The organism is Rhodococcus sp. MALMAid1271, from assembly GCF_049195265.1.
Lineage (GTDB): Bacteria > Actinomycetota > Actinomycetes > Mycobacteriales > Mycobacteriaceae > Rhodococcoides.
In genome coordinates this window covers 57165-114519 of record NZ_JBMIRQ010000109.1, presented here as the reverse complement: position 1 = coordinate 114519, position 57355 = coordinate 57165, and the positions used below count along the sequence as shown (strand labels likewise).

General features: G+C 64.3%; 57 protein-coding genes and 4 tRNA genes (2 of these 61 only partly in view). 26 read left to right on the top strand and 35 right to left on the bottom strand.

Going from position 1 to position 57355, the window contains the following annotated elements; all coding sequences use genetic code 11:
* From ACOQFP_RS20495 to ACOQFP_RS20485, 3 genes are all read right to left on the bottom strand, one after another.
* Window positions 1-12, bottom strand: the beginning of a protein-coding gene (locus ACOQFP_RS20495; protein ID WP_206488457.1) for a transglutaminase family protein. It extends 888 nt beyond the left edge of the window; only the first 12 of its 900 coding nucleotides appear in the window; the start codon lies at window positions 10-12; its stop codon lies off the left edge, out of view.
* Window positions 12-2672: a circularly permuted type 2 ATP-grasp protein gene (locus tag ACOQFP_RS20490; RefSeq protein ID WP_421585363.1), complete on the bottom strand. Its 2661-nt coding sequence runs from the start codon at window positions 2670-2672 to the stop codon at window positions 12-14. The genes ACOQFP_RS20495 and ACOQFP_RS20490 overlap by 1 nt, the downstream gene beginning before the upstream one ends.
* 150 nt (window positions 2673-2822) lie before the next feature.
* A complete protein-coding gene (locus tag ACOQFP_RS20485) occupies window positions 2823-6212 on the bottom strand; it encodes a DUF2126 domain-containing protein (protein ID WP_421585362.1) in 3390 nt (1129 codons plus the stop codon).
* Between the two features lie 230 nt (window positions 6213-6442).
* Here ACOQFP_RS20485 and ACOQFP_RS20480 point away from each other — a divergent pair, with 230 nt between their 5' ends.
* The gene (locus tag ACOQFP_RS20480) at window positions 6443-7468 is read left to right on the top strand and encodes a hypothetical protein (protein ID WP_421585361.1); all 1026 of its coding nucleotides are present in this window, start codon (window positions 6443-6445) and stop codon (window positions 7466-7468) included.
* An 84-nt stretch (window positions 7469-7552) separates the two neighbouring features.
* On the opposite strand, the gene aspS is transcribed toward ACOQFP_RS20480, so the two are convergent.
* Complete coding sequence (gene aspS, locus ACOQFP_RS20475; RefSeq protein WP_206488451.1) at window positions 7553-9337, bottom strand: aspartate--tRNA ligase; 1785 nt, start codon at window positions 9335-9337, stop codon at window positions 7553-7555.
* 167 nt (window positions 9338-9504) lie between these two features.
* Between aspS and ACOQFP_RS20470 the strand changes: the two genes are divergently transcribed.
* Window positions 9505-10428, top strand: coding sequence for a neutral zinc metallopeptidase (locus tag ACOQFP_RS20470; RefSeq protein WP_206488450.1), 924 nt, complete (start codon window positions 9505-9507; stop codon window positions 10426-10428).
* A gap of 11 nt (window positions 10429-10439) precedes the next feature.
* Here ACOQFP_RS20470 and ACOQFP_RS20465 read toward each other — a convergent pair whose 3' ends face one another.
* The gene (locus ACOQFP_RS20465) at window positions 10440-11468 is read right to left on the bottom strand and encodes an Rv2578c family radical SAM protein (protein WP_206488448.1); all 1029 of its coding nucleotides are present in this window, start codon (window positions 11466-11468) and stop codon (window positions 10440-10442) included.
* Between the two features lie 124 nt (window positions 11469-11592).
* Here ACOQFP_RS20465 and ACOQFP_RS20460 point away from each other — a divergent pair, with 124 nt between their 5' ends.
* Window positions 11593-12063, top strand: coding sequence for a DUF3237 domain-containing protein (locus ACOQFP_RS20460; RefSeq protein ID WP_341244498.1), 471 nt, complete (start codon window positions 11593-11595; stop codon window positions 12061-12063).
* Between the two features lie 7 nt (window positions 12064-12070).
* Here the strand turns inward: ACOQFP_RS20460 and ACOQFP_RS20455 are convergent, their stop codons facing one another.
* From ACOQFP_RS20455 to ACOQFP_RS20445, 3 genes are read right to left on the bottom strand one after another with little or no spacing between them, the layout of a single operon-like run.
* Window positions 12071-12727, bottom strand: coding sequence for a hypothetical protein (locus tag ACOQFP_RS20455; RefSeq protein ID WP_206488444.1), 657 nt, complete (start codon window positions 12725-12727; stop codon window positions 12071-12073).
* Entirely contained in the window at window positions 12699-13970 is a 1272-nt protein-coding gene (gene hisS, locus ACOQFP_RS20450; RefSeq protein WP_206488443.1) for a histidine--tRNA ligase, read from the bottom strand. The genes ACOQFP_RS20455 and hisS overlap by 29 nt, the downstream gene beginning before the upstream one ends.
* Window positions 13971-13972: 2 nt before the next feature.
* Window positions 13973-14665 carry an MBL fold metallo-hydrolase gene (locus ACOQFP_RS20445; RefSeq protein WP_421585360.1) on the bottom strand — a complete coding sequence of 231 codons (693 nt, stop codon included), beginning with the start codon at window positions 14663-14665 and terminating at the stop codon, window positions 13973-13975.
* Window positions 14666-14856: 191 nt separating this feature from the next.
* On the opposite strand from ACOQFP_RS20445, the gene ACOQFP_RS20440 reads away from it, so the two are divergent.
* Together ACOQFP_RS20440 and ACOQFP_RS20435 are read left to right on the top strand one after the other, a co-directional pair.
* Window positions 14857-15720 (top strand): peptidylprolyl isomerase, encoded by an 864-nt coding sequence (locus ACOQFP_RS20440; protein WP_206488438.1) that lies wholly within the window; start codon window positions 14857-14859, stop codon window positions 15718-15720.
* 44 nt (window positions 15721-15764) lie between these two features.
* Entirely contained in the window at window positions 15765-16520 is a 756-nt protein-coding gene (locus tag ACOQFP_RS20435) for a peptidylprolyl isomerase (protein WP_241256457.1), read from the top strand.
* 67 nt (window positions 16521-16587) lie between these two features.
* Here ACOQFP_RS20435 and ACOQFP_RS20430 read toward each other — a convergent pair whose 3' ends face one another.
* The 12 genes from ACOQFP_RS20430 to ACOQFP_RS20375 all read right to left on the bottom strand — a co-directional run bounded on the left by ACOQFP_RS20430 (window position 16588) and on the right by ACOQFP_RS20375 (window position 29790).
* The gene (locus ACOQFP_RS20430) at window positions 16588-18984 is read right to left on the bottom strand and encodes a RelA/SpoT family protein (protein WP_421585387.1); all 2397 of its coding nucleotides are present in this window, start codon (window positions 18982-18984) and stop codon (window positions 16588-16590) included.
* 158 nt (window positions 18985-19142) lie between these two features.
* Window positions 19143-19682, bottom strand: a complete 540-nt coding sequence (locus ACOQFP_RS20425; protein WP_206488432.1) for an adenine phosphoribosyltransferase — start codon at window positions 19680-19682, stop codon at window positions 19143-19145.
* On the bottom strand, window positions 19679-21385 hold the full coding sequence (locus tag ACOQFP_RS20420; RefSeq protein ID WP_421585359.1) for an ABC transporter substrate-binding protein: 1707 nt from the start codon (window positions 21383-21385) through the stop codon (window positions 19679-19681). The genes ACOQFP_RS20425 and ACOQFP_RS20420 overlap by 4 nt, the downstream gene beginning before the upstream one ends.
* Before the next feature lie 26 nt (window positions 21386-21411).
* On the bottom strand, window positions 21412-22593 hold the full coding sequence (secF, locus tag ACOQFP_RS20415) for a protein translocase subunit SecF (RefSeq protein ID WP_421585358.1): 1182 nt from the start codon (window positions 22591-22593) through the stop codon (window positions 21412-21414).
* Window position 22594: 1 nt separating this feature from the next.
* Window positions 22595-24385 carry a protein translocase subunit SecD gene (secD, locus tag ACOQFP_RS20410; protein ID WP_421585357.1) on the bottom strand — a complete coding sequence of 597 codons (1791 nt, stop codon included), beginning with the start codon at window positions 24383-24385 and terminating at the stop codon, window positions 22595-22597.
* A 161-nt stretch (window positions 24386-24546) separates the two neighbouring features.
* The gene (gene yajC, locus ACOQFP_RS20405) at window positions 24547-24945 is read right to left on the bottom strand and encodes a preprotein translocase subunit YajC (protein ID WP_421585356.1); all 399 of its coding nucleotides are present in this window, start codon (window positions 24943-24945) and stop codon (window positions 24547-24549) included.
* A 137-nt stretch (window positions 24946-25082) separates the two neighbouring features.
* The gene (gene ruvB / locus ACOQFP_RS20400; protein WP_421585386.1) at window positions 25083-26111 is read right to left on the bottom strand and encodes a Holliday junction branch migration DNA helicase RuvB; all 1029 of its coding nucleotides are present in this window, start codon (window positions 26109-26111) and stop codon (window positions 25083-25085) included.
* A gap of 54 nt (window positions 26112-26165) precedes the next feature.
* Window positions 26166-26771, bottom strand: coding sequence for a Holliday junction branch migration protein RuvA (gene ruvA, locus ACOQFP_RS20395; RefSeq protein ID WP_421585355.1), 606 nt, complete (start codon window positions 26769-26771; stop codon window positions 26166-26168).
* Window positions 26768-27385 carry a crossover junction endodeoxyribonuclease RuvC gene (gene ruvC / locus ACOQFP_RS20390; protein ID WP_206488419.1) on the bottom strand — a complete coding sequence of 206 codons (618 nt, stop codon included), beginning with the start codon at window positions 27383-27385 and terminating at the stop codon, window positions 26768-26770. The genes ruvA and ruvC overlap by 4 nt, the downstream gene beginning before the upstream one ends.
* Window positions 27386-27494: 109 nt before the next feature.
* Window positions 27495-28253, bottom strand: a complete 759-nt coding sequence (locus tag ACOQFP_RS20385; protein ID WP_206488417.1) for a YebC/PmpR family DNA-binding transcriptional regulator — start codon at window positions 28251-28253, stop codon at window positions 27495-27497.
* Window positions 28254-28339: 86 nt separating this feature from the next.
* Window positions 28340-28942, bottom strand: coding sequence for a pyridoxal 5'-phosphate synthase glutaminase subunit PdxT (pdxT, locus tag ACOQFP_RS20380; protein ID WP_206488415.1), 603 nt, complete (start codon window positions 28940-28942; stop codon window positions 28340-28342).
* Complete coding sequence (locus ACOQFP_RS20375) at window positions 28939-29790, bottom strand: acyl-CoA thioesterase (RefSeq protein WP_206488413.1); 852 nt, start codon at window positions 29788-29790, stop codon at window positions 28939-28941. Before ACOQFP_RS20375 ends, pdxT begins: the two co-directional genes overlap by 4 nt.
* 38 nt (window positions 29791-29828) lie before the next feature.
* Between ACOQFP_RS20375 and ACOQFP_RS20370 the strand changes: the two genes are divergently transcribed.
* Window positions 29829-30479: a hypothetical protein gene (locus tag ACOQFP_RS20370; RefSeq protein ID WP_421585354.1), complete on the top strand. Its 651-nt coding sequence runs from the start codon at window positions 29829-29831 to the stop codon at window positions 30477-30479.
* 10 nt (window positions 30480-30489) lie between these two features.
* Here the strand turns inward: ACOQFP_RS20370 and pdxS are convergent, their stop codons facing one another.
* From pdxS to ACOQFP_RS20310, 12 genes are all read right to left on the bottom strand, one after another.
* Window positions 30490-31431 carry a pyridoxal 5'-phosphate synthase lyase subunit PdxS gene (gene pdxS, locus ACOQFP_RS20365; RefSeq protein WP_206488411.1) on the bottom strand — a complete coding sequence of 314 codons (942 nt, stop codon included), beginning with the start codon at window positions 31429-31431 and terminating at the stop codon, window positions 30490-30492.
* Between the two features lie 185 nt (window positions 31432-31616).
* Window positions 31617-32642, bottom strand: a complete 1026-nt coding sequence (locus ACOQFP_RS20360) for an NUDIX domain-containing protein (protein WP_341245032.1) — start codon at window positions 32640-32642, stop codon at window positions 31617-31619.
* Window positions 32642-33766: a glycosyltransferase family 4 protein gene (locus tag ACOQFP_RS20355; RefSeq protein ID WP_206488406.1), complete on the bottom strand. Its 1125-nt coding sequence runs from the start codon at window positions 33764-33766 to the stop codon at window positions 32642-32644. Before ACOQFP_RS20355 ends, ACOQFP_RS20360 begins: the two co-directional genes overlap by 1 nt.
* A complete protein-coding gene (locus tag ACOQFP_RS20350; protein WP_421585353.1) occupies window positions 33763-34668 on the bottom strand; it encodes a phosphatidylinositol mannoside acyltransferase in 906 nt (301 codons plus the stop codon). The genes ACOQFP_RS20355 and ACOQFP_RS20350 overlap by 4 nt, the downstream gene beginning before the upstream one ends.
* The gene (gene pgsA, locus ACOQFP_RS20345; protein WP_206488402.1) at window positions 34665-35348 is read right to left on the bottom strand and encodes a phosphatidylinositol phosphate synthase; all 684 of its coding nucleotides are present in this window, start codon (window positions 35346-35348) and stop codon (window positions 34665-34667) included. Before pgsA ends, ACOQFP_RS20350 begins: the two co-directional genes overlap by 4 nt.
* A gap of 25 nt (window positions 35349-35373) precedes the next feature.
* Window positions 35374-35916: an HIT family protein gene (locus ACOQFP_RS20340; protein ID WP_206488400.1), complete on the bottom strand. Its 543-nt coding sequence runs from the start codon at window positions 35914-35916 to the stop codon at window positions 35374-35376.
* Between the two features lies 1 nt (window position 35917).
* Window positions 35918-37972, bottom strand: coding sequence for a threonine--tRNA ligase (gene thrS / locus ACOQFP_RS20335; RefSeq protein WP_421585385.1), 2055 nt, complete (start codon window positions 37970-37972; stop codon window positions 35918-35920).
* A 101-nt stretch (window positions 37973-38073) separates the two neighbouring features.
* Window positions 38074-38475, bottom strand: coding sequence for a TIGR02611 family protein (locus ACOQFP_RS20330; RefSeq protein ID WP_374222360.1), 402 nt, complete (start codon window positions 38473-38475; stop codon window positions 38074-38076).
* Between the two features lie 230 nt (window positions 38476-38705).
* Window positions 38706-39023 carry a hypothetical protein gene (locus ACOQFP_RS20325; RefSeq protein WP_421585384.1) on the bottom strand — a complete coding sequence of 106 codons (318 nt, stop codon included), beginning with the start codon at window positions 39021-39023 and terminating at the stop codon, window positions 38706-38708.
* Between the two features lie 16 nt (window positions 39024-39039).
* Window positions 39040-39483, bottom strand: a complete 444-nt coding sequence (locus ACOQFP_RS20320) for a hypothetical protein (protein WP_421585383.1) — start codon at window positions 39481-39483, stop codon at window positions 39040-39042.
* Window positions 39484-40325: 842 nt separating this feature from the next.
* Window positions 40326-41522, bottom strand: coding sequence for a TRAFAC clade GTPase domain-containing protein (locus ACOQFP_RS20315; RefSeq protein ID WP_421585352.1), 1197 nt, complete (start codon window positions 41520-41522; stop codon window positions 40326-40328).
* Window positions 41523-42006: 484 nt separating this feature from the next.
* Window positions 42007-42078, bottom strand: a tRNA-Val gene (locus ACOQFP_RS20310).
* Between the two features lie 242 nt (window positions 42079-42320).
* Between ACOQFP_RS20310 and ACOQFP_RS20305 the strand changes: the two genes are divergently transcribed.
* The 13 genes from ACOQFP_RS20305 (at window position 42321) to ACOQFP_RS20245 (ending at window position 49654) form a co-directional block, all read left to right on the top strand.
* Window positions 42321-42392: transfer RNA gene (locus ACOQFP_RS20305), tRNA-Gly, on the top strand.
* A gap of 17 nt (window positions 42393-42409) precedes the next feature.
* A tRNA-Cys gene (locus ACOQFP_RS20300) sits at window positions 42410-42480 on the top strand.
* Between the two features lie 37 nt (window positions 42481-42517).
* A tRNA-Val gene (locus tag ACOQFP_RS20295) sits at window positions 42518-42592 on the top strand.
* A gap of 523 nt (window positions 42593-43115) precedes the next feature.
* Complete coding sequence (locus ACOQFP_RS20290; RefSeq protein ID WP_421585351.1) at window positions 43116-43343, top strand: excisionase family DNA-binding protein; 228 nt, start codon at window positions 43116-43118, stop codon at window positions 43341-43343.
* Entirely contained in the window at window positions 43340-43711 is a 372-nt protein-coding gene (locus ACOQFP_RS20285) for a hypothetical protein (protein WP_421585350.1), read from the top strand. Before ACOQFP_RS20290 ends, ACOQFP_RS20285 begins: the two co-directional genes overlap by 4 nt.
* 260 nt (window positions 43712-43971) lie before the next feature.
* The gene (locus ACOQFP_RS20280) at window positions 43972-44112 is read left to right on the top strand and encodes a hypothetical protein (protein ID WP_206488386.1); all 141 of its coding nucleotides are present in this window, start codon (window positions 43972-43974) and stop codon (window positions 44110-44112) included.
* The gene (locus ACOQFP_RS20275) at window positions 44109-45245 is read left to right on the top strand and encodes an AAA family ATPase (protein ID WP_206488385.1); all 1137 of its coding nucleotides are present in this window, start codon (window positions 44109-44111) and stop codon (window positions 45243-45245) included. Before ACOQFP_RS20280 ends, ACOQFP_RS20275 begins: the two co-directional genes overlap by 4 nt.
* 283 nt (window positions 45246-45528) lie before the next feature.
* Window positions 45529-45822 carry a hypothetical protein gene (locus tag ACOQFP_RS20270; RefSeq protein ID WP_421585349.1) on the top strand — a complete coding sequence of 98 codons (294 nt, stop codon included), beginning with the start codon at window positions 45529-45531 and terminating at the stop codon, window positions 45820-45822.
* 45 nt (window positions 45823-45867) lie between these two features.
* Window positions 45868-46095 (top strand): hypothetical protein, encoded by a 228-nt coding sequence (locus ACOQFP_RS20265; RefSeq protein ID WP_421585348.1) that lies wholly within the window; start codon window positions 45868-45870, stop codon window positions 46093-46095.
* Entirely contained in the window at window positions 46092-46565 is a 474-nt protein-coding gene (locus tag ACOQFP_RS20260; RefSeq protein ID WP_421585347.1) for a hypothetical protein, read from the top strand. The genes ACOQFP_RS20265 and ACOQFP_RS20260 overlap by 4 nt, the downstream gene beginning before the upstream one ends.
* 244 nt (window positions 46566-46809) lie before the next feature.
* Window positions 46810-47700, top strand: a complete 891-nt coding sequence (locus ACOQFP_RS20255) for a phage major capsid protein (protein WP_206488381.1) — start codon at window positions 46810-46812, stop codon at window positions 47698-47700.
* A 2-nt stretch (window positions 47701-47702) separates the two neighbouring features.
* Window positions 47703-48176, top strand: a complete 474-nt coding sequence (locus ACOQFP_RS20250; protein ID WP_421585346.1) for a hypothetical protein — start codon at window positions 47703-47705, stop codon at window positions 48174-48176.
* Window positions 48173-49654, top strand: coding sequence for a terminase large subunit domain-containing protein (locus ACOQFP_RS20245; protein WP_421585345.1), 1482 nt, complete (start codon window positions 48173-48175; stop codon window positions 49652-49654). The genes ACOQFP_RS20250 and ACOQFP_RS20245 overlap by 4 nt, the downstream gene beginning before the upstream one ends.
* 7 nt (window positions 49655-49661) lie before the next feature.
* Here ACOQFP_RS20245 and ACOQFP_RS20240 read toward each other — a convergent pair whose 3' ends face one another.
* Window positions 49662-50030, bottom strand: coding sequence for an ImmA/IrrE family metallo-endopeptidase (locus ACOQFP_RS20240; RefSeq protein WP_421585344.1), 369 nt, complete (start codon window positions 50028-50030; stop codon window positions 49662-49664).
* Window positions 50030-51235, bottom strand: a complete 1206-nt coding sequence (locus ACOQFP_RS20235; protein ID WP_421585343.1) for a tyrosine-type recombinase/integrase — start codon at window positions 51233-51235, stop codon at window positions 50030-50032. Before ACOQFP_RS20235 ends, ACOQFP_RS20240 begins: the two co-directional genes overlap by 1 nt.
* Window positions 51236-51536: 301 nt before the next feature.
* Here ACOQFP_RS20235 and ACOQFP_RS20230 point away from each other — a divergent pair, with 301 nt between their 5' ends.
* From ACOQFP_RS20230 to ACOQFP_RS20215, 4 genes are read left to right on the top strand one after another with little or no spacing between them, the layout of a single operon-like run.
* The gene (locus ACOQFP_RS20230; protein ID WP_421585342.1) at window positions 51537-51800 is read left to right on the top strand and encodes a hypothetical protein; all 264 of its coding nucleotides are present in this window, start codon (window positions 51537-51539) and stop codon (window positions 51798-51800) included.
* A complete protein-coding gene (locus ACOQFP_RS20225) occupies window positions 51793-52500 on the top strand; it encodes an alpha/beta fold hydrolase (RefSeq protein WP_421585341.1) in 708 nt (235 codons plus the stop codon). The genes ACOQFP_RS20230 and ACOQFP_RS20225 overlap by 8 nt, the downstream gene beginning before the upstream one ends.
* A gap of 16 nt (window positions 52501-52516) precedes the next feature.
* Entirely contained in the window at window positions 52517-52969 is a 453-nt protein-coding gene (locus ACOQFP_RS20220; RefSeq protein WP_206488374.1) for a hypothetical protein, read from the top strand.
* The gene (locus ACOQFP_RS20215) at window positions 52966-53493 is read left to right on the top strand and encodes a GNAT family N-acetyltransferase (RefSeq protein ID WP_206488372.1); all 528 of its coding nucleotides are present in this window, start codon (window positions 52966-52968) and stop codon (window positions 53491-53493) included. The genes ACOQFP_RS20220 and ACOQFP_RS20215 overlap by 4 nt, the downstream gene beginning before the upstream one ends.
* A gap of 7 nt (window positions 53494-53500) precedes the next feature.
* On the opposite strand, the gene zapE is transcribed toward ACOQFP_RS20215, so the two are convergent.
* A complete protein-coding gene (zapE, locus tag ACOQFP_RS20210; RefSeq protein ID WP_206488370.1) occupies window positions 53501-54514 on the bottom strand; it encodes a cell division protein ZapE in 1014 nt (337 codons plus the stop codon).
* A 34-nt stretch (window positions 54515-54548) separates the two neighbouring features.
* Here zapE and ACOQFP_RS20205 point away from each other — a divergent pair, with 34 nt between their 5' ends.
* From ACOQFP_RS20205 to ACOQFP_RS20195, 3 genes are all read left to right on the top strand, one after another.
* Window positions 54549-55337: a pyrimidine reductase family protein gene (locus ACOQFP_RS20205; RefSeq protein WP_421585340.1), complete on the top strand. Its 789-nt coding sequence runs from the start codon at window positions 54549-54551 to the stop codon at window positions 55335-55337.
* A gap of 81 nt (window positions 55338-55418) precedes the next feature.
* The gene (locus ACOQFP_RS20200; protein WP_341243880.1) at window positions 55419-56981 is read left to right on the top strand and encodes an alpha/beta fold hydrolase; all 1563 of its coding nucleotides are present in this window, start codon (window positions 55419-55421) and stop codon (window positions 56979-56981) included.
* A 94-nt stretch (window positions 56982-57075) separates the two neighbouring features.
* Window positions 57076-57355, top strand: partial view of a glycosyltransferase family 87 protein gene (locus ACOQFP_RS20195; RefSeq protein WP_421585339.1) — the beginning only. 959 nt of this gene lie beyond the right edge of the window; the window shows 280 of its 1239 coding nt (coding positions 1-280); it begins with the start codon at window positions 57076-57078; its stop codon lies beyond the right edge, outside the window.

Here is a 57355-nt window from a genome sequence, read left to right as displayed (position 1 = left end):
CCGACGACTCATCACCGCACCCCGCTTCGGGCGTTCGAGCTGCCCCACAGCGGCTGAGTACCGCCGGGCAGCGACATGTGCGTTGCCAGGACCACCCGAGACAGCTCTTCGAGCGAATCGTGGATACCGTCGACCAGGTCGATCAGCTCCGCCCGACGCCCGTCCGCATCGACCGACTCGAGATCGCCCGGATCGACGCGCCGCAACCGCACTCGCATCTGCTCGACGAGCTGCTCGGGGCGTGAGGTACCCGAGGCGTCCGGCAGTGAACCGAGATCGTCTCGGAGCCGATCGAGCTGATAGACCAACGCCCGTGGATTCCCTTCGTCGAACAGCAACAATTGCGCGACGGCGGCGAGCCGCGCCCTGCCTCTGTTGCGTCTGCGATAGATCACCGAGGACTCGGCAGCCGACAACACCGAGTCGATGACTGCTTGTTCGGTGGACGGCGTCAGTGCGTGGCTCAGCGTTGCCGACAGCAGCGCTGTCAGTTGCAACCCGCGTTCGATCCTCTTGCCCGCATCCATCAGGTACCAACCCGAGTCTCGAACCATCGACTCCGATGCCAGACCCGACAGGGAGAGCAGGCCTCGGAGCACACTCGACTGCGAGGACGACAGTTGCGCGCCGTCGTTGACGGCCGCTTCCGCCAGTTCTTCGAGGGCGGTGTCGATTCGGTTGAGCACCACCCAGGTGTCGTTCGAGAGCTGGTCACGCACCGCACGCGCGGCCTGCTGCATTCGATCGACCGACTGCGCCAGCGAACCGAGACGCTCGGGCGAGAGCATCAGCGAACGCATTTCCGCGATCGCGTCGGCTCGGATCTTCGAGTCGAAGAACCCGGGGTGCGTGCCCGAGACCTTGGTGACCGCCTCGAGCAGGATCGGCAGGCTTTCACTGCCCTCGAGCCACGGCATCGAGCGGTAATCCTGATCACGCTCACGGGCCGCGATGAGCACCCGAGTCATGTCCTCGGCGCGCTCGGTGTAGCGGCCGAACCAGAACAGATCGCCCAGCACACGAGGCGAGCTGACCACCTCGACGTTCGACGCGGCGTACTGCGGCAACTCCTCCACCGTGGCGGGCGGGGTGTGCGGGGCCGAATCGGCCGGAGTGACCCGCTCGACGGACTTGACCCACACGTCCTTCGAGGCCACGGTCATCAGTGGATCGGTGACCGGAGCCGTGATCACCACCTGTCCGAGGCCACCGCGCATCGGCGTGTAGCCGATCCGTTGCGCCACCGTGAACAGCCGCATCCCGACCTGCGCCGGCGCAACCGACCGCTCCGGTGCCGAACCACTCGACGAGGAGCCGACCGGTGCCAACGAGAACTCCGGAACCTCTTGGCCGGTCCACTTCCACGGCTCGGCCTCGATGCGTTCCCACAACTCACCGGCCGCGAGGTCGGTGAGATCCTGTCCGACGATGGTGTGTCGCGAGGTCGTCGACCGTAGAACCAGTGAGCGCAGACGCGTTCTCATATGCGAGAGCTCACTCGCATCACCGCCCCAGTACGTCTGTACCGACTCGACCATCAGATCCTCACCCAGCAACGCCCTGCTCAGCGCAGGCAGCAACGGAGCGAGCGCAGGGTTCTCGAGGACTCCGCTGCCGAGTGTGTTCACCACGCTCACTGCACCACGGCGCAGCACCTCGACCAGGCCGACGATGCCCAAGCGCGAATCGGGGCGCAGGTCGAGTGGGTCGACGAACTCGGCGTCGACGCGACGCAACACCACGTCCACCCTGCGCAACTTACCGAGCGATCGCATCCACAGGTATCCGTCCCGCACCACGAGATCGGCATTCTCGACCAGCGGAAACCCGAGAACCGTTGCGAGATAGGCCTGATCGAACGCAGTCTCGGAATGCGAACCCGGGGTCAACACCACGACCACCGGATCCTCGGCCGACGCGGGCGCAACATCGCGAAGAGCCAGCCGAACGGCACGGGCGAAGGTGGACAACGGCCGGGGATTGCTCGCCTGGAACAACTCGGGGATCGCACGCGACATCACGCGCCGGTTCGCCAGCGCGTACCCCACTCCCGACGGTGCCTGGGTCCGGTCCGCTACGACACGGAACTGGCCGTCGGCACCACGCGCGACGTCGGCGGCATGCATGAACAATTGGTGCGGCCCGGGAATCGTGATGGCGTGAGCAGACCGCAGATAGCCCGGATTGCCGAAGATCAGCTCCGGCGGGATCAGTCCTCGCCTGATGGTCTCCTGCGCACCGTAGATGTCGGTCAGAATGGCATCGAGCAATGTCGAACGCTGTATCAGACCGGCTTCCAACCGATCCCACTCGTCGGCCGCGACCACCAACGGAACACTGTCCAGACCCCACCGCACCGCGCTCGGTATCGAGTCGCCCCCATGCGTGGGAATGGGGTTGTAGGTGATCCCGTGATCGTCGACGAGTCGGCTCACCCGAGACTGCAGGCTGCGCATTGCCCCCGGTCCTGCCTCACGCAGTCCCTCGACCAGCTCAGCCCATTGCGGGCGAACAGCGTCGTCGACGCCGAGCATCTCGTCGAAGAGATCTCTGCGTCCCGTCACGGCCTCACGCCGACCGTGATATTCGAGCCATGGTGACACGACATCGGTTCCACCGTCGTCGGCATCGCTTCGGCCGGCCTCATTCTGGGCAGTATCCACGGGCACCATCGAGCCGCTGTTCCTTCCGTCGGTCGATCCCACTCCGTCGCCGGGCCGTGACCTGGGCTCTCGTTGCAGCCCGTCGTCACCGACAACACCCGTTGCGCGTCGGACCGTGATCGATACCGGTCGACTCGTTCGTCTGTGCAGGCACACGTGTCAGGGCGTGTGAACCCCCGTCCGGCGCAGGTCCAGCATGCCGGGAGCGGTCACATCGATTGCCTGTCTAGCGTGCATCTCGAGCAATCTTGCTACGTCGACCTTCCCCGAGGTGAACCCACCCTCCTCGAAGCGGCCGTTGCGGCGCGCCTCGGCTTCGACCGAGTTCACCGGAGGACCGTCGTACGAGCGCCCGCCCGGATGTACGACGTGGTACGAGCAGCCACCCACCGCACGTCCGGTCTGCATCTCCACGAGGTCGAAACGCAGCGGACTCTGCACCTCGATCGTCGGGTGCAGAGCGCTCGGCGGCTGCCAGGCGCGGTAGCGCACTCCGGCGACCTGAACGTCCTGACGATCGGTACGCAGCAGTGGTACCGGAACCCCGTTGCAGGTCAACAGGTATCGGCCCGCGTCGGCCCCGGCGACCTGAACCTGGATCCGCTCCACCGAGGAGTCGACGTAGCGCGCGGTCCCCGAGGAGGTCGATTCCTCTCCGAGGGTGTTCCACGGCTCGATCGCACCTCGAAGTTCGATCTCGGCGTCGCCGACGACGGTGGTACCGATCCTGGGGAACCGGAACTCGGTGAACGGGTCGAGCCAGCTGGTGTCGAAGTCGATCCCGTGTTGGCGCAGGTCCTCCACTACTCGGCCGATGTCGTTGATGACGAAGTGCGGCAGCATGTACCGGCCGTGCAGATTCGCCCCGTGCCGGATGAGTGGTGCCTCGAGCGGAGTGTCCCAGAACCGCGACACCATCGATCGCACGAGCAACGACTGCACCATTGCCATCTGGTGATGCGGCGGCATCTCGAATCCGCGCAGTTCGAGCAGTCCCAATCGGCCACGAGTCGAGTCGGGACTGTAGAGCTTGTCGATGCAGAACTCGGCGCGGTGGGTGTTGCCGGTGATGTCGGTGAGCAGGTGCCGCAGTGCCCGATCCACGACCCACGGCGATGCCGATCGATCGGCAGCCGTCAATCGCTTGATCTCGCTGAACGCGACCTCGAGCTCGTAGAGAGCTTCCTCCCGTCCCTCGTCTGCGCGGGGGGCCTGCGAGGTGGTTCCGATGAATCGGCCCGAGAACAGGTACGAGAGTGATGGATGACGCTGCCAATGCGTCAACAGCGACACCAGCAGGTCCGGTCGACGAAGCACCGGCGAATCGACCGGTGTGACGCCGCCGAGGGTGATGTGATTGCCACCTCCCGTTCCACGAGTGGTGCCGTCGTTGTCGAACCCCTCGGTGCTCAACCTGGATTTGCGCGCTTCCAGGTAGAGACGCTCCATCAGCTCGTTCTGCTCGGCCCAGGACGAGGTCGGCTGAACGTTGACCTCGATGACGCCGGGATCCGGTGTCACTGTGAGCGTTTGAATCCGCGGATCGGAGGGAGGTCCGTAGCCCTCGATGACGACCGGGGTGTCGATACTCGACGCCGCCTGCTCGACGCGAGAGACGAGATCGACGAAATCGTCCAACCGATCCATCGGCGGCATGAATACGTACAGGACCCCGTCGCGAACCTCCGCGACCATTGCGGTGACAGCGCTGCCACCGACCCGGGAAGTGTCGTTCACCAGTTTCGCGTATCGCGCCTCGGCCGGATCGACCGCACGCGGCGGCTGCTGGGTCAATTGCGGCGTGGGTAGATCCGGGGTGGGCGCAGTGGGATCGGCCGGATTCTCCACCGGCCCGCCCTCCCAGGAGACAGCACTGAGCGGCAGTCGTAGCCCGGCAGGTGAATCGCCCTCCAGCAACACTATTCGGCCGCGTCTGAGCTTCCAGTCCGCGCTCTCCCAACCGGAGCCGTCTTCGGTGCGAGAGATCGGCAACACGAACGCCGCCGGCTCGTCGGTGCTTGCATCGAGACGTTCGAGCAGGTGCCGTCTGGCGTCTGCGGAGTCGGCACCCGGTTCGAGATCGTCTTCATCGGCCGGAGGGTCACCGCACGGCTGGCGCACCAGGTCCAGCAGCCGGACCAGCGGGTCCTCATAGGCTGGTCGTGCCTGCGACGCCGGCAGGCCCAAGCCCTCGACCAGTTGCTCGATCAGATACTGGGATGCGGAATTCTCGACCGGCTCCGGGCGGAGGTCTTCCGCCAACCACGGATCGGCGATCAGGTCGGAGTCGTGCCACAGGGCTTGGCCGTCGGTGCGCCAGAACAACCCCACCTGCCACCGCGGCAGTGGCTCGCCGGGGTACCACTTGCCTTGACTGCGCTGTATCAGACCATCAGGGGCGTAGATCGTCCGAAGCCGTTCGGCCAGTACGCTGGCCAGCTTTCGTTTGTGCGGGCCATCGGCCGTGGTGTTCCACTCCGGCGACTCCTGATTCTCGATGGCCACGAATGTCGGCTCACCGCCCACGGTCAAGCGGATGTCCTGATCGAGCATCCGCTCATCGATCTTGACGGCAGTGGCCTTGATCGATTCCCACTGCTCGGCCGTGTACGGCAGCGTCGTACGTGGATCTTCGTGAACGCGAACCACGGTGTTCGAGAAATCGAGTTCGGCCTTGCACTTGCTCGTCGCACCGGAGATGGCAGCAGCAGTCGACGGGTGTGGCGTCGCCGACAGTGGGATGTGGCCTTCGCCCGCGAACAGCCCGGAGGTGGGGTCCATTCCGACCCAGCCTGCGCCGGGCAGATAGACCTCGGTCCACGCGTGCAGATCGGTGAAGTCCTCCACCGGCCCGGACGGGCCGTCCAAGGACTTGACGTCCGAGGACAACTGGACGAGGTAGCCGGAGACGAAGCGGGCGGCAAGACCCATCTGACGCAGCACCGAGACCAACAACCACGCGGAATCTCGGCAGGACCCGACGGCCGAGGTCAACGTCACGTCGGGTGTCTGCACCCCTGGTTCCATCCGCACGGAGTAGCCGACGTCACCCATGACGGCCTGGTTCGCCATCACGAGGAAGTCGATGGTGCGCAACGACTCTCCTCGTTCGACGACGGCGGCCTGGAGCTTCTCCACCCAGGCCGAGACCACCGGGCCGGGACCCGACCCGGCTTTGCCCTCGTCCACCGGACGCAGGTACGGCTCCAGGTCAGGCAGATCGTGTTCTTCGTAGGCGAATCCGTAGTGCTCCGCCCAGTCCTCGACGAAGAAATCCAGCGGGTTGATCGAGGCCATGTCCGCGACGAGTCCGACGGTGATCGACAGGTGATCGGTGCGCTCGGGAAACACCACTCGGGCCAGGAAGTTGCCGAACACGTCCTGCTGCCAGTTGACGAAGTGCTCTGCTGGTTCGATCTTCAGCGAATACGCCTCGACAGGCGTGCGCGAATGCGGCGCCGGCCGCAGCCGAATCTCGTGCGGAAAGATCTTGACAGTGCGGTCGAACTTGTAGCTGGTGCGGTGTTCGAGTGCAACTTTGATGCCCACGGCGAGCCCCTCGTGATAGTCCCGGTATGGGTAGAAAACCCAACCTTAGTAGGACCACGCCGGGTGCGCTCGGCAAGAAAAATCGATGCGGAAGAGCGCGATCGAACATTCGGGCCGGGCGCGACATCGAAATGTCGAACGCCTTGACACACAGAACTGTCTGCGGTTCGCTCAGCCTGAAAATAAGGACGAATCGTCGACGTACTTCGCCAGAGACCGAAGGGTACAACGTGAGTGAGAACCCGCCCAATGGGCCGCAATACGGTGGCGAACCCAATCCCGAGCAACCGGACCCGAACACGCCGCCCACTCCCGGGAGCGGCTATCCCCCACCGGGCGGCTACCCACCACCCGGCAACTACCCACCACCCGGCAACTACCCACCCCAGGGCGGAGCACCCGGCGGCTACCCACCGCCCGGCAACTACCCACCCCAGGGCGGAGCACCGGGAGGCTATCCCCCGCCGCCGGGCAGCTATCCACCACCGCCCGGCAACTACCCCCCACCTCCCGGCAACTTCGGTAACTACGGCAACCAGGGCTTCGGGCAGGCACCGCTCGCACCCAATCCCGGTCGACTCGAAGTCGGTACCGCGCTGAGCTACGGCTTCGACAAGTTCAAGGCGAACGCCGGACCGTGGCTCGGCGTCACCGCCATAGTGTGGGCCGTCGGCATCTTCGTCTTCTTCGTGACGTTTGCATCGACGCTGACCGCTGCAATCGCGGCCGCCGATCGCGGCGACTCCGCCGTCGTCGCCACGACCTCCGGTGTGGCGATCGTCATCGGTGCCATCGCCACATTCGTGTCCTACCTCGTCAGTGCCGCGTTCGTGCGTGGTGCATTGGACGAGACGGGCGAGCAGCCAGCACCTGCCTTCGGGCGGTTCTTCCAGTTCACCAATGTTCCCCAGATTGCGATCCTGGCGCTGATCGGCGCGGTGGTGAGCCTTGTGCTCAGCTTCATTCCCTTCGTGGGAACCCTGCTCAGCGTCATCATCGGATTCCTGCTCACCTTTGCGCTGACATTCCTGGTCGACCGAAACCAGACAGCGATCGAGTCCATCAAGTCGAGTGTCGACCTGACCGTCAAGAACATCGGACCACTGATTCTGCTCCTGCTGCTTCTGGCAGTGATCAACATCGTCGGGGCGTTGCTGTGCGGCTTGGGTCTGCTGGTGACACTTCCGGTCTCGGTCATCACGATCAACTACGCCTACCGCGTGCTCACCGGTGCGCCGGTGTCACCCGCGCGCTGACCCGACTGCCCCGAACACACCGCCGCGAACAGACGAAGGTCCCCGTAGCACGAGCGCTACGGGGACCTTCGTTTACGACTCTTCTCAGGCCTCGGCCGGTTCTTCCTTCTTCTCGGGCTTGAAGTCGACGCCCGATTCCTTACGCTGCTGCAGCGTGATCGGTGCCGGCGCGTCGGTCAACGGGTCGATGCCGCCGCCGGACTTCGGGAACGCAATGACCTCACGGATGGAATCCACACCTGCGAGCAGGGCGGTGATGCGATCCCAGCCGAACGCGATGCCGCCGTGCGGCGGTGCCCCGTAGCTGAAGGCATCGAGCAGAAAGCCGAACTTCTCCTGAGCTTCTTCCTTGCCGATACCCATCATCGCGAACACCCGTTCCTGAATGTCCTTGCGGTGGATACGAATACTGCCGCCGCCGATCTCGTTGCCGTTGCAGACGATGTCGTAGGCATACGCCAGAGCAGAACCGGGGTCGGTGTCGAAGGTGTCCATCGACTCCGGCTTCGGCGAGGTGAACGCATGGTGGACCGCGGTCCAAGCACCGGATCCGACGGCCACGTCACCACTGGCAGTGGCGTCCGACGTGGGCTCGAACAGCGGAGCGTCGACGACCCACACGAACGCCCAGGCCTTGGGGTCGATCAGGTCCAGCTTACGAGCGATCTCGCCGCGCACGGCACCGAGCAATCCGCGCGAGGCCTTGACCGGACCCGCGGAGAAGAAGATCGCATCGCCGTTGTTCGCACCGACGTGCGCGGCGAGGCCGTCGCGCTCGGCATCGGTCAGGTTCTTGGCAACCGGGCCACCCAGAGTGCCGTCCTCACCGACGAGAACGTAGGCCAGGCCCTTGTGTCCACGTTGTTTGGCGAATTCCTGCCAGCGATCCAACTGCTTGCGCGGCTGCGACGCGCCGCCGGGCATGACGACCGCACCGACGTACGGAGCCTGGAACACACGGAACGTGGTCTCGGAGAAGAAGTCCGTGCACTCGACCAGTTCGATGTCGAATCGGAGATCGGGCTTGTCCGAACCGTAACGACGCATGGCCTCGGCGTACGTGATCCGCGGGATCGGCGCGGTGAAGTGGTGCCCGACGAGTTTCCACAGCGCAGCCAGAATTTCCTCGGCCAGCAGCATGACGTCGTCTTGAGTGACGAAGCTCATCTCGACATCGAGCTGGGTGAACTCTGGTTGGCGGTCTGCGCGGAAATCCTCGTCGCGGTAGCAGCGAGCTATCTGGTAGTACCGCTCGATGCCGCCGACCATCAACAACTGCTTGAACAGCTGCGGACTCTGCGGCAGTGCGTAGAAGCTGCCGGGCTGCAACCTCGCCGGAACCAGGAAGTCGCGTGCACCCTCGGGAGTGGATCGCGTCAACGTCGGCGTCTCCACCTCGACGAACTCGTGATGGGCGAGCACCGAACGGGCTGCGGCGTTGACGTGCGAGCGCAGGCGGATCGCACGCCCCGGTCCCTCACGACGCAGATCGAGGTAGCGATACTTCAGACGCGCTTCCTCGCCCGGCTGATCGTCGAGCTGGAACGGCAGCGGCGCAGCCTCGGACAGCACCTCGATCTCGGTTGCTTCGACCTCGATCGCACCGGTGGGAATCTCGTAGTTCGCGTTGCCCTCCGGACGCCCCTCGACCTTGCCGGTCACCTTCACGACGTACTCGGAGCGAAGCCGGTGGGCCTGCTCGAGTGCTGCGCCCTCTCGGAAGACCACCTGGGAGACACCGGACGCGTCCCGTAGGTCGATGAAGATGACTCCGCCGTGATCGCGTCGACGGGCCACCCATCCCGTCAGCGTCACGGTTCGGTCGACGTGCTCGGGGCGTAATGAGCCGGCGAGGTGGGTGCGCAGCACGGGTGTCCTTTCGAGAAAAATCCGTTGATCGTGTTCTTCGCTGACCGATCCTACGGAGGACATGACCGTAGAAGGAAACGAGATCGTGCCCCGCATGCGAAGCTATGGCCGACAGTGGCGATTTCGGTCCCCACCACAGCGGGGCACGGGCGGAGAGGATCTCGGACATGACCTTCAGAGAAGGTTCGCGGATGGAACGGGGCCGAGTGTCCGTCGGCGGCCGCGGGGGCGGCGGACGGGGCGGCAAACTGGCCATCGGCGGCGGTGCGGGAGGCCTGGTCGTCATCGTTCTCGCGTTGCTGTTCGGTGGCGATCCGGGCTCGATTCTCAATCAGATCAGTGGCGGCGACAGCTCCGCCGGTCAGGTGGACACCGGAGCATCGGGGACGTTGGAGGGCTGTGACACTGAGGCAGACGCGAACCGCAAGATCGACTGCCGTATCGGGTTCACGGTATCGAGCCTGGACACCGTGTGGGAATCGCAGCTGCAGTCCCAGACCGGTGTCGCCTACGTCCAACCCCCGGTGCGACTGTTCTCGGGTTCGATCAACACCGGTTGCGGTAACGCCACCAGCGCCGTCGGGCCGTTCTACTGCCCGGCCGATTCGACGGCGTACTTCGACACGAGTTTCTTCCAGGTACTGGTGGACCAATTCGGCTCCAGCGGTGGCCCCCTGGCCCAGGAGTACGTCGTGGCGCACGAGATCGGCCACCACATCCAGAACCAGCTGGGCGATATCGGGCGAGCGCAGACCGATCCACAGGGGCCCGAGTCCGGCGGCGTCCGGGTGGAATTGCAGGCCGATTGCTATGCCGGCATCTGGGCGCACTACGCGTCGAACATCGTCGACCCGGACACCGGAGTGCCCTTTCTCGAGCCGCTGACCCGTACCGATATCGACGACGCCCTCTCGGCTGCGTCCTCGGTGGGCGATGACCGGATCCAGCAGGCGTCGACCGGTCGCGTCAACCCCGAGGGCTGGACGCACGGCTCGTCAGCTCAGCGTCAGGCCTGGTTCGCCACGGGATACCAGACCGGACAGGTGTCGGCATGTGACACGTTCTCGGCGCGCGATCTCGACAACCCCTGAACAGGCACCGGTCAGAACAAGGTGAGAGCCGGACCCGAGGTCACCAACTCGCGCGATTCGGCAGGCTCGTTCGCAGGCAACGGGCGGGTCTGTTCGGCGGCGAACCCGTAGGTGTCGAGCAGCGGATCGATTCTCGCTGCGAGCCACCGCTTGTACTCCGGGGTCACGTACGCCCCGTGCCCGTACAGCTGGCGGTATCTGCGTACCAACGCAGGATGTTCTTTCACGAGCCAGTTCATGTACCAGTCCTTGGTGCTCGACCGTAGATGCATCGGAAGCGCCGTCACAGTCGTCGCTCCCGCCTCGGCCAGTGCCCCGATCAGTCCGTCGAGTTGCTTGGCACCGTCGGTCAGGAAGGGGATCACCGGTGCCACCAGAACACCGCACTCGAGACCTGCGTCTCGGACAGCGCGGATCAGGTCCAATCGTGCTCGGGGACTGGGTGTTCCGGGTTCGAGCTGCTTCTGCAGATCGGCGTCGTGGATGGCGAGGCTGATACTGACATGTACGTCCACCTGCTGGGCAGCCAAGGTCAGCAGAGGTAGATCGCGACGCAACAGTGTGCCCTTGGTGAGTATCGAGAACGGTGTCCCCGATTCGGTCAGCGCACGAATGATGCCCGGCATCAAGCGGTAACGCCCCTCCGCCCGCTGGTACGGGTCGGTATTGGTCCCGAGTGCGACCGGCTCGCGCTTCCACGATCTGCGGGAAAGTTCCTTGCGCAGCACCGCAGCCACGTTCGTCTTGACAACGATCTGAGAGTCGAAGTCGTTGCCGGAGTCCAGATCCAGATACTCGTGTGTGGGCCGGGCGAAGCAGTACCGACACGCGTGCGAGCACCCACGCATCGGGTTGACCGTCCACGAGAACGGTAACCTCGATTCGCCCGGGACTTCGTTCAGCGCGCTCTTGCACAGCACCTCGTGGAAGGTGATGCCCTCGAACTCCGGTGTCTGCACGCTACGGACCAGCCCCGATCGCTCGAGACCCGGTAGCGCGCCGTCATCGGCGGCATCGAGACTCTGACCGGCCCATCGCATACACACAGTCGAACATGTGTTCTATCCCGTGTCAAGGTCGGCACCGGGTCGCCGATACCCGATCGGTCGTGGTCGCCGAAGGGCGATAGCGTAGGCCCTCAGTCGATTCTAGGAGTGCACCACCGTGACCGCCCCGAACACACCGACGCTCGAACCCATTCTGCGACTCGGATTGACCCTCGGCCCCGCACTCGACATCGGCTCGGTGCCCGAAGGTGAGCGAGTGGTCACCACCGTGCTCGGCGGTGCCGCCCCCGGCCCGGACATCGAGGGGACTCTTGCTGCCGGGTCGACCGTCGTCAGTGTGACGCGGCCCGACGGGTGCACCGAGTTCAGCAGCGACCTCGTCCTCGAACTCGCTACCGGCGGCTACCTCTCACTGGACTATCGCGGAGTTCAATTCGGCCCGGCCGAGATCATCGAGGCACTCGGTGATCCCGATCGAGAAGTGGACCCCGCAACCTATTACTTCCGCGGCACACTGCGGGTGGCAACGGCGGTTCCGAAATTCGCCTATCTCAACCGGGCGCTGGTCGTCACCTCCGGATCACGATCGGCCGGGGCCGTCGTGCTCGATGCATTCCTGGTGACCTGACCACCGCTCAGTCGAGTAGCCGAGCGACCTCCCGGTCGGTGAGCGTCGCCTGCGGAGTGCGGCCCTTGCTGCGCACCAGATCGATCGCGCGATAGAGCGGCCGCTCGTCGAGTCCGGCATCTCGTGCCTCGGCTCGCAACTGATCCACCAGTACCGAGGCGATGGCCGCGGCCGGTACCAGCTCGGTGGTCCACAGCGAGTCGGCGAGTGTCCGCAACGCCAGAATCGGCAGTTCGCGGCCGCCACCGTTGGTGTAGAGCGCCAACGGCACGACGATTCGGGTGCGTCCGTCGTAGAGCCGCAACGAGATCTGGTCGATTCGGGCCGTCCGCACGGTCAGCTCGGCCGTCACCACCTCGGGCATCTTCAGCCTGCGGGTTCGTATACCCCGGGAGCACAATCGGGATCCGTCGAGCCACACCCTGCGGCGTAGACCCAGCCAGCCCGACACCACGACCGGACCACCCACCGCAACGCCGACGACAACTGCCACCCACATCGGGAGGAACAGCGCCAAGACGACGGCGAGCACGATCGCTACCGCGAGCGCACCGAGCACGACCTTGCGCAGTTTCGGTGCCAAGAGGTCCGCAGAGACCAGATCCAGAGCTATCGGACCGGGCCCGGGCCGAGGTTCACCGGCCAAGGCGCGTCCCGAGAGCATCGACCACGTCGGCCAACGCAACGGTGTCCTGTTCGCCGTTCGTGAGGTCCTTCACCAGAACCGATTCCGCCGCCAACTCCTGCTCGCCCAACACCAGTGCATAGCGTGCTCCGGAGCGGTCGGCGGCTTTCATGGCACCCTTGATGCCGCGGTTTCCGTAGGCCATGTCGACGGCGATACCTCGCTCGCGCAACTGCGCCGCGATGTCGACGATCGTCAGCTTTGCATCGGCCCCCATCGGAACGCCGAAAACCTGGCACCGCGAGGTCGCTCCTGCGGTCTTGCCCTCCGCGGCGAGGGCGAGAACGGTTCGATCGACGCCGAGACCGAATCCGATACCCGACAGCGCCTGTCCCCCCAGCTGCTCCATCAGGCCGTCGTAGCGCCCGCCGCCGCCGATACCGGATTGCGCGCCCAAACCATCGTGCACGAACTCGAACGTCGTCTTGGTGTAGTAATCCAACCCGCGCACCATGCGCGGATTCACCAGGTACGGAACGTTCATCACGTCCAGGTAGGCCAGCACCTCGTCGAAGTGCTCTTTCGCCGACACCGAGAGGTGATCGAGCATCAGCGGTGCGTCGGCAGTCATCGCGCGCACCTCCGGCCGCTTGTCGTCGAGCACCCGCAGCGGATTGATCTCGGCGCGCCGACGGGTTTCCTCGTCCAAGTCGAGCGCGAAGAGGAACTGCTGCAACAGCTCTCGATACTGTGGTCGACACGTGTCATCGCCGAGGGAAGTGATCTCGAGCCGGAATCCGGTGAGCCCGAGGGCTCGGAAGCCTGCATCGGCCACGGCGATGACCTCGGCGTCCAGAGCCGGATCGTCGATGCCGATCGCCTCGACTCCCACCTGCTGAAGTTGCCGATACCGGCCGGCCTGCGGACGCTCGTAGCGAAAGAACGGCCCGGCGTAGGCCAGCTTGACCGGCAGAGCCCCCCGGTCCAGTCCGTGCTCGATCACCGCACGCATGACTCCGGCGGTCCCCTCGGGACGCAGCGTCACCGATCTGTCGCCACGGTCGGCGAAGGTGTACATCTCCTTGCTCACCACATCGGTCGACTCCCCGACTCCACGGGCGAACAGCCCGGTGTCCTCGAAGATCGGCAGTTCGATGTGGCCGTAGCCGGCGGTACGGGCGGCATCGAGCAGCCCTTCCCGTACCGCGACGAACTCGGCCGAGTGCGGCGGAAAGTAATCAGGGATGCCCTTGGGCGCAGAAAAGGCGGTCGGCTTGCTCACGGTCACACCTTCCCGTGATCGGGGTCGCCGAGTCCAACGAGGAAAGGATTGGACCCGCGCTCCTGACCGATCGAACTCTGGCCTCCATGCCCTGGAAGTACCACGGTGGCGTCGTCGAGCGGCAACAACCGGGACGCGATGGACCGCAAGAGCTGGTCGTGGTCGCCGCCCGGCAGATCGGTTCTTCCGATGGATCCGGCAAAGAGCGTGTCACCGGTCAGCGCCAACGGGACCGAGCCGTCCGGGCCGTCCGCCCGACTGAGGAACACAACCGAACCCTGGGTGTGCCCAGGGGTGTGAATCACCGTGAACTCGATTCCCGCGAGCTCGAGCTGTTGCCTGTCCACGAGCTCGATCACCTCGTCCGGTTCGCGAAACTCGGCATCGCCCAGCACGGCGGCCAACGCCGGACCCGTCCCCTTGACCGGATCCGACAGCATGTACCGATCCTCCGGTGCGATGTACGCCGCAATGCCGAATTTCTGGCAGATCGGTTCCACCGACCACGTGTGGTCGAGGTGGCCATGCGTGAGCAATACCGCCGTGGGAGTCAGCGAGGACCGCGTCAGAAAGTCGATCAGCGGATCCGCGGCGTCCTGGCCGGGATCGACGATGACACACTCGGACGCGTCGTCCTGGGCGAGGATGTAACAGTTCGTCTGAAACATCCCTGCGGGGAATCCGGTGACGAGCAAACCAATCGCTCCTAAAGGCTGAGGCCGAAGTACCGACCAAGCTTAGTGGGACCGTTCCGATCGGGTCCCCCCAGCATGCTCTCAGGCAGCAATGGCAAACTCGCGTTGGCCGATTATCGGCCGGTACCACCTGATCGGTCCGTGCAGCGAGCGGGCGAGGTCGATCTTCGGACAAGTGGGAGGAACACGAATTGCCCAGCAACGAGCAACGGCGCGAGGCTGCCAAACGAAAGCTCGAACGCCAACTCGTACGCCGCGCAGAGCGCGCGCGGCGTCGTAAGCAATTGACGATCGCCGGTTCCATCCTCGGTGTCGTCGCGGTCGTGGCAGTGGTCTCGGTCGTGTACGTGGTGACCCGAGGAGACGACGATGCGAGCACCGCTTCGGCGTCGACCACCTCGGCCTCCGCCGACTCCCTCATCGCATCGGGACGCACCGAACCGCTACCCGAGACGGTGAACTGCTCGTACCCGGCCGCGGCCGGGCCTGCGGCCAAGGAGAACACACCCCCGCGCACCGACAACGTGCCCACCAGTGACGAACCACTGAGCTACAGCATGGAGACCACGGCGGGCAACATCGGGTTGACACTGAACAACCCCGAGTCGCCGTGCACCGTGAACAGCTTCGTCTCGCTCGCCAATCAGGGATACTTCGACGGCACCACCTGCCACCGGCTGACCACTGGCCCCGGTCTGAAGGTTCTGCAGTGCGGCGATCCCACCGGCACCGGACAGGGTGGGCCGGGTTACCAGTTCGCCGACGAATTCCCCACCGATACCTTCGCGGAGGGCGACCCCGCGGCGCAAACTCCGATCACGTACCCGCGAGGGACGTTGGCGATGGCCAATGCGGGTCCCGGAACCAACGGCAGCCAGTTCTTCCTCGTCTACGGCGACTCGGAACTGCCGCCTGCCTACACCGCATTCGGCACCATCGACGAGACCGGACTTGCGACCCTCGACGCCATCGCGGCCAAGGGAGTGCAGGGCGGCGGATCGGACGGACCGCCCGCGGAGCCCGTCGACGTCACGAACATAGTGAGCGATTTGTGAACCGAACCTCCTCGCTCGTGGTCGCAGTTTCGGCCGCGGCGCTGATGTTGGCAGGTTGTTCTTCGTCGTCGGAGCCTTCTGCCGTACCGGCCGCAACGTCCTCATCGACGACGACCCCTCAGGCGACGACGCCTCGACAGTCGCAGGCCCCGGTTCTGGATTTGTCTCGATTCGGCGCACTGCCGGCCGTGCCGCAGCCGACGACCGACGTGGTGTCCTGTGCGTATCCGGAACAGCCGCCTGCCGCGAAGGAGGTCAACCCACCTCCGACGGACAATGTGGACGTGTTCGGAACCGTGGATGTGGCGCTGTCGACCTCTCGAGGTCCGATAGACATCACCATGGACCGGACGCAGGCCCCCTGCACGGTCAACAGCGTCCTGAGCCTGGTTCAGCAGGGGTACTTCGACGGCACGCCCTGTCATCGGTTGACGACGTCACCGGGTCTCGAGGTGCTGCAGTGCGGTGATCCCTCCGGATCCGGTCGGGGCGGTCCGGGATACAGCTTCGCCAACGAATACCCGACGACTGCGTACGCCGACGATCCCGGTCAGGCGCAGAATCCAGTGGTCTACCCGCGCGGGACGCTTGCAATGGCCAACGCCGGACCGGATACCAACGGCAGTCAGTTCTTCCTGGTGTACGCCGATTCGGTGTTGCCACCGCAGTACACCGTGTTCGGGACCATCTCCGAGAGTGGTCTGCAGACCCTCGACGCCATCGCGGCGGCAGGGGTGGCCGGAGGCTCCGAGGACGGTGCGCCTGCGGACCCGGTGATCATCGAATCAGCAACGGCGTAGCTCATATCGGGCGGTGCGAGAGGGTGAGCAGAAACATCGCTCACCCTCTCTCCCGTGTGGTGTGTTCTCAGGCTGCCGACGTGAGCCGATAGACGTCGTACACGCCCTCGACGTTGCGAACGACGTTCAACACGTGACCGAGATGCTTGGGATCTCCCATCTCGAAGGTGAACTTGCTGATCGCCACCCTGTCTCCCGAGGTAGCGACGGACGCCGAGAGGATGTTGACTCTCTCGTCGGCCAACGCTTTGGTGACATCGGAGAGCAGCCGGTGCCGGTCGAGTGCCTCGATCTGAATGGCGACCAGGAACACCGACGAGGCCGACGGCGCCCACTGCACCTCGATGAACCGCTCGGACTGCTCCTCGAGCGAACGGGCGTTGGTGCAGTCGGTGCGGTGGACGCTCACCGACCCACCGCGGGTGACGAATCCGAGGATTTCGTCGCCCGGCACCGGGGTGCAGCACTTGGCGAGTTTGGCAACGATGCCCTCCGCCCCGGTGACCAGCACTCCGGCATCGCCGACCTGACGCGGCCGCGTCGGGATGGTGGACGGGGTCGACCGTTCCGCGAGTTCTTCCTCGACGTCGCCGACACCACCGAGATGGGCCACCAGGCGCTGCACCACGTGCTGCGCAGAGACATGGTTCTCACCGACGGCGGTGTAGAGCGCAGAGACGTCGACATAACGCAGTTCGTGCGCGATCCCGGACATGGATTCGGCATTCATCAACCGCTGCAACGGAAGTCCGCCTCGGCGTACTTCCTTCCCGATGGCGTCCTTACCTGCCTCCAGCGCTTCCTCGCGGCGTTCCTTCGCGAACCACTGGCGAATCTTGGTCTTCGCCCGCGGCGACACCACGAATCCCTGCCAGTCGCGGCTGGGGCCGGCGGATGCGGCTTTGGAGGTGAACACCTCGACCACTTCACCGTTGTCCAGAGTGCGCTCGAGCGCGACGAGTCGACCGTTGACCCGGGCACCGATACACCGATGGCCCACCTCGGTATGCACCGCATACGCGAAGTCGACCGGACACGAGCCTGCGGGCAGCGTGACGACGTCTCCCTTGGGCGTGAAGACGAAGATCTCCTTGACCGCGAGGTCGTATCGCAGCGACTCGAGGAACTCGCCAGGATCGGCGGCTTCCCGCTGCCAATCGAGCAACTGGCGCATCCACGCCATATCGTCGACCTCGGTGTTGTCCTGGGAGTGTTTACCCTTGGTCTCCTTGTACCGCCAGTGCGCGGCGATTCCGAACTCCGCCGTCCGGTGCATGTCCCGGGTGCGGATCTGCACCTCGAGTGGCTTACCCTCCGGGCCGATCACCGTGGTGTGCAGCGACTGATACACCCCGTAGCGTGGCTGAGCGATGTAGTCCTTGAAGCGGCCGGCCATGGGCTGCCACAACGAATGCACGACGCCCACCGCGGCGTAGCAGTCGCGAATCTCGTCGCACAGAATCCGTACGCCCACGAGGTCGTGGATGTCGTCGAAGTCGCGACCTTTGACGATCATCTTCTGATAGATCGACCAGTAGTGCTTCGGCCTGCCCTCGACCACCGCGCTGATTCGCGACGCAGACAGGGTCGCGTTGATCTCGGCTCGTACCTTTTCGAGGTAGGTGTCGCGCGACGGTGCCCGGTCCGCGACGAGGCGCACGATCTCGTCGTACTTCTTGGGGTGCAGAATGGCGAACGCCAGATCCTCCAGTTCCCATTTGACCGTCGCCATTCCGAGCCGATGAGCAAGCGGCGCAATGACTTCCAGCGTTTCCTTCGCTTTTCGCGCCTGCTTCTCCGGTGGCAGAAAACGCATGGTACGCATGTTGTGCAGTCGGTCCGCGACCTTGATGACCAGCACTCGGGGATCCCGCGCCATCGCGATGATCATCTTGCGGATGGTCTCGCCCTCGGCCGCGGTCCCCAGCACGACCTTGTCCAGTTTGGTCACGCCGTCGACCAGATGGGACACCTCGTCGCCGAATTCTTCGGTCAACGTGGCAAGCGAATAACCCGTGTCCTCGACGGTGTCGTGCAGCAGCGCCGCCACCAGGGTGGTGGTGTCCATTCCCAGCTCCGCCAAAATGTTCGCCACGGCAAGCGGATGGGTGATGTACGGATCGCCGGATTTACGCATCTGCGATGCATGCAGCTCGTCGGCGACGTCGTATGCGCGCTGCAGCAGCGCGAGATCGGCTTTGGGGTACAGCTCACGATGCAGGCTGACCAGCGGCTCGAGCACCGGCTTGACCGCTGCGCTGCGGCCGGCGGTGATGCGACGCGCCAGACGTGCACGCACCCGTCGCGAAGCCGACGTCGGCACCGGCGGCGAACTACGCGTCCCGGACGGAGCCTGGGCGTCGTTCGGCACCCGTGGGGCTGCGGCGGACGGGCGCGCATCCGCGGACCCCACTGCCGACTCGGTCCCGGACGTGGTCACGGCCTCATCGGCTGCCGTTGCCACGTCCTCGGTCCGCTCGGCGGTGTCCGACCGCTCGGGGACGGCAGACCCATCAGGCAAGGGCTGATCGATGTAACGGGTCACTCTCATCACCTCCTGCCACATGTTCCACACTGTCGCCGGACGTATCCGGTGATCGCACTACATACAGACTTTAGTCCTCATACACGAACCAGGCAGTCGAGCGGGTAGCCGCTGCACCTGTCGCGTCCGTTCAGGGCTCCGATCTCGAGAACGACGGACGCGCCGACTATCACCGCGCCTTGATCGGCCAACAGCCGTGCTGTCGCGTCGACGGTACCGCCGGTGGCCAGCACATCGTCCACCACCAACACCCGACGTCCGGCGACGTCGATCGCCGTCGGGATCTGCAACTCGGCGGTGCCGTATTCGAGATCGTAGGCCCGAGTGTGCACCGGAGGCGGCAATTTTCCGGCCTTGCGCACCGCGAGCACCCCGCAGCCGAGTTCGAGAGCCACGCCTGCACCCAGCAGAAACCCGCGTGCATCGATGCCCGCCACCAGATCGACATCGCCGAATCCCCGTGCCAGTTCCGACACCACCGTGCGCAGCGCAGGGCCATCGGCGAACACCGGCGTCAGATCACCGAAACGCACACCGGGAACGGGAAAGTCCTCCACCCACCGCGTCAGCCGAGCTACCGCAGCGGCTGCGCCCGATCCGTCTGCTGTTTCGTTCATCGAAGAAGAACCCACCGATCCATGTTCCATCCGGCACCTGCTGCCGTCGGGTTGGCCACCACGTCCTGCATTCCGTCACTGATGACGGTGGTCCGCGGCTCGTTGTACAGCGGTAGCGACGGCATGTCGTTCCACAGAATGTTCTCGCCCTCGGTGGCGAGGGCCAGTATCCGCTCCGGATCGTCGGTCACGGCCAATTGATCGACGATGGCGTCGATCCTGCCGTTGCTGTAACCACCGAAGTTCAGGCCTATCCCCGTCCGCAGCGAATATCGTGCGAGTACTCCGGAAGCCGAACCCGAGGGTCCCGGTAGCGAACCGGTGTTGCCGAGAACCGCGTCGACCTCGCCGTCGCGGAGAGCAGACGGGGTGAACTCGGTCGAGCTCGCGTCCTGGATCGTAATGCCCGCAGCCGCGCAGTCGGTGGCCATCCGGCTCACCTCCTGGGCGCGGCGCGCGTCCGGGGCCCGGTACCCGACCCGGACGGTCAGGGCACTCTCGCCTGCAGCGGCGAGTTCCTTGCTCGCCTGATCCAGATTCGAGCGCTGATAGCGATCACCGATCACCGTTGCCACCGATGGATACTGCAGCGTGTCGGGCTCGACGAGCCGGGCATCGACAACGCCCGAACCGAGACCGGCACTCGCTGCCTGCGAGCCGGGGTGTCCCAGGGTGTCGAACAGATCAGATCTCGGGATGCACGCGGCCACCGCCCGGCGCGCGCTCGCCTCGGCCAGCGCCCCCGTCGTGGCGAAGGTCAACTGTTCGACGCCTCGTGACGGCTGCGAGGTGGTGGCGAATCCCTCGGTCTCACCGACGGCGTCGAAGGCACCGGTGCCCTGATCGATCACGTCCAGGGACCCGTCCGCCACCTTCGCCGCGGCGTCGGTGCCCCGGGGCCAGACGACGACCTGCTCGGTCTCCGGCGGAATTCCCCACCAGGCATCGTTGGCGACGAGAACGAGACCGCCCTCCTCGGTGTACGACTCGACTCGATACGGCCCGGCCGAGGGCAGCAACGAGGTGTCGATCGAGCCCGGCGTCAGGGTCCACCCGGTGTTCCAGAAGTCGGCGATCCGACTCACGACATCCGTGTCGTCGGCCAGGATCGGATCCACGACGTTCGGCACTCCGGCAGCCCGAGCGGCGACGTGTGCGGGCAGTAGATCGGTGGCACCGAACAGCGCGCGCCAGTTCTGATAGTTGCGCCCCGGAGCGAACACGACCGTGGCTTCCTTGCCACCGGGGACGCAGTCGATCCGGTCGATGTCCGAGTAACCCGCCGTCGATGCCGCGTCGAACATGGGGCGATCGGTGGCGAATCGGCCGCTGTTCGCCGCCCAGGCAAGGACCAGGTCGTCGCAGGCCATCGGGGCACCGTCGGAGTAGGTCGCGGCCGGGGCAATGGAGTACTGCACGGTCAACGTGTCCCCGGGTACGACAGTCTCGGTGCCGATGTCGTTGTCCGAGAGCGCACCTCCCTCGGGACCGAGGTAGTTGAAGCCCACCTGCACTCGGGTGAACGCCTGTCTGGCCCCCGAGGACGCGCCGTCGACGGTTCGCGCGTTGTACGTATCGACGACATTGTCGAACGAATAGCCGATCGAGGGCACTTTGTCCCCGGCCGGCGAACACGCGGTGATGGACACTGCCGCAGCGCTGGCTGCCACCAGTGCTGCGCTCCACCTGCGTTTCACGTGCACGCTCCGTCCCAGTCGAGAATGGCTGTCTACCGTCGCTTCTTGTTTCGCTTTCCGGTAGGTCGGTTTCCCGGCTGCGGGGTCGACCCCTTGGTGGTCGACACTCCGACGGCCACCGGCTCCGGCGCGAGTCCGGCTGCGCGAGCAGCGGCCTCCGCTCGCTTGGAGTGCACCTTCCGAGTGTGCGCGGCGACCGGCCCCCACTTCTCCTTGAGTGTCACCAGCAGCGGGGTGGCGAAGAAGATCGACGAATATGCACCGACGATCATGCCGACGAGCTGTACCAGCGCCAGGTCTTTCAGTGTGCCGACCCCGAGGAGCCACACGGCGATGACCATGAGCGCGAGCACCGGAAGCACACCGATCACCGTCGTGTTGATCGAGCGCATCAGAGTCTGGTTGACCGCGAGGTTGGCCTGCTCCGCGAACGTCTTTCGATGCAGATTCAGGATGCCGCGCGTGTTCTCCTCGACCTTGTCGAACACCACCACCGAGTCGTACAGCGAGAAGCCGAGAATCGTCAGCAAGCCGATGACCGTCGCCGGAGTCACTTCGAATCCGACGAGCGAGTAGACGCCCGCGGTGACGACCAAGTCGAAACCGAGAGCAGCCAGGGCAGCGAATGCCATGTCTCGCTCGTATCGGATCGCGATGTAGATGCTGACGATGACCAAGAACACCGCCAGGGCGATCAGCGCCTTCTGGGTGATCTGGCTCCCCCAGGTCTCACTGACATCGGACACGCTGATGGCATTGGGCGTTGCGGTGCCGCTGTTGTCCTGTGGCTGAAAAGCCTGGAACAACGCCTGCCGCAAACTGTCCACTTCACTGGGGTCGAGAGCTTCGGAGCGAATCTGCACCGTCGCTGCCGCCCCCGAGCCGACGGTCTGTACCGACACCGGATCCGTCCCGAGCGTGTCGTTGAAGACGGCCTCGACCCGCTCGGTGGAGATGTTGTCGGCGGCGGGCAGCGCGATGCGGGTTCCGCCCTCGAAGTCGATACCGAGGGTGAAGCCGCGCACGAGGAAACTCAGCAGGCACACCAGCACGATGACACCGGTGAGGATGTAGTAGAACCGGCGACGACCGACGATGTCGAAGGCACCGGTACCGGTGTACAGCCTGGACAACCAACTGTGCTTGGGCTGGGTCGACTGATCGACACCCGAATCGTCGAGGGGCGACGGGGTCGACGTGCTCGTATCCGACATGTCATGCCTCCTTCGACGGCGTGGTGCCGGTCTTGACGGCGAGCGCCTTGTTGGCGGCGCGCTTGCGTTCGAGCGCGATCTGCTGGACGGCACCGAGACCGTTCACCGACGGCTTGGACCAGAACTTCGACTTCGACGCCATGAACACCAGCGGCCACGTCACCAGGACCACGACGACGATGTCGAGGATCGTCGTCAGTCCGAGGGTGAAGGCGAAGCCGCGGACCTGCCCTACGGCCAGCACGTACAGCACGGCTGCGGCGATGAAGCTGACGGCGTTGCCCGACAGGATCGTCTTTCGCGCCCGCGCCCAACCACGGGGTACCGCGGACCGGAAGCTGCGACCCTCACGGATCTCGTCCTTGATGCGTTCGAAGAACACCACGAACGAGTCGGCGGTCATACCGATACCGATGATCAATCCGGCGATGCCGGCGAGGTCGAGGGTGAAACTGATCCATCTGCCCAGCAGGATGATGATCCCGTAGACGACCAGACCTGCCAGCATCAACGACAGAGCGGTCAGCAAGCCGAGGGCGCGGTAGTAGAGCAGGCAGTAGACCAACACGAGCAGCAGTCCGATGGCTCCGGCGATCAGACCCGCTTCGAGCGAGGCCAATCCCAGCGTCGCCGACACTGTCTCGGCTTCGGAGGACACGAACGACAGCGGCAGCGAGCCGTATTTCAGTGTGTTGGCCAACTCCGAGGCGGTCTGGGCGTTGAAGTTTCCGGTGATGGAGGTGGCGCTACCGGCGGGCGTCACGCCCTGAATCACCGGCGCGCTGATCACCTTCGAGTCCAGCACGAATGCGGCCTGCTTCTGCAGATTCGCGGCGGTGAACTGTGCCCAGGTGTTCGAAGCTTCCGAGTCGAAGGTCAGGCTGACCTGGAACTGGGCTTGCTGGCTGTCGAAACCTGAGGTCGCATCGGCAATCTGCTGCCCGTCGATGATCGTGGGGCCGAGCAGGTAGACGGCCGTCCCGTCGGTCGAGCAGGCAACGAGAGGAAGCGCCGGATCATCGTTGCCGGCGAGTGGGTCGGCTGCATTGCAGTCGAGGGACTGCATGGCCAGCTGCTGGATCTGCGGGTCTTCGCTCTGTCGCAGTGCCTTAGCGTCGGCGATCTCCTGCGCTGCGCGATCCGCGTCGGACAACGACGCATCGTTGGCCGGATCGCTGGCGGGTGCACCGGTGGCGGGTGCACCGGTTGCGGGTGCCTCGGTGGCCGGTGCATCGGTCGAGGGCGTCGGATCGACCGTCGACGGATCCTGGGCGGGGAACACTCGATTCTGGGGAGCATCCGCGGGAGCTGTGGGTGCCGCCGGATCGGTGGACGCGGCCGGAGCGGTCGGATCGGTGGAAGGGGACGGATCGGTGGACGTCTGGCCCGGGTTCGTCTCTTGGCCTGCCGAGGGAGCGACCGATCCCAGTACCGGTCGGATGAACAGTCGCGCGGTCTGGCCGAGGGTGCGCGCCTGGGAGCTGTCGTCACCGGGCACCGTGATGACGAGGTTCTCGCCGTCGATGACCACCTCGGAGTTGGAAACACCGAGACCGTCGACGCGGGTCTGGATGATCTGCTGGGCCTGCCTCAGGCTGTCCTGCGTCGGCGCATTGCCATCGGGGGTTCGCGCGGTGAGGGTCACGCGCGTGCCGCCCTGAAGGTCGATTCCCAACTTCGGCGAGGGTTCTTTGTCTCCGGTGAAGAAGACCAGGGCGTACACCGCTGCGATCAACACCGCGAAAACGGCGAGATAGCGGGCGGGACGCACCGGTCCGCTGGAAGGTGCCACGGTGTGTGATTCTCCTCTGGGCGGTGGAAAGTATCGGTTCCTACAGGGCTCGCGTCGACTCGGATTGTCAGCGGCAAGCGGTGCGATTGTGCACCATCTGTGTCACCGCAGACGAAACCGCTGCCGGATTCTGTCCGACAGCGGTTCGAATCAACGGATGCTCACTCTTTTTCGAGCCGCTTCGACGTCTGTTCGACGGTCTCGTCGGGCCCGCCGACATCGGTCTTGTTCAGCGACGGTCCCGAACTGGCGTTGGTCTCGAGGTTCGCGGTGTCCGTCTCGAAGTCGGTGTCGTCGAACTCCGAGCCGTCGGGCAGTACCTCGCGCACGACTGCCCGCGACCAGGTGGTGATGATGCCGTCGGCGATCTCCAGGTCGATGGTGTCGTCCTCGACCAGGACGATGCGGGCGTAGAGACCGGCCGTGGTGACGATCTCGTCGCCGACCTTCAGCGACTCCTGCATTTCGGTGGTCTTGGCCAGCACCTTTTTCTGTCGACGCGCATTGAGAAACAGCGGTACCAGAAGGGCCACGATCAGCAGCGGAAACAGCAAATCCATCGGAAGGTCAGTCCTCGAAGTTCGGGTCGAAAGTCGTCATTGTCTCGTGCGCGATGTCGCCGGTGCGAGCCTCGCAGCTACCCAGTGTGCCATCACCGGGAACCGGCCCGGTCCGTTCGTGTCCTCTTATACCCGATTCACTCGAATAATCCCTGCTGAATCTCCGCAGATCGGACAGAAATTCCCCCTACTGCGAGGTCCGCAGGCGGGGTCAATCCCAGGTGTTGCCATGCTGCCGCGGTCGCAACGCGTCCTCGCGGTGTACGCGCGACCATTCCCGCTCGGACCAGGAAGGGCTCGCAGACCTCCTCGACCGTCGATGCTTCCTCACCGACGGCCACCGCCAGCGTCGACACTCCGACCGGTCCCCCGCCGAAGCTGCGGATGAGCGCGCTCAGCACGGCGCGGTCCAGGCGGTCGAGTCCGAGTTTGTCGACGTCGTAGACCACCAGTGCGGCCTTGGCGATGCTCTGGGTGACGCTGCCGTCTCCTCGCACGTCCGCATAGTCACGAACTCGCCGAAGCAATCGGTTTGCGATACGCGGGGTGCCGCGTGAGCGCCCGGCGATCTCCGCGCACCCGTCCCGATCGATCGGCACGCCGAGAATGCCTGCCGATCGCATGAGAATGCGTTCGAGTTCGCTCGGCTCGTAGAAGTCCATGTGCGCCACGAAGCCGAAGCGATCGCGCAGCGGTCCGGTCAGCGCACCTGATCTCGTAGTGGCACCGACGAGAGTGAACGGTGCGACCTCGAGCGGTATCGACGTCGCTCCTGGCCCTTTGCCGACGATGACGTCGACTCGAAAATCCTCCATCGCCAGGTAGAGCATTTCCTCGGCCGGTCGGGCGATGCGATGGATCTCGTCGATGAACAGCACGTCGCCTTCGACGAGATTGCTCAGCATTGCGGCCAGGTCGCCCGCGCGCTCGAGCGCCGGACCGGACGTGAGCCTCAGCGAGGTTCCGAGTTCGGCTGCGATGATCATCGCCATGCTGGTCTTCCCGAGCCCCGGCGGCCCGGACATCAGGATGTGATCGGGAGTACCGCCGCGCATCTTGGCGCCGGACAGTACGAGTTGAAGCTGCTCACGCACTCGGGGTTGCCCGATGAAGTCGGTGAGATTCCTCGGACGCAGACTCGTCTCGACATCCAGATCGTCGGACATCGCGTCCGCACCCAACTGCGAGTCGGCGAACTGGTCGTCCTCGGTCACGTCGACCTACCTGGACTTTCCGAGGTACGCGAGCGCCGATCTCAATGCCGTCGAGGTGGTGGCCTCGGGTTGCTGGGCCAACACCGCATCGGTGGCTTCCTCGGCCTGCTTGGCCGGGAATCCGAGCCCGATCAACGCCTCGACGATCTGATCACGCATGGAGTTACCGGCCCCGGAGCCGGGCACGACCGAGCTGCCGGTGCGGCCGACGACTGCGTCGACCTTGTCGCGAAGTTCGACGACCATCCGCTCTGCGCCGCGCTTCCCGATACCGGGCACTCTGGTCAACGCCCCGATATCGCTGTCGGCCAGAGCTGTTCGCAGGGCATCGGGCTCGTGTACGGCGAGCGTGGCCATCGCGATTCGTGGACCGACGCCGGACACGGTCAGGAGCAGCTCGAACAGCTCGCGGGACTCCGTGTCCGGAAAGCCGTAGAGCGTCTGAGAGTCCTCGCGGACGATCATCGTGGTCAACAGGGTCGATTCACTTCCCCGGTGCAGAGTGGCCAGTGTTGCGGGCGTGGCGCTGATTCGATACCCGACACCTGCAGCCTCGAGCACGGCGTGGTCGAGCGCGATGTCGATCACCGAGCCCCTGATCGATGCGATCATCGCGCGCCAGCCCCTTTCTTCGCCAACTTCTCGACCTTGCGTGTGACTGCCGCGCGGGCCTTGCGCTCCTCGGCCAGACGCGCGTCGTACTTCCGTTTCTGTTCTGCTGCCATCGCTTCCGCCTTCGCCATCCGCGCAATCATCGGAGCTCGCCAGCAATGACAGATTCCGAGGGCGAGAGCGTCGGCTGCATCCGCGGGGGTGGGAGCCGTCTGCAGACCGAGAATGCGCATGACCATGGCCGTGACCTGAGCCTTGTCGGCCGATCCGTTGCCGGTCACCGCAGCTTTGACCTCACTGGGGGTGTGAAAACAGACGTCGATGCCGCGCCGGGCTGCGGCCAACGCGATGACACCACCGGCCTGAGCGGTACCCATCGCCGTACGCACGTTGTGTTGCGCGAACACTCGCTCGATCGCCACCACCGACGGTGTGTGCGTATCGAGCCAGTACTCCGCGGCCTCGGAGATCCGCAGCAGCCGCTGCGCCAAATCCATATCCGCGGGAGTGCGCACCACGTCGACGTCGAGCGCAACCACCGTTCGGCCCACCCCGCCCTCGATCAAACTGAGCCCACACCTGGTGAGACCGGGGTCGACACCCATCACCCGCACGCCACCACACCTTCCGCTTACGAACTGTTGTTCGATAGCGTAGCGGAGCGTACCGACGGATCAGGGCTACGACACCCGTCCGATGGTGCCTCGATGACATCGGGGCCGGTCAGTCCTCTTCGTTCAACTCGGCCATGACCTCATCGGACAAGTCGACGTTGGACCACACGTTCTGCACATCGTCACTGTCCTCGAGCGCGTCGATGAGCTTGAAGACCTTGCGCGCACCCTCCGCGTCCACAGGAACGTTGACCGAGGCCTGGAAGCTCGCCTCGGCAGAGTCGTAGTCGATACCGGCTTCCTGCAACGCGGACCGCACCGCGACGAGGTCGGTCGGCTCACTGACGACCTCGAAGGTGTCACCGTTGTCGTTGACTTCCTCGGCACCGGCCTCGAGAACGGCCATCAGCACGTCGTCCTCGCTCTGACCGTTCTTTTCGAGGGTCACCACGCCCTTGCGCGAGAACAGGTACGACACCGAGCCGGGGTCGGCCATGTTTCCACCGTTGCGAGTCATCGCCACGCGCACCTCGCCTGCGGCACGGTTGCGGTTGTCGGTGAGGCACTCGATGAGGATGGCCACACCGTTGGGGCCGTAGCCCTCGTACATGATGGTCTGCCAGTCGGCACCGCCGGCTTCCTCGCCCGCTCCTCGCTTGCGCGCACGTTCGATGTTGTCGTTGGGAACCGACGTCTTCTTCGCCTTCTGAATGGCGTCGAAGAGAGTCGGGTTGCCCGTGGGGTCACCTCCACCCGTGCGAGCCGCCACCTCGATGTTCTTGATGAGTTTGGCGAAAGACTTGCCGCGCCGGGCGTCGATCACCGCCTTCTTGTGCTTGGTGGTGGCCCATTTTGAGTGGCCGCTCATGCGATAGCGCCCCTTCCTGCTCGAAATCAGTGTTGTCGACTTTACTCGCCCGGTAGGCGCTCGGGACCGACCTGGTCCGTCGGGTCCTAGCGGCGGCGCACCATGTCGACGAAGAGTCGGTGCACTCGATCGTCTCCGGTGACCTCGGGATGGAAGCTGGTGGCCAACACGTGGTTCTGCCGGACGGCCACCACCCGTCCGGCGGCCGGTCCGTGGGGCACGGCGGCCAGCACCTCGACGTGCTCGCCGACCCGCTCGACCCAGGGCGCCCGGATGAAGACTGCTCGCACCGGCCCACCCTCGATGTCGATGACGTCGAGATCGGTCTCGAACGAGTCGACCTGACGTCCGAAAGCATTGCGCCGCACAGTGATATCGAGGGAGTCGAGATGCCGCGCGTCGGGCCTGGTGTCGAGAATCTCGGACGCCAGCAGAATCATGCCCGCGCAGGATCCGTACGCGGGCATGCCCTCGACCAACCGGGCCCGCAACGGGTCGAGCAGGTCGAACACCCCGAGCAAGTTGCTCATGGTCGTGGATTCCCCACCGGGGATGATCAGCCCGTCGACCTGCGTGAGTTCGGCGGGACGCCGCACCGTGACGCCGTGCGCTCCGCTCGACTCGAGCGCCACCAGATGCTCGCGAACGTCGCCTTGCAGTGCCAGAACTCCGATGGTCGGAGCGCTCACTTCAGTCCGAAGGGATCGATGTTGGCGCTCTCGGGATTTCGCTCGAAACGCATGAGCCCCTCCTGCACCACCGCGGCAACCATACGGCCGGAGGTGTCGAAGATCCGTCCCTGTGTCAGGGCCCGCCCGAAATCGGCCGATGGCGACGTCTGGTCGTAGAGCAACCATTCGTCCGCCCGAAACGGCCGAAGGAACCACAGCGCGTGATCGAGCGAGGCGGTCTGTGTCACGGCCTCCGGGTGGGGAACCTTGGCCGATCCCAACAGCGTCATATCGCTCATGTACGCCAATGCACACACGTGGAATACCTGATCGTCGGGCAGCGTGTCTCGATAACGGAACCAAACACGTTGCTGCGCTGCGAAACTGGGATGCTTGACGGTCTGGTCGCCGGGGACGAGCCGGATGTCCCACTCGGACCACTCCTTGTAGTACGAGTGGTCGTACTCGGCGAGGGTGGTGGGGTCGGGCAGACTCTCGGGTTGCACGACGTCGGGCATCACGTCCTGATGTGAAATACCGTCGTCGTCCCCGTGGAACGAGGCGGACATCGTGAATATTGCTTTGCCGTCCTGGATTCCGGTCACGCGGCGCGTGCAGAAGGACCGTCCGTCGCGGATCCGATCGACCATGAAGACGGCCGGTTCGTTGGGGTTGCCGGGCCGCAGGAAGTAGCCGTGCAGAGAATGCACGCGAAACTCGGGGGCCACCGTGCGCACCGCTGCAACGAGCGCCTGGCCCGCGACCTGGCCGCCGAACGTCCGGGGTAGTCGACTCGGGAAGGTCCGTCCCCGATAGATGTCGTTCTCGATCCGCTCCAATTCGAGAATGTCCTCGATGCTGGCCATGGCTTGTGCCCACCTTTCCTGAGGGGCCCAGGCTAACAATGGACCGACCAGGCAAGATGGTCGGTGTGGGTCAACCGGTGCCGATCTTTCCCGATCTCCTCGTCGAGTCGATCGTCGACTCCTGCCCGGCCGGTGCCCGAACGATCGTCCTGGTCGATGGTGCCGATGCCGCACGGCCGGTCGAGTTCGCCACGCGCACAGCCGAACACGCTCGCTCGAACGGGCGTCCGGCGGCGGTGGTCGACCTGCACGACTACGTCCGGCCTGCGTCGATTCGATTCGAGTACTCACGCACCGACGAATTGAGCTATCGCACACTGTGGTTCGACTACGACGCCGTGGCCAGGGAGGTCATCGCTCCGATGCGACCCGGTGGCCGAGGTCACTTTCTCCCCCGTCTGTGGAACGAGTCGACCGATCGTTCCGCCCGCGCACGCAGCGTGGACGCCGCACCGAATCAGATCGTCCTGATCGCCGGACCGATGCTGCTCGGACGGGGCCTGGACGTCGACGTGTCGGTGCAGCTGCGCCTGTCCGAAGGCGCGTTGCGTCGACGAACAGACCCGGCCGACCAGTGGACCTGCGCCCCACTGGTCGAGTACTACGACAGCCTCGACCCCTCGGCCGGGCGGACGGACTTCGTGGTCCGATGGGACCATCCGGACCGCCCGGCACTCGAACGCCGCTAGCGGGTTGGAGTCACCAGCCGCGCTCGGCGAGCCGGTGCCCGACGGGGAGGTCGTCGACGTTGATGCCGACCATTGCCTCGCCGAGGCCACGCGAGACCTTCGCCAGCACATCCGGGTCGTCGAAGAACGTGGTCGCCTTGACGATCGCCTCGGCGCGTTCCTTGGGGTTGCCGGACTTGAAGATTCCCGATCCGACGAAGACTCCCTCGGCACCGAGTTGCATCATCATCGCCGCGTCGGCCGGAGTGGCGATTCCACCGGCGGTGAACAGTGTGACGGGCAGCTTGCCTGCGCGGGCGATCTCGACGACGAGGTCGTACGGGGCCTGCAGTTCTTTCGCAGCCACGTACAGCTCGTCCTCGGGAAGCGAGGTGAGTCGGCGGATCTCGTCGCGAATCTTGCGCATGTGCGTCGTCGCGTTGGAGACGTCACCGGTTCCGGCCTCGCCTTTGGAGCGAATCATGGCTGCGCCCTCGGTGATTCGGCGAAGGGCCTCACCGAGGTTGGTGGCACCGCAGACGAAAGGAACGGTGAAGTTCCACTTGTCGATGTGATTGGCGTAGTCGGCCGGAGTGAGAACCTCGGACTCGTCGATGTAGTCGACGCCCAGGCTCTGCAGGATCTGCGCTTCGACGAAATGTCCGATGCGCGCCTTCGCCATCACCGGGATGCTGACCGAGGAGATGATGCTGTCGATCATGTCGGGATCGCTCATCCGCGACACTCCACCCTGGGCGCGAATGTCGGCGGGAACGCGCTCGAGGGCCATCACTGCCACCGCTCCGGCGTCCTCGGCGATCTTGGCCTGGTCTGCGGTGACCACATCCATGATGACGCCACCCTTGAGCATCTCGGCCATTCCTCGCTTGACCCGCGCGGTGCCGACTCCGTTCTCGCTCGCCCCGCCTTCGGCCGATGCGGCGGGCGTGGTGGATGCGTGTGGGGTACTCAAGCGAAACTCCTGTGTTCTTCGACGCTGTCGCAGCGCTCCGGGCTGATTGGCGCGAGTGCGCACCGCCGTTCCCACGAATGCTCGAGGGCTGCGGCGCGAAGTCGCGCCCAGAACACTAGGCTTCCGCTGCGCCGATTCCCATAACCACTTGACGATTGCTGGCCTGCTCGACGAGGTCCAGATTGTCAGCGGATCGCGCGCACGTCCGGATCTCCGCGGCGGGCGAGCGCCACGTTGACCTCGTCGAGCAACTCGGCGAGATCCTGCGGATAGACATTCTCGCCGACTGCACCGAAACCACGGATGTCCGATTCCATGCACCACCGGTGCCCCGTCACGATCCGACGCTCCAAGTCGGTGAATCCGGCGCTGTGCGGCTCGAACTCCTGAGTTCGGTACGCAAAGAACAATTCCTCCGATCTGATCAGAGTTCCGTTGAAAGGGAAGGTGGCGACCCGGCGCCACAGCGGACCTCGCAGATCGGCCGCAGCAACGTCCAGACCAGTTTCCTCGCGGACCTCTCGGACGGCGGCATCGCGCAGCGACTCGCCCTTCTCCACGGCTCCACCGATCGTGAACCAGAAGAACGTGTCGGGAGCCGTCGGGTCGTGCCCGCGCAACAGCAGCACCCGGCCCCGCTCGTCCAGCAGCACCACCCGCGCCGAGGTCCGCGGCGTTGCCCGATTCTCGGCACCGAAGGTCGCAGCGGCAGAACGCTCGGCAATCTCGAAGTACGACGGCAGGGCGGCCGTGCCGCCGAGATGCAGCCACCGAACCGGACGTCGTTCACGGAGCGCCAGGGTGTCGCGAACGGCATCGTTGTGGAACCGTCGCGCGATCAGCACCCGAGCCTCGGCATCGGCCAGTTCGGCGACCAACTGCGGAGGCAGATCGTTCGGTTCCACGACGGCCAAGGACATCGACACGGCGTTCTCTGCATCCTCCCGCTGCGACCGATCGGCGCGCTCGGCTCGATCCGCCAATGCGGCGAGTTCCCTGCTCGACGGTGCCGAGTCTCGCGTGGCAGCGGACACGGCCCGGGCGACGACGGCACGGCGGGCGAGCGCAGCGTCCAGCGCCTGCCAGGCAAGATCGGTCCGTACGTGCAAGCGATCGAGCCGGTTGGCGGTTCCGTAGGCCCAGAGACCGACCACGAGTATCAGGACTGCGATCAGTCCGAGTACCAGGATGGTGAGAGCGGAAAGAGTCATCAGGTCGCCGCTCGAACTTTCTGGCCGCCGATGGTGACGGTGTCGTACACCCGGAGAATCTGCTCGGCGACCACCGGCCAGTCGTAGGCGGAGACAGCCGCCGACGCAGCGTCGATCAGTGGACCTCTGACAGCGTCGTCGGACAGAATCGAGCTCACTGCCGCCGCGAGGGCGGCGGCATCGTCGATCGGAACCAGCAGTCCGCAGGTGCCGTCGCGCAGGACTCGACGGAAAGCGTCCAGTTCGCTTGCCACCACCGGCGTTCCGGCGGCCATGGCTTCGACGAGCACGATACCGAAGCTCTCACCACCGAGGTTGGGCGCACAATAGACATCGACGCTGCGCATTGCCGAGGCTTTCGTGGCGTCGTCCACCTGACCGAGGAACCTCAGGTGTGACGCCAGCTCCCCCGCCTCTTTCCGGAGCTTGTCCTCGTCGCCGCGACCGACGATGAGAATCTCGATGTCGGGATGCGATCGGACCAGTGTGGGTAGGGCGGCGAGCAGGACGGCCATTCCCTTCCGCGGTTCGTCGAATCGGCCGAGGAAAAGCACTGTACGACCGGGACGCGGGTAGCCTTCGAGCAGCGCGGCATCGGCGAACGCCGGCACATCGACACCGTTGGGAATCTCGACCGCGTCGGAGCCGAGGGCCTCGACCTGCCAGCGTCGGGCGAGTTCCGAGACGGCGATCCGTCCGCTGATCTTCTCGTGGTAGGGCCTGAGAACGCCTTGAAAGGTACTGAGCACCAATGACTTCGTGGTGGAGGTGTGGAAGGTCGCCACGATCGGACCGTCCGCCGCTTTGAGCGCAAGCATCGACAGACTCGGCGCGTTCGGTTCGTGAATGTGCAAGACGTCGAAATCGTTGTCCGAGATCCACTTTCGGATTCGGGAGTAGGTCACCGGCCCGAATCGCAGACGAGCGACCGATCCGTTGTACGGGATGGCGAGTGCCTCACCTGCCGAGACCACGAACTCCGGCAGTTCGACGTCGTCCGATGCCGGTGCGAGGACGCTCACGCGGTGTCCACGTTCGATGAACACCTCGGCCAACTGCTGAACATGGGCCTGTACGCCGCCGGGAACGTCGAACGAGTAGGGGCAGACCATGCCGATCTTCACGTGCCCTCGATTCGGGCTCGCCGTTCGGCCGACCAGTCGCTCATCCACAGCGGCTGAAGCATGTGCCAGTCCGCCGGGTGTGCCCGGATTCCGGCAGCGAAGTGATCGGCCAACGTCTGGGTGGCGGGCCCCACGCCTGCCGAGACATCCACTGCGGGCGAGATGTCGAAACCCCAGCCGTCGCCATCGAAGTAGCCGTGCACCGGCAGCAACGTCGCGCCGGTGTCGATCGCAAGCTTCGCGGCACCGGCGGGCATCCGGGTCGGTTCACCGAAGAACGTGACGGGCACCCCGTGCTTGGCGAGGTCTCGCTCGCCGAGCAGGCAGACCACCTTGTTCTTGCGCAGCCTTTCCGACAGTGCGAGAAGGGGCGGTTGTTCACCACCGCTGAGCGGGAAGATCTCGAAGCCCAGGCTCTCCCGATAGGCGACGAATCGCTGGTACAGAGATTCGGGCTTCAGGCGCTCGGCAACGGTCGAGAGCCCACCGTGGGTGCGCACCAGCCACATTCCGGCCATATCCCAGTTGCCGCTGTGCGGCAGTGCCAGCACCACTCCTTTGCCGGCCGCGAGTGCACTCTCCAGATGTTCCTTGCCGTTCACGCACCGATCGACGACTGCTGCCTGCGCGGCCAGATCCATCGACGGTAGCCGGAACGCCTCGCGCCAGTAGCGGGCGTACGAGCGGACACTGTCTCGAATCAACTCGTCGGGAACCTGACCGGGAGTCGTGGCGAGTACGCGAGCAAGATTGCGCCGCAACTGATCCGGGCCACCATGTCGCCCCGACGCGAAGTCGGCACCTCGATCGAAGAGTTCTCGCGCCACGCCCTCGGGCAGTGACCGCACCAGTCGCCACCCGGCTGCGTATCCGAGGTCGCTGGCCCTCTCGGAGAGGTTCACGACGGTGCCACATCTCCGTCGTCGGAGGCCGTGGCCGACGACGGCGCGATGATGTCGCGTGCGCCCGCGGATCCGCGGACTGCCAGTACCCGTTGGAAGACCGTCACGATGCTCAGCGCGGCGAGCACCCACATCGCGGGGTAGATCAGGCTGTCCAGCCACGGAATGCCGAAGTGTCGGCCCACGCCGGTGAATCCGGCTCCGACGAGCACGATGACGAGGCGGTCCGGGCGTTCGATCCAACCGCCATCGGCCGAGAGACCACTGGCCTCTGCGCGCGCCTTGGCGTAGGAGATCACCTGCGAGGTGACCAGGCAGATCAGGGTGGCTACCAGCAGCAGCTTGTTCTGCTCGGAATACACCGCCCACCAGGCCAGGCCACCGAAGATTGCGCCGTCGGCCACGCGATCGCATGTCGCGTCGAGAACGGCACCGTACTTGGTGCCGCCACCCCGCGCCCGTGCCATCGCACCGTCGAGCATGTCGAAGAGCACGAACAGGGTGATGACGATCGAACCCCACCACAGGTAGCCGGCGGGGAACATCGTCACTGCCGCGGTGACGGTGACGACGGTGCCGATGATCGTCACCGAGTCCGGGGTCAGTCCGGTGCTGTTGAGAGCGCGGCCGAGCGGTGCCGTCACCTTCGAAACCGGCGCACGGCCGAAAATGCTCAGCACGGCGAGTGCTCCTCTCGCGGGTGTTTCATTCGTTCCAGGCCGACGCGAGCAGGGCCCGTGTGTCGCGAAGCAACTGTGGCATGACCTTCGCGCCACCGATCACGGTGATGAAGTTCGCGTCGCCGCCCCACCGCGGCACGATGTGCTGGTGTAGGTGCTCGGCCAACGAGCCGCCGGCTGCCGCACCGAGGTTGAGCCCCACGTTGAAGCCGTGCGGGCTGGACACCCGCTTGATGACCCGGATCATCTGCTGCGTGAACGCCATCAACTCGGCGCTCTCGGCAGGGGTGAGGTCTTCGAGTGCCGCTACCCGGCGGTACGGCACGATCATCGCGTGGCCGGGGTTGTACGGGTACAGGTTGAGCACCGCGTAGACCGATTCGCCCCGTGCGACGACCAGACCGTCCTCGTCGCTCATCTTGGGAATGTCGGAGAACGGCTCACTCGACTTCGTCGAGGTCTGCGGGGCCTCGGCGATGTAGGACATCCGGTGCGGTGTCCACAGTCGTTGCAGCCGATCGGGCTCACCCGCACCGGTGGCGACGATCGATTCGTCATGATCGGGCATGTCAGCTCACTCCACTGGTCTGCACGAGGTCGGCGGTCGGTGACGCGTTGTTGCGCTGCGAGATCCAGTCGGTGATCGTGGCGACTGCCTGTGCAACCGGAACACCGTTGACCTGTGTGCCGTCCCGGAAGCGGAAGCTCACCGCTCCCGCTTCGACATCACGCTCACCGGCGAGAAGCATGAAGGGGATCTTCTGTGCGGTCTGATTGAAGATCTTCTTCTGCATCCGGTCGTCGCTGGCGTCCACCTCTGCGCGCACGCCGCGCTTCTTCAATTCGTTCACCACCGCGAACAGGTGATCCTGGTGCACCTCGGCCACCGGGATACCGACGACCTGCACCGGCGCGAGCCACGCCGGGAACGCACCTGCGTAGTGCTCGGTGAGTACGCCGAAGAAGCGCTCGATGGACCCGAACAGTGCTCGGTGAATCATCACCGGGCGTTCCTTGGTGCCACCCGACGCGGTGTATTCGAGCTCGAACCGTTCGGGGAGGTTGAAATCGAGCTGAATGGTCGACATCTGCCAGGTGCGCCCGAGTGCATCTTTTGCCTGCACAGAGATCTTCGGTCCGTAGAACGCGGCACCGCCCGGATCGGGCACGAGATCGAGCCCCGAGGCAGCCGCCACCTCCGCCAGGGTGTTGGTCGCCTCTTCCCAGACCTCGTCGCTACCGACCGACTTCTCCGGGTTGCGAGTGGAGAGTTCGAGGTAGAAATCGTCCAGGCCGTAGTCCTTGAGCAAGCCGAGTACGAATTGCAGGGTGCTGGTGAGCTCGCCGCGCATCTGCTCGCGGGTGCAGAAGATGTGCGCGTCGTCCTGGGTCATGCCTCGCACCCTGGTCAGACCGTGGATGACACCGGACTTCTCGTAGCGGTAGACCGATCCGAACTCGAACAGTCGCAACGGCAGTTCACGGTACGAGCGGCCGCGGGAGCGGAAGATCAGATTGTGCATCGGGCAGTTCATCGGCTTGAGGTAGTAGTCCTGGCCGGGCTTGCGCACCTCACCGTTCTCGTCGAGTTCGGCGTCCAGGTGCATCGCCGGGAACATGCCGTCCCTGTACCAGTCGAGGTGACCCGATACCTCGTAGAGGTGCCCCTTGGTGATGTGCGGGGTGTTGACGAACTCGTACCCCTCCTCGATGTGCCGCTGGCGTGAGTAGTTCTCCAGCTCGTTGCGAATCACACCGCCCTTGGGGTGGAACACCGGCAGGCCGGATCCCAGTTCATCGGGGAAACTGAACAGGTCGAGCTCGGATCCGAGCTTGCGATGATCGCGACGCTCGGCCTCGGCCAGCAGTTCGAGATAGGCATCGAGTGCCTCGGCGGACTCCCACGCAGTTCCGTAGATGCGCTGCAGGCCCGCGTTGTCCTGATTACCGCGCCAGTACGCGGCCGAACTACGGGTGAGCTTGAACGCGGGCACGTACTTCGTGGTGGGGATGTGCGGACCACGGCACAGATCTCCCCAGATGCGCTCGCCGGTCCGGGGATTGAGATTGTCGTATGCGGTCAGCTCTCCCCCACCGACCTCCATGACCTCCGGATCGTCGATGACGGACTTGTCGTCGATCAGTTCGAGCTTGTACGGCTCGTTCGCAAGTTCCTCGCGTGCCTGCTCGACGGATTCGTACACCCGGCGCGAAAAGCGCTGGCCGGCTTTGACGATCTGCTTCATTTTCTTCTCGAGGGCGGTCAGATCCTCGGGCGTGAACGGCTGCTCGACATCGAAGTCGTAATAGAAGCCGTCCTTGATGAACGGTCCGATACCCAGCTTGGCGGCGGGAAAGAGCTCTTGAACGGCCTGCGCCAACACGTGTGCGGCCGAATGCCTGATGACGCTGCGCCCGTCCTCCGTGTTCGCCGGAACCGGCTCGACCTCGACGTCGACCTCCGGTGCCCACGAGAGATCACGGAGCCTGCCGTCGGCATCTCGCACGACGACGATGGCCTCCGGTCCCTTGTTGGGCAATCCGGTCTCGCGGAGCGCCGTACCTGCCGTCGTTCCTGCCGGCACCATGATGCGGGCGGGTGGAACGGTGACGACAGCGGGCATGCTCACAGCGATATACTCCTCGATCGGTTCTTCTGGCCAGGAAGGCCTCCGACAGCCTATCGGCAACAGCCCACTGATCGACCTTCAGCGCGGCGCGTCCGTCAGATCGGACTGGCGAGCCAACCCCAGTCGATGCCGAACCAGCCTCCGACCAGTGCGAACGTGCCGAGCAACCACAGCGTCAGGACCACGACCACGGTGGTGAACAGCACACCGATTCCTTTGATCACGAACGACTGCGTGGAGAACCAGTCCATGAACTCGTCATACCGCTTGCGAACGAATCGCAGGGCGCTCTTGGCCCACGCGAATTCCGAGGCCAGAATTCCGAGGCCGGCGAACACGATCAGCCAGCCCGGCCCCGGGTAGGGAATGGCCACCACACCCAGCGCCAGCACCAGCGTTCCGACCACGCCGACCGTGATTCGGTAGCCGAGATCGAGGGACTTGTTCTCGGCAATGCGCGCTCGAAACCGACGGTGCTTCACCTTCGCCTTGTGCACCGGAGTCTGCTCGACGGTCTCGGGCTTCGATCGTTCGCTGCTCACCGACCAAGGTTACCGACCTCGAACACGAGAAGGCCCGCACCGACGGGCGGTGCGGGCCTTCTTTTCTGTGGTCCCGGCTGGGATCGAACCAGATGTGATAAACCTGTTCGGAAAGGCTAACCCTATGTTCAGGGGCGCTGAGCGCCATCACACTTCTGACACGCCGCGGGCGGTCGCGGTCCAAATCATCGAGATCCATACTGGGTGCCTCGATCGGACATCTCGACTGAGGCGAGACGAATGCACCACGCGACCGCGATTAGTTCGCCTGCGCCCCGCATGTTCCGCTGGTACGCACGGTACTCGTCTCGAAGCTTCTCAAAGCGCTCGTCAGTGACAGAGCTGAGGTAATCGACCGCTGCTCCAGACCACACATGGGTTGCCGCGTTGCTGTGATTCCAAGCATGTTTCTGGTTATCACTCAGCGACTCTTTCCAGCAGATCGTTTGAAGGTCGTAGCTATTCAACTCCCGCCCCGAGCGCTTCTTTTTGACGCGTTGTATGAGTTCCTTGGCGCTGTCAGGATGGGTCAGGTTCGGATCGGTCTTCTGGATGGCGATCTGCCCATCCGCCGTCGTCTACACCGCGACCACGCGCGCGCCGAGCGGCAGGAGCTGCCAGGTCACAGAGTCGGCGAGATCTTTCGTGAACTTCGCCAGCACGAAGTCGCGAAAGTTCAGAACGTTTTGCTGCAGGATAGGACGAATCTCTGCCGCGAGCCCCTGGGCGTTGTACAGGTGAATTGCCCGATTCCCGGTACTGTGCGAGGGCTCTCATGTTGACGGTCGTGGCGGTGCCGTCCACGCTGCCAGACCACATGTTTCCCGCATTCACGCGCCCGAGGGCGTCGTCGATCGAGATCGACAAGTATCTCTGGCCCGGCTTTTTGGGAATAGAAATCGACTGCCTCTGCTGGCGCAGTGTCGCCTTGAGCGCCAGCTCCCAAGCGTTGACTACGAGCATGACAGTGGCCTCATCGCGATTAGTCATCTGCGGCTTGCTGTAGACCTCGACGGCCGGCGAGCATGGCGGCAAGCGAGTTATCGATCAGACGTTGATCGAGACGTACGGCGCGTTCACGGCGTCCTCCGCTCTATCGGTAGCTCAGCATTTCTGGACTGCTGAGACGATAAAGACAAGCGCTGACACAACTCAGGCAGGCACGTCGAACCCCCCAAGCCAAACCAACCGACCAGTGCCGATAGGCCAACGCTCAACCGCGGCGTCTGGCGACTGCGCCTAGAGCGCTGCGCTGACCGGTTGCGCAGCACAGCGCGACAAACAGCCTGGGCAGGAAACGGCAGTGCTACTCGCCGAGAGGAGTACCACTGAGCCTTTGCCGGTTGAGATTCGCCACACCATCGGGTAGCTCCACGGCGTCTCACACGGCCCTCTTGAGAAGCTTTTCTTGATATCAGCTGAGGCCGCTCAGTCGAAGCGCAGGTTGCCGACGGACGGTGCCGTATCGGCAGCCCACACACGTTCGAAGGATTGTTCGACTAGCGGCCACAGGTGCTGCACTCCGTCGTACACGGAGTTCACAAAGTCAGCTCCGTCACCAAAGACTACGAACTCTTGGGGGATGACTCGTCCCGCTGCGTCTCGTCGCCCCTCCGGGTCCGGGAATCGCACGGCGACCACTTGTACGTTTCGGTGCCAAGCCGCGGGTTCGTCCGCGAGTTCGGCGAATGCACGCTCGTACTCTGGAAGCGGATCACCCAGGCCCGCATCGAGCAAGAATCGAAAACCCCAATTCCGGCCGCGAGTCGCCCAGATGAGGTGTGACCGAGACACCCCTCGCACAGTCACTTCTGCTTCCTGAGCACGTTCTCGGTCACCGCTTGGTCGAGGTCAATTTTGAACTGCGTCAGCATGGCCCGCAGGTACAGATGCTTCGCGCGTGCGTCCTCGTTCATCTCCTTGAGTTTCGGGCCAACGATCTTGATCGCAGCAGCGAACGCCGTAGGGAGAGCCTTGGCCACGAACGCCGCCTGTGCATCGTTCTTGGTGACCATTCGAAGGAGCTTCTCGAATCTTGTGAACTTGACACCAGCCATGGCCGCTGCGATTACGTCCGCCCCGTCAGCGAGCGTGTCAGCCACCTTCCATGGGAGCTTCATCTTCTCCTCCCACAGGACACGGCGCTCCAGCGGCAGAAGTGACGCGATGGGGAGCACCAGGTCCAGGCCGATGCGCTGTTTCAGGTCGATCTCGACCGGCTCTGCACTGTCCGCCTTGAGTTCGAACTTGGCAGACGAAAGGAGCATGAAATCCTCGCCGATGGACAGCGCGTCCGGCGTGACAATCATGCCCGCGATTGTCGAGCGAAGCTGCTCGATATCGTCAGCAGCCTTCAGGATGGCGAGATCACGGAACGTATTCACGTCCCAGTCGGGGAACAGGTCGGCCTTGGACAATGACAAGATCCAGATTCGAGGGAACTCGATCAGCGGCCCGTCATCGCCAAGGAGAGGGCCCTTGAGTCGGGCCAAGGTCTGGCGGAAGTTGTGCAAGAGGGACTTGAGGTATCGCTCTTCCTCGCCGCGGTGGTCAAGGAGTTTCTGTCCATCCACGAGGAGGAGGGCAACATCCGAACTGAGAAGGGTCCTGAATGTGTCGATCCGGTGCAGGTTCTCTTCCTCGCTGCTGGGATCGTCCTGAAACCAGTCACCCGGGTAGTCGTGCCACGCAAGGCGCAACTCGTCGAATGGACGGGCCTTTTCCTCATCGCCTTCCCCGGCTTTGAGCTTGACCGAGAAGTCGTATGTGGTGTTCAGAAAGCGGTTCGTCATGGGCGCTTGTGCGCTGTCGCGCATGCCGAGGTAGTTCTGGTATAGGCGATTTCCCTGCCCGCCCTTGTCGGCCACTAGATCCCACAGGTCGTTCTTGTAGGAACCCTCCTGAGTACGGCCGTAGAACGATGAGACCAGCACGGTCTTGCCCGACCCAGACTCACCAAACACTGCGATGTTCTGTTGCCGAATCCGCGGATGCTTAGCCATGGCTGGAAATCTATCCCAGCCGTCCGAAGATATCGGTAAGGACGGGTGCACTTCAGCCCGATGACCAGGCCCAGTCAAATCAAATTGCCATACGTCAAGCTGCATAAAAAAGGTCTACCGGCCGGTGCGGGTTGCGGCTGTGATGCCGTAGCGCGGCAGCGATGTTGTCGTGGTCGGCCGAGCGGAGCGTTACTCGTCGAACCAGACATCCCGAACCCAGGGCAGTCGGTTCTCGAACTGCCCAATTCCGGATCCAGTCGGCTACCTGCAGCGGAGCGGCCGACACCACCGGCATCGAGGTGACCAGATAGTCCACCTTCGTGCTTCGACGGCCGCCGCGGCGAAATGCATGAGCTGGCGGGCCAAGCCGTCGCACAACCAGCAGTGCCCGCCAAGACCCAAAAATCAGTAGAGCTCGCGCACCCAAGAAATTCTGTCTGCCTAAAACGCAAGAAACCGCCTGTTAACAGGCGGTTTCTTGTTGTGGTCCCGGCTGGGATCGAACCAGCGACCTTCCGCGTGTGAAGCGGACGCTCTCCCACTGAGCCACGGGACCGAACGAGGCAAAACATTAACACGAGGTGTCGCGGCGAACCGAATCGCCTGTCGAGCGCCGACGTCACTGCCGCCGTACCTCGACAGTGTTTGTCACGCCACTGATTTCACATCGGTCACAGGTGCCGAATGGGCTAATTCTGCAGCTGACCACGAGATTTGTGAGTTTCACTCCCGTTGGGTTAATGTTTTCCCCGCACCACGGAGACAGCAACTGCCCAGCAGTGATTGCTTCCGGGGTACGCGGATGTGGCGCAGTGGTAGCGCATCACCTTGCCAAGGTGAGGGTCGCGGGTTCGAATCCCGTCATCCGCTCGAGGGTCTCGACCCATGGTGGAGTGGCCGAGTGGTGAGGCAACGGCCTGCAAAGCCGTGCACACGGGTTCGATTCCCGTCTCCACCTCGCTAGTGCGTCGGCTGCAAGGCCGATGCGAGGACATGCGCGATTAGCTCAGCGGGAGAGCGCTTCCCTGACACGGAAGAGGTCACTGGTTCAATCCCAGTATCGCGCACCAGAAGAAAGACCAGGTCAGGCCCCCTTTCGAGGGGGCCTTTCTTGTTGCCCTGACCCACCCGTGACCCAGATTGAGGTCACGACTTCCCCTGACTCGCTCTGACCGAGTGTGACGACGATCACAGTTGCAATTTCAGTGACCGCCTCGGTTGCGCGCTGTCTACCGCGCGTCTACGGCAGGCCTGACTCCCACTAACCAACGCACGCGCAACCACCGTGCATGCGTACCAGGGCGGACGCCCACAACGTGAAATTTCCGGTTGCGTCACGGTCTCGACCTGCGTCTACACCGCGTCTACCGCGCGTAGCCTCGACCAGTCAGTGAAATCGGTTGCGTCGACGCAACTACCAGGGCTTTCGCCTTTCAAGTTCGCCATGCGGCCCCTACCGTCGTGTCTGTCGAACGATGTCGGGCATCAAGTTAGGGCTTGATGCCCGACACCCGCAGTTCGGCCAGACCGAATCCACACGAGGGTTCAGATCCCTGCCAGGACTGAACCCTCCATGTCACCGAGGCGGACTCAATGACAAAGCAAGTGAACCCTGCACCCGGTACCGGGGGCAACTATTCCCGCCGGCTGGCCCGCATCTCGGCTGCGGCCGAACAACTGGACGTTTCAGAACGGACAATTCAGCGATGGATCGCCGAGGGAAGGATCACGGGCTACCGAGTAGGCGGCAAGTTGCTTCGAGTTGACCTCGAACAGATCGACGCTCTCGCTCGCCCGATTCAGACCGGGCACATCGCGTGACCAACGCGAACAAGCTCAAAGGCGACCGGGCCGAGCGGGCGGTTCGAGACTTCCTACGCGGCAATGGCTTTCCCGGCACCGAACGCACACGCGCCGGATACTTCCGAGACGCCGGCGACCTCCACGCCTGCCCCGGCATCACAGTTCAGGTGAAAGACCGGCACGCCTACGCCTGGCCCGAATGGTTCCGGGAGCTTGACGAGCAGAAAGACGAGGCCCGCGCAGATCACGCCGTGCTCGTCGTGAAGCGCCGCGGGCTCGGTGACCCCTCCCAATGGCTGGCAGTGATGCCACTAGACGCGATGACCCAGCTACTCCGCGAAGCCGGATACGGCACCGCACCCGAGGCGGTCCGCGATGACACCTGAATATGACGAAGGGCTCCCCACCCACGGGAAGCCCTCCACAGATAGCAGTCGCCGCCAAGCCACCGAATCCGAACATGAGTCTAAGGCACTCAAGCCCGGACACGTCGTATTGCGCGAGCAGTACGCACGACGACGCGTTGCAGCGTGGCGGTTACCCCCGCTCGAATGCGGCCGCCGCGACCCCGCCCACAACCGGGCCGGTGACGGACGTGCCTGACATCGAAGCATTACTCGCAGACCTCAACCGGCGGTTCCGATCAGTGACATACGTTGCAACACAACGTGATCGAGCCGACATCGAACTCATCAAAGCTGCCTCACTCCACCGCATCGCCGAAGCACTCGACACCATCGACGCCCGGCAACGACGCACCGAGGGCAGCGAAGGCAGGTGGCTATGAGCGTTGCTATCCCAGGCGCACCGACATTCGACGACGATTGGCAACCACCCGACGAACCCCCACCCCTCGACGACACGACCACGATCCCCCGCGTCCCACTCAAAGACCGACTGCTCTCCGTATCGGACCTCAAACAACTCGGCGACGTCGAACCCCTCATCTCAGGCGTGCTGTACCGCGACACCCTCGCCCAACTCGCCGGCGCACCAGGAACCTACAAATCATTCGCCACCTGCGGAATGGCCTGCGCACTCGCAGTCGGCATGAGCAACTGGGAAGGCCACCGCATCCCCAAACGCGCCAAAGTCGTCTACGTAGCAGCCGAAGGCGCAACCGGCCTACGAGCCCGCTTCATCGCATGGTGCGAACTATCCGGCGTCGACCCCACCGAACTCGACGGATGGCTGTACATCCTCCCCTGCCCCATCCAACTCGGAAGCATCGTCGACATCTCAGACGCAATCGACCTCGTACGAGATGTCGACGCAGACCTCCTCATCCTCGACACCCGCGCCCGATGCACAGTCGGCCTCGAAGAGAACTCAGCAACCGAACAAGGCAGAGCCATCCACGCCGCCGAAACTATCCAGGCCGCCGCCAACTGCACAGTCCTCGGAGTCCACCACAGCGCACGAACCGGTACAGCAGGACGCGGCAGCAACTCATGGGACGGGGCCGTCTGGTCCGACCTACGCCTCGAAGGCTCCGAACTCATCGCCAAGCTCCACGTCGAAAAACACAAAGACGTACCCGCAGGCATGGACTACCACTACCGACTCATCGAACACACCGTGAGCAGCACAAATATGCCTGACGCCACCGAATCACAACGCCACACACTCGTCTTCATCGCCAACGACAGTAATTCCGGAAACGGAGTCCGGAATAACGCCCTCGCAGTCGAGAAAAACGCCGCCCGACTCATGGACATACTCCGGACCAAAATGACCTCAGACGGCCTCTCATCCACAACGATCCGCACCCTCGCAGAAGAAGACGGCATGAAGAAATCCTCCTTCTACGAAGCCCTCAAACTGCTGGTCGAACACGGCTCCCTCCGAAACACAGGCACCGAACGACGCGCCCACTACATCAGGACAGCCGCACTCTGGACCGAAGGGGAAGAGAGCTGATGTCCACTAATTCCGGACTAATTCCGGACTATTTCCGAACCCCCACCGTAAGTCCGTCCGCACTCTCATCTCTAGAGAGAGCGGACGTACGGAATAACCAACCCCAACACACACCCCCGAAGCGTGATCGGGTTGTCGGGGTTGGGTTCGGGGTGGGTCAAAACCCCGCGTGCACTAGGTCATGGTTGGGTCACGTCTGCTCAATAGCTGCTCTGACCTGCACGGGATACTGGTCAACAACCACTAACCCCGCTTTCGACGGGACACAACCGAGGAGTACACCATGACCGAACCTCACCCTGACGCCCTGACCGACGAGGCGTTGACCAGTGCGATGAGCCTTGCGTCGTTGGCGGCTGATGGCCGGTATGCCGACGTGAATGCGCTGATCGTGGCGTTGGACCCGAGTGAGTATGGGCGGCTGATCTTTGCGTTCGCTTCGCTCGCGGCTTCTTTCGCGGACATGTATCACCGCGCGGTCGGGGTTCCCGAATCTGAGACCGGGGCCGCGCTGCAACGTACGCGTATTGCGTACCTCCAAACCGTCGCCGGGCACTCTGACCCGACTGACACCTAAAGATCGCTCACAGTGGCTCTCACAGGGCCGGAAAGTAGGACTGACATGACATCTTCACATCCCGTTCCGGGTAATCACGTCCCTTCGGCGCGAGAGGGGGCGGACCTGTTGGAGTTGGCGCGCGGTAACTTGGCGCGCCGGTTGCATGGGTTGTCTCGGCGGACGCGGACGTTCACGCCTCGGCAGTTGCATCACATGGATTCGTTGCTCGACGAGTTCGCTCGTAAGTCGAAGCAGTTGCTGACTCTCGAAGATTCGGAGGGTCGGTCATGAGTGCACCGGTTCCTGGTACTCCCCCGCGTTCTGGCGAGACGGTGGCGTCGTTGCCGGGTTGGGCGCAGAAGTTGATCGGTGATTTGCGGTCGGAGTCGGCGGGGCATCGTCAGTCGGCTGCGGATTTGAAGGCGGAGCGTGATGCGTTGCGGACTGAGGCGAACGAGCGTGCGGCTAGTGCGGCGTTGGCGGGGTTGTCGGATGTGTTGACGGACCCGTCTGACCTGACTCGGTTCGTCGATTCGGCATCGTTGCTCGGTGATGACGGGAAGCCTGATCCGGGTAAGTATCTGGAGGCGGCGCAGACGTTGGTGTCTGAGCGGCCGCATCTGGGTCCGCGGGTGGCGTCGGCGGGTGGCGCTCCGCTTGGTGGAGTGCGTCCGTATCAGCCGGCGGGCTCGGATGGTGTGGAGGCCGATGTGGCGTCGGGTCGGTCGGCGTTCGTGGATTTGTTCCAGTCGTCTGAGTGATGGTGTTCGGCGGGGTGCCCTCGGCTGTGTCAGCCGGGGGCATCTCGTGTTTGGGTGTATCGTCACTGTGACGGAACTGGCCTGGCGCTGTGTCTGTTGCTTGGTTTTACCGGGGTCTGGCACCTCATCTGATCCGCTTGAGCGTGATGCTCGCGGGTCGTGAATCCCTTTGGCGCAGTGCGCCTTTCCCGTGCCGGGCTCTGATTACTTCTCTGCCCGGCGACCCTCATTTCAGGAGTTCATCATGGCAGGTTCAACTACTACCGGCGCATCAGTTCTCAGTCCCGAGGACGTGCGCAACATCGTCACGGTGCCGTTGCAGAAGGCATCTGTGATTCTCAATTCGGGCGTGAAGATCATCGACTCGCATGGCCCTGTTCGGATACCGACGTACACCGGTCACACGAGTCCGGTGTGGCATGGCGAGAACGAGCTGATTACCGAGACGGAGCCGACGTTCGGTGAGGTTCTGCTGTTGGACCCTCGGATCAAGTCGGTGAAGAGCTTGCACCGGTTCTCGAACGAGTTGGCGCGGCAGTCGATCGTGGAGACTGTGACGGCCATTCAGGACCGGATGGTGGCCGATACCGCGGGCAAGCTCGATGACACGTTTATCGCGGGCAATGGTGCGGTGGTTGGCGGCTTCCGTACGCAGCCGCTCGGCATTCTGTCGATGACCGGGGTGCAGTCGATGGCCGCGGTAGGTGTCCCGTCGATCGACACTCTCCACGACGCAGAGGGCCTGGCGTTGGGTGCCGAGGTCGATCCCACGAAGCTCGCATGGATCATGCATTCGCGTGATTTCGTGAAGATCCGCAAACTCAAAGACACGGGTGGCCGCTACCTGGTGCAACCGGACGTGACGGAGGCCGGCGCGTACCGGTTGCTGGGGCATCCCGTCATCGTGACGAACCGTGTTCCGGCGAACACCGGCACCGGTAACAACGAGTCTGCGATCGTCCTGTTCGACCCGTCAAAGATCACCGTGGTTCGTGACCTGAACCCGACCGTGACGCTGCTGCGGGAGACGTTCGGCGATTACGACCAGCAGGCGTTGCGGGTCGTAGCGCGCTACGACCAGGCCCCGGTGAACCCGGAGGCCATCGTCGTCATGCGCGGCGTGAAGATCGCCTGATCGTGGCTGGCGCACCGGTTCGGCGCGCCCGCAAGGAAGCGCAGGAGGCCGGGACTTTCGTTCCGGCCCCTGTGTCTTCCTGGCAGCGGCCGCCGTTCGAGAAGAACAACGAGATGGCAGTGACGCACGGTGCTCATTCGGAGCGCCGTATTGCCCCGTTGGCGGCTCGGTGGGTGGAGGTCGCGAAGGCTCAGTGCCCCTACTTGTCGGACCCGTCGTTCGAGCCTGCTCTGTTGGCGTGGGCTCGGTTCGAGGCGAAGGTCGATCTGTTGCATACGTGGATCGACGAGCACGGGATGTTCGACGAGACCGGGGCGATTGTGCCGGCCGCGAAGGTGTTGCCGTCGTTCGAGGGTAGGGCGTCATCGTTGCGCGCGACGTTGGGGATGGACCCGGTGAGTCGGGCGAAGTTGCAGCGCGATTCGGCAGCGACTCAGGTGGACTTGGCGACGCTCATGGCAGAGGTGGACACGTGACATCAGCAATCGACAAGACTCTAATTCGCAACGCCCGCAACGATATTGACGTGTTCGCGCGAAAGATTGTCGGGCGACCGCTGTGGCCGCATCAGTTGGAGGTGGCGAACTGCCCGGCACGTATCCGCACGGTGGTGTCGGGTCGACAGGCGGGCAAGTCGTCGACACTGGCGATGCTCGCGTTGCATCAGGCGTTCAGTGTGCCGGGTTCCAAGACTCTGATTCTGTCGGCGGGCGAAGAGGCCGCGAAGGTGTTGCTGGCGTCGATCGTCGACCTTCTCGATACCGAACTGTTGAGGGGTGCGACGGTCGAAGAGAACAAGAGCCGGATCGTCCTGACCACCGGTTCGGAGATTGTCTGTGTGCCGGCGTCGACTCGTCAGGTGCGCGGTCGGTCGATCGACTTGCTCATCGTCGACGAAGCGAACTTCATGGCGGAAGAGCTGTGGACAGCGGCTCAATTCACTGTCGTCGCGCGGCCCGGTTCGCGGATCGTGATGGCGTCGTCGCCGTGGACGCAGGATCACTTCTTCGCGAGGACGTGGCGGCAGGGCAAGCTCGAACCGGGCGAGATGTACGCGTCGTTCCACTGGCCGTCGACCATTTCGCCACTGGTGGATGCTGCCCTGTTGGAGACGTTCAAGGCGTCGATGACTTCACGCGACTACGCCCGCGAGGTGCTGGCCGAATATGTAGACGATACCGGTGCCTACTTCACGGCGGCCGAGCTCGACGATGCTGTCGCCGGGTACGAACTGACTCCGCCTGAGAAGGCTTTCGGTCAGCTCGCGGTGGCAGGTGTCGACTGGGGATTCCACGACTCGAATGCTCTGGTCCTCCTCGGTGTGCTCGATGACCAGGAGTTGAACCGCGGGAAGCATGGCGACGAGATCGTCTACTTCATCCCGTGGTTAGAGGCACACGCGAGGATGCCGTACTCGACGTTTATCGAGAGAATCGCGGCAGTCGCGCGAGGCTACGACCTGTATCGAATCGTGAGCGAGGTCAACGGTGTCGGGGCCATGCCTACGAGCGTGTTGCAGGAGACCGTTTACCGGCAATCGGGCCCGTACGGCCGAACGACGATGGTGACCCCTGTCGTGACCGACAACCGCCGTAAGGCGTCGGGCTACGGAGCGGTGAAGCTGCTCTTGCAACAGGGCCGGCTCGTGCTCCCCCGGCACCCTGAGTTGTTGAAGCAGTTGCACGCGTTGCAGTACGAGCAGACGCCGAGCGGTGCAATGCGCATCGAGGTTCCCGAGGTGGCGGGGCACGATGACTTGGCGGACGCTCTGATGCAGGTGATGTCGACGGTGCAGGGCAACGTGGCAGCGTGGCGGCCGGATGATCCGCGGCCGGCGAAGTCAGAGGTGTTGACCACGGGCAACGGCACGAAGATTTTAGAGCAACCTAGGTGCTGGGATTTGCCGTCCGCGATCAGCCGCGGTCGAGGCCGGGACCACAGCGACGGCTGGTGAGATTCCGTCAGACGTATTTCAGGACGCGTTCGGTCACATCGAGCGCCTTCGCGATGTCAGCCGTAGGCAACGACGCCGCCCGCAACTCGGTCAGCAACTCCTTGTCGATCAACCGGTGCGCCGCGATGGTGTCGACGATCCGTTCCTCCTCCTGCGTCTGCACCGAGTCCGAAGGGTGCCGGACGATGCCGCGCTCCAGGTGCACGATTTCGTGCGCGAGCGTGCATCGCCGGGCCACGCGGTCGAGGGTTCGGCAGATCCAGATGTGGTTGTCTTTGATGAGGCCGCGGACGCCCGGTTCCAGTTCGTAAGCGGTGCACACGATGACGTGCGGATAAGTCTCCCCGATATGTTTCCAGGGGTTGTAGCGGCCCATCAGCTTGCAGTGGTCGACGTAACGAGTAGCGACAGCGCGGCGGCGATTGCGGAGTCACGGTCCGCAGCCGCGTGCTGGTACCTCATCGCTGCCTGGGGCGTCGAATGTCCGAGGCGGGCCATCAACTCAGCCAACGTCGCGCCGGTCTGCGCAGCGAGCACAGCGCCCGTGTGCCGAAGATCGTGGAACCTCAGATCAGGACGGCCCGCCTTCTCCCGTGCCGGGTAGAACGCGCGATACAGCGACGACGGCACAAGGTGCTCGGTCGAATCGTTCAGAGCGGAGAACAGGAGGGCGTCAGCGTCGGTGTCAGTATGGGTTGCGAGGTGGTCACGGACCATCGGCACCAGGTGCGGTGGGATCGCAACGTCACGCTTACCTGACTCCGACTTCGGCGTTCCCACGACTTTCTTCCCGTCCGCGCGGGTCATGCCACGACGGATACGAATGACGCCGGTGTGTACGGCCGCGCCCGTCTTGATGTCAGTGGCTTCACGTAGCGTGATGTCCTTGCGGCGCAACTCCGCCAACTCTCCGAACCGCATCGCGCACCAGGCAGCGAGCAGCACCATCAGGCGGAGACGATCGGGCATAGCGGCCGCCACAGTCTCAAGCTCCCCCAACGACGCCGGTTGGATCTTCACGGCCCGTTTCGCCGAGCCCGCACCCTCGATGCGGCAGGGATTCTTCTCCAACACGTCCATCGTCACCGCGGTCTCGCAGATCGTGCGGACCAGAGAATAGGCGTGCGCGCGAGCCGTGGGCCTACCGATCAGCGTCTTACCGTGCCAACGCAGGATCGCGGCCGGGCTCAGCTCGTCCATCGCAATCTTCCCGAGGACCGGGACGATGTGGTCATCGAGCAACTGTTGGTAGTGCTGGCGGGTCGTCGGCTTCAGCTTGTCGCGTGACTCCATCCACGACCCGGCGTACTCGCCGAACGTCAGGACCGCCGCCTTCTGGCGTTCGGGTGCCTTCCATGTCGACGTCGCGAGCTGCCCTTGCTGGACCGTCAACCAGGTCCGAGCGGCCTTCTCAGCTTCACGACGGGAGCGATCTTCCTGGGCCTTGGTGCCCGACTGATCGACCTTGAACGTCTGCGAGTACCGCTTGCCGTTGTCGGCACGGAACCGCGCCCGAACGCTTCCCGACGCGAGCAGGTCGATCGTTCCGAAGTCCCGATCGCGTGTGCGGTTCTCTGCCATGACTGCCTTTCGTGACCCATACATGACCCAACAGGAGTGAATCTGTGTCGTTTCGTGTCACCGTATGTCACGCGTCAGTGTTTGGCAATACCGCACTTGAGCAGGCATATTTCGTGGTGAAAGCCAGTATCTCGGGTTACGTCGAATAGTGGTTCAATCCCAGTATCGCGCACCACAGTCAGTCAAAAAAGACCCCCTTTCGAGGGGGTCTTTTTTGTGCTTCACGAATCAGTTGTGGTGATTCACGCCATAGAAGTGCACAGTGGAGATGACGCACACACTTCGATGGAAGGACACGCACGTGTCGGACGATGCCCAGAGTGATCCCACGGTCGACGACGCCACCCTCGAGGATGCGAAGAAGTCCGTAGAGGGACTCGACGATCGCTATCGCCCCGGCTCGCGGCCCACTGTGTCGCTACCGGGAACCAACGGAACCGTCGCCGGGACCGCGTTCGCCGACATGGTCGGCGACGACGGTGAACTCGTCGATGGTGAATCGGACAGCACCGATACCAAAACCGCTGACACCGAAGAGAAGGTAACGTCCCACAACGATGCCTGAACTCGACGGTTCCGATGCCCCCGCCCAGATCGATCTCGGCGGGGGCGTCGCTTTTCTGCACACACCGTCGATCCCGTCACGGGGTGGGCTCGCGCTGACCCACGGTGCCGGCGGCAACTGCGAGTCGGTGCTGCTCCAGCGCATCGCGGCGGTGTGGGCCGGCGCGGGATTCACGGTGTTGCGGTTCGATCTACCGTTTCGAGTGCGTAAGCCCAAGGGGCCGCCCCACCCGTCGTACTCCGCCGAGGACCGACTGGGGATTGCCGCTGCCGTCGACCGTCTCCGCGCCGAGACGTCTGGCTTCATCGCGTTCGGTGGTCATTCCTACGGTGGCAGGCAGGGCTCGATGATGGCGGCCGAACACCCCGGCTGCGTCGACGGGCTCGTCTTGACGTCGTATCCCTTGCACCCGCCGGGCAAGCCGGAAAAGGCTCGTATTCAACATCTTCCGGAACTTCGAATCCCGACGGTGGTGCTGCACGGTACGAAGGATCCGTTCGGCACCACCTCGGAACTGCGCTCGGCCCTTGCACTGGTCCCGGCTCCCACGTTGCTCGTGGACTTCGAGGGTGCCGGCCACGATCTCGCCGCTGCCAAGTACGACGCGGCAGCGCGAACACTCACCGCTGCCGTCGAATTGTTCGGTACGGAGCAGTCCGATACGTCAGCGGCCGGTCCAGTCTTCTGCCCGTCCCGCTGAAGTGGTCTACTAAAGCATGCCCACCTGGGGATGGTTCATCGTTGCGCTGGTCCTCATCGACGCTGCGGTGTTGGCGGCCTGGCTGCTGATCCGCAAGAAGCCCGACAGATCATCGGCGTCCTCACGCACGATCGCGGCGGACGGTCTCGACGATGCCGCCCGAGCAGACATCTACCAGCTGTTGGCGGCGAACAAGAAGATGCAGGCCATCAAGGTTTTTCGCGATCGAACAGGCGCCGGATCGGCCGATGCCGAGATCGCCGTCGAATCGATCGAACGCGGAGCACCATTGCCGTCCTCGTCGACCGTCATCGGTTCCTCTCGAGCGGTACCAGTGCCATGGGACGATCTCCTCCCCCGGCTGAAAGCGCTCAAATCGGAAGGCAGGACCATCACTGCGATCGAACTGCTGCGGGACCGCACCGGCCTGTCCGTGCGTGATGCGAAGAACGCGGTGGATCTGCTGTGAGCGTGCGAGTGGCGGAGGTCGCCGATGCCGATCGCATCGCGGAGGTGGCCGCGCAGACCTTTCCGCTCGCCTGCCCTCCGGGGACTCGCCCGCAGGACATCGAGCACTTCATCGCGAATGTCCTGTCGACCAGATGCTTCGAGAGCTACATCGCCGACGCGGCCAGGACCGTTCTGGTCGACGACTCGACCGATTCGGAGGTGGTGGGGTACGCGATGCTCGTGTCGGGGGCTCCTGCGGATCCGGAGATTCGCGCAGCCCTCTCGCACCACCCGACGCTGGAAATCAGCAAACTCTACGTCTCACCTTCCGAGCACGGCAGCGGTTCTGCGGCCCGGCTGATGACGTTCGCACTGAGCTACGCCCGCGAATCCGGTTGCGCCGGAGCGTGGCTCGGGGTCAATCAGCGCAACGTGCGGGCGCAGAAGTTCTACGCCAAGCATGGATTCGAGGTCGTCGGCACCAAGACGTTCGTGGTCGGAGTGCAGACCCACGACGACTACGTCATGCAGGCGCGGCTGTGACGCGGATTCAGCCGACTGCAGCGAATCGGGACAGGGCCAGCAATCGCGACGTGGCGCGAAGGTACTTCTTGCGGTAGCCGCCCGCCAGCATCTCCTCGGTGAATATCTCGTCGAGCTTTCCGCCCGAGGCGGTCACCGGGATACCCGCGTCGTAGAGCCGGTCTGCGAGGACCACCAGTCTCAGTGCGATGGCCTGGTCCGATGCCGGGTGGACGTTCTTCAAGAACACAGCCGGAACACCGTCGAGCAGTTTGCCGTAGCGCGAGGGGTGCAGGGTGCTCAGATGCGCCAGCAGTTCGTCGAAATCGTCCAATGTTGCGCCGTCGACGGTCTCGGCGCGTTCGATCAGCTCCGACTCGGGAGTGGGATCGGGGGCCGGGGGCAGATCGCGGTGGCGGTAGTCGGGGCCGTCGACGCGAATGGACTCGAAGATCGATCCGAGCTTCTTGATCTCGCGCAGGAAGTCCTCGGCGGCGAAGCGTCCCTCGCCGAGCTGGCCGGGCAGAGTGTTCGACGTCGCGACGATGGACACTCCGCGCTGCGACAGCTCCGAGAGCAGCCGCGAGACGAGCATCGTGTCGCCGGGATCGTCGAGCTCGAACTCGTCGATACACAGCACACTGTGGTTCGAGAGTTCTTCGAGCGCTTTGTTGAAGCCCAGGGCTCCGACGACGTGAGTGAGTTCGACGAAGGTGCCGAACGCCTTGGGCTCAGGAACGCTGTGGTAGATCGAGGCCAACAAGTGTGTCTTGCCCACGCCGAAGCCGCCGTCGAGGTACAGGCCGGCACCGGTGGCCTGGGTCTTCTTGCCGAACAGCCCGCGTTTGCCCTTGCCGCGGATCTTCTCGACCTTGTTCGCGAACGCCTCCGCCTTCGCAACCGCCTCGGCCTGCGTCGGCTCGTTGGGATCGGGAATGTACGAGGAGAAACTGACATCGTCGAACATCGCCGGTGGGACCATCTGCGCGATCAGCTGATCGGAGGGAACCACGGGATTACGGTCGACAAGGCGTGCGGGCATTTGTCGAGCGTAGCGACGTGGTCTGATCTCTCTCATGCAGCTTCTCGATATTGGGACCTACTTCACATCCGAGCAGGCACGCGATACTGCACCGGCACTCGGCTCGGAACTCACCGACGACGCCGTTCGAGCCCTGTATGCCTACCCGACAGTTGTGGACCGCCCGTGGATCCGAACGAACTTCGTTGCCAGCATCGACGGATCGGTCACCGCCGACGGAGCCTCCGCAGGCCTGGGCACCCCCGCCGACGCACGCGTGTTCGGCGTTCTACGAGAGCTCTGTGACGCGGTCCTCGTCGGTGCCGGGACCGCTCGCGCCGAGAACTACGGCGGCGTTTCACTGTCCGAGGAGGCAATCGCACGCCGGGTGGCGAACGGACTGGCACCGGTCCCCACGATGGTCGTGGTCACGGCCTCCGGGTCGATCGATCCGGATTCTCGATTGCTCACCGACACCTCGGTCGAGCCCGTCGTGGTGACGTCCTCGACCGCGAACCGATCGACGGTCACTGCGCTCCGGTCGGCGGGAGCAACCGTGATCGAGGTGTCCGGTCGATCGGTATGCACCCGCGACATCCTCGGCACGCTGACCGAGCTCGGCTTTCTCCGCATACTGTGCGAGGGCGGGCCTGGTCTGTTCGGTCAGCTCGTGGCCGACGGCGCGGCAGACGAGGTGTGTCTGACCGTCTCGCCCATGCTCGTTGCCGGGTCGGCCGGGCGCATCGCGCAGTTCACCGACGCAACCGAGACGCCGATGATGCGCGCGCACGTGATCGGCGACTCCGACGGCACACTGCTCACGCGCTGGGTACGACCATCGTGACGGCGCGTTGTGCGCTACCGGATTGTCCACGTTCGCGACGGGCGCGCGCGGTGCCGAACCGAAAGTAGATAGCCTCGCACCGTGACGCAGAAACGTTCGATGCTCGCCGCCGTCCTCGTCCTCGCCACGATGTGCGCGGCCTGCGGGGCAGGGCCGTCGATCCGTCCCGATGTCGCGGTGGAGCAGCAATCGCCCGGTCAGCCTGCAGAATCGTCTGCGGACGCGCCACCTGCACCGGCCGCGCTCGCCGTCCCGACGACAGACCTGGCCTGGGGCGACTGCACTGCTCCCACGCTCGGAATTTTCGGGCTCACAGCCAGCACCCCCGGTCTGATACTCGAGTGCGCAGAATACGAGGCCGACGTCGATGTCAGCGGGCAGATGTTCGGTACCTTCGCTGTCGGTGCTCTGCGCGCACGCCTCGATCGAACTCCCACCGATGCCGGCCCGCTGGTGTTCACCTCCGGCTCGGATCGATCCTCGATCGGCACGCTGGCCACCATGGCCGCAGGCCCGCTGTCGACACTTCTCGAAGCTCACCCGATCGTCGCGGTGGATCGGCGAGGCATCGGCCGATCCACTGCGGTCGACTGCATCGACCCCCCTGCCGGAGCGGCCGTCGATGCGCTGGGGCAGTTCACCAGATCCAATGCCGACGCAGTCGATCGTGCCGTCGACGCGGGCCGCGATGCCACCATCGAATGCACCGATACGCTGCAGCCGCAGGAACTCGCCTTCGGAACCACCTACGCCGCGGACGATCTCGACCGGCTCCGCCAGCTCTGGGGCGTGGACCGAATCGGGTTGATCGGCTCGGGCAACGGCGCGCTGACCGCATTGGCCTACGCGGCGAAGTACCCGAATCACATCTCGCGTGTGGTCCTCGATTCCCCAACCGGAGTCGGCACGGATCAGATCACGCTCGCCGAGCAGCGAACCCAGGGCAAGGAAGCTGCCTTCGCAGCCTTCGCGCAACGCTGCGTCGCGCTGAACTGCGCACTGGGCAGCGATCCGACAGGTGCCGTGGCGCAGCTGATCCGACGCGCCGCCGGCGGCGAGTTCGCGCCGCTGTCCACACACGAAATCCTCGATGGCATCACCTTCGCGCTTGCATCGACAGCAGGCGACGCCTCGTCTCGGGCCACCGAGCTGTCCCAGACATTGTCCGAGGCCGCCCGGTCCGACACCGCAGCATTGTCCACCCTCGCCCAACGCGCTCGAAACGCCTACCGCACCGACGGTCAATTCGTATCTCGCTGCACGGACGGCCAGCAGTGGCCATCGCCGCAGGGGGTGCGTGACCTCTCGGCCCAGTGGACGGACCGGTATCCGATCTACGGCACCGACGCCGCCCTGACGGCACTGCTGTGCTCGTCCTGGCCGACGGCACCGTCCACCCCACTACCCAGCTCGCTGGACGTTCCGGTGCTGGTGCTGTCCAACGCAGGCGACCCCATCGTCGGCAACGGCGGACTGTCCTCGGTCACCGGATTGGTCGGAGCCACCGGGACTGCGGTGGCGTCGGCTGCGTGGCAGGGCAGCGGGCATCCCAGTCTCGGCGGATCCCAGTGTCTGCAGACCATCGCGGTCGACTACGCGCGGGACGCTGCGCTTCCTACGAACGGCACGGTCTGCCCCGCCTGAGTCGAGTACCGTCCGCGGCTCGGCACAGCCGACGAGGGCTGGGTTCGAGGGTGTCCTTCTCTGCTGCGACGACCGCCTCGGGTACCGTTCCCGGGTGTCACTTAGCTTTCTGGAGCCGCGATCAGGGCGGACGACCGCCGAGGTAATCAAGTACGCCCTGTGGCCGATCGCCATCATGACGGTGATCCAACGCGTGGTGATCAAGGCGGTCAACGGTGACATCACCAACGATTTCAACCCGGTGTACAACGCCGCTCTGGCCTTTCTCAACCGCCAGCCCGTGTACACGGCGAACTTCGACTCCGTCGATCCGCACTACCTCTATCAACCGAGCGCGACGATGCTGCTCTCGCCGATCGCCGTCATCGATCCCG

Excerpts from the sequence above, each read along its gene's own strand:
- ACOQFP_RS20220 (WP_206488374.1), top strand. The coding sequence starts at position 52,517 with ATGCCCACCTGGGGATGGTTCATCGTTGCGCTGGTCCTCATCGACGCT.
- zapE (WP_206488370.1), bottom strand. The coding sequence starts at position 54,514 with ATGCCCGCACGCCTTGTCGACCGTAATCCCGTGGTTCCCTCCGATCAG.
- ACOQFP_RS20275 (WP_206488385.1), top strand. The coding sequence starts at position 44,109 with ATGAGCGTTGCTATCCCAGGCGCACCGACATTCGACGACGATTGGCAA.
- ACOQFP_RS20360 (WP_341245032.1), bottom strand. The coding sequence starts at position 32,642 with ATGACTCTTTCCGCTCTCACCATCCTGGTACTCGGACTGATCGCAGTC.
- ACOQFP_RS20255 (WP_206488381.1), top strand. The coding sequence starts at position 46,810 with ATGGCAGGTTCAACTACTACCGGCGCATCAGTTCTCAGTCCCGAGGAC.
- ruvA (WP_421585355.1), bottom strand. The coding sequence starts at position 26,771 with ATGATCGCATCGATCAGGGGCTCGGTGATCGACATCGCGCTCGACCAC.
- ACOQFP_RS20470 (WP_206488450.1), top strand. The coding sequence starts at position 9,505 with ATGACCTTCAGAGAAGGTTCGCGGATGGAACGGGGCCGAGTGTCCGTC.
- ACOQFP_RS20205 (WP_421585340.1), top strand. The coding sequence starts at position 54,549 with ATGCAGCTTCTCGATATTGGGACCTACTTCACATCCGAGCAGGCACGC.
- ACOQFP_RS20290 (WP_421585351.1), top strand. The coding sequence starts at position 43,116 with ATGACAAAGCAAGTGAACCCTGCACCCGGTACCGGGGGCAACTATTCC.
- ACOQFP_RS20340 (WP_206488400.1), bottom strand. The coding sequence starts at position 35,916 with ATGCCCGATCATGACGAATCGATCGTCGCCACCGGTGCGGGTGAGCCC.
- ACOQFP_RS20315 (WP_421585352.1), bottom strand. The coding sequence starts at position 41,522 with ATGGCTAAGCATCCGCGGATTCGGCAACAGAACATCGCAGTGTTTGGT.
- ACOQFP_RS20370 (WP_421585354.1), top strand. The coding sequence starts at position 29,829 with ATGGACCGACCAGGCAAGATGGTCGGTGTGGGTCAACCGGTGCCGATC.
- ACOQFP_RS20385 (WP_206488417.1), bottom strand. The coding sequence starts at position 28,253 with ATGAGCGGCCACTCAAAATGGGCCACCACCAAGCACAAGAAGGCGGTG.
- ACOQFP_RS20260 (WP_421585347.1), top strand. The coding sequence starts at position 46,092 with ATGAGTGCACCGGTTCCTGGTACTCCCCCGCGTTCTGGCGAGACGGTG.
- ACOQFP_RS20435 (WP_241256457.1), top strand. The coding sequence starts at position 15,765 with ATGTTGGCAGGTTGTTCTTCGTCGTCGGAGCCTTCTGCCGTACCGGCC.
- ACOQFP_RS20455 (WP_206488444.1), bottom strand. The coding sequence starts at position 12,727 with ATGCTCTCGGGACGCGCCTTGGCCGGTGAACCTCGGCCCGGGCCCGGT.
- ACOQFP_RS20490 (WP_421585363.1), bottom strand. The coding sequence starts at position 2,672 with ATGGTGCCCGTGGATACTGCCCAGAATGAGGCCGGCCGAAGCGATGCC.
- ACOQFP_RS20240 (WP_421585344.1), bottom strand. The coding sequence starts at position 50,030 with ATGGGCCGCTACAACCCCTGGAAACATATCGGGGAGACTTATCCGCAC.
- ACOQFP_RS20375 (WP_206488413.1), bottom strand. The coding sequence starts at position 29,790 with ATGGCCAGCATCGAGGACATTCTCGAATTGGAGCGGATCGAGAACGAC.
- thrS (WP_421585385.1), bottom strand. The coding sequence starts at position 37,972 with ATGCCCGCTGTCGTCACCGTTCCACCCGCCCGCATCATGGTGCCGGCA.
- ACOQFP_RS20225 (WP_421585341.1), top strand. The coding sequence starts at position 51,793 with ATGCCTGAACTCGACGGTTCCGATGCCCCCGCCCAGATCGATCTCGGC.
- ACOQFP_RS20235 (WP_421585343.1), bottom strand. The coding sequence starts at position 51,235 with ATGGCAGAGAACCGCACACGCGATCGGGACTTCGGAACGATCGACCTG.
- ruvB (WP_421585386.1), bottom strand. The coding sequence starts at position 26,111 with ATGTCCGACGATCTGGATGTCGAGACGAGTCTGCGTCCGAGGAATCTC.
- ACOQFP_RS20465 (WP_206488448.1), bottom strand. The coding sequence starts at position 11,468 with ATGCGATGGGCCGGTCAGAGTCTCGATGCCGCCGATGACGGCGCGCTA.
- ACOQFP_RS20270 (WP_421585349.1), top strand. The coding sequence starts at position 45,529 with ATGACCGAACCTCACCCTGACGCCCTGACCGACGAGGCGTTGACCAGT.
- ACOQFP_RS20265 (WP_421585348.1), top strand. The coding sequence starts at position 45,868 with ATGACATCTTCACATCCCGTTCCGGGTAATCACGTCCCTTCGGCGCGA.
- secF (WP_421585358.1), bottom strand. The coding sequence starts at position 22,593 with ATGTCGGATACGAGCACGTCGACCCCGTCGCCCCTCGACGATTCGGGT.
- ACOQFP_RS20425 (WP_206488432.1), bottom strand. The coding sequence starts at position 19,682 with ATGAACGAAACAGCAGACGGATCGGGCGCAGCCGCTGCGGTAGCTCGG.
- yajC (WP_421585356.1), bottom strand. The coding sequence starts at position 24,945 with ATGGATTTGCTGTTTCCGCTGCTGATCGTGGCCCTTCTGGTACCGCTG.
- ACOQFP_RS20320 (WP_421585383.1), bottom strand. The coding sequence starts at position 39,483 with ATGCTCGTAGTCAACGCTTGGGAGCTGGCGCTCAAGGCGACACTGCGC.